At 71.7% G+C, this 56173-nt stretch carries 52 protein-coding genes and 1 pseudogene (1 of these 53 cut by a window edge); 28 read left to right on the top strand and 25 right to left on the bottom strand.

The features are described 5' to 3' along the window. Positions 1-803: the 5' end (the start) of an amidase gene (locus OJ962_RS24545; protein WP_202958287.1), read on the bottom strand. It extends 2086 nt beyond the left edge of the window; 803 of the gene's 2889 nt are visible here — the first part of the coding sequence; its start codon is at positions 801-803; its stop codon lies off the left edge, out of view. A gap of 134 nt (positions 804-937) precedes the next feature. Here OJ962_RS24545 and OJ962_RS24540 point away from each other — a divergent pair, with 134 nt between their 5' ends. Genes OJ962_RS24540 through OJ962_RS24530 form a run of 3 tightly spaced genes read left to right on the top strand, consistent with a single transcriptional unit; the run spans position 938 to position 5489 of the window. Beyond that, on the top strand, positions 938-2515 hold the full coding sequence (locus OJ962_RS24540) for an arylsulfotransferase family protein (protein ID WP_202958286.1): 1578 nt from the start codon (positions 938-940) through the stop codon (positions 2513-2515). After that, positions 2515-4086: an arylsulfotransferase family protein gene (locus OJ962_RS24535; protein WP_202958285.1), complete on the top strand. Its 1572-nt coding sequence runs from the start codon at positions 2515-2517 to the stop codon at positions 4084-4086. Before OJ962_RS24540 ends, OJ962_RS24535 begins: the two co-directional genes overlap by 1 nt. 59 nt (positions 4087-4145) lie before the next feature. Then, on the top strand, positions 4146-5489 hold the full coding sequence (locus OJ962_RS24530; RefSeq protein WP_202958284.1) for an FAD-binding oxidoreductase: 1344 nt from the start codon (positions 4146-4148) through the stop codon (positions 5487-5489). A gap of 103 nt (positions 5490-5592) precedes the next feature. On the opposite strand, the gene OJ962_RS24525 is transcribed toward OJ962_RS24530, so the two are convergent. The 4 genes from OJ962_RS24525 to OJ962_RS24510 all read right to left on the bottom strand — a co-directional run bounded on the left by OJ962_RS24525 (position 5593) and on the right by OJ962_RS24510 (position 11622). Beyond that, the gene (locus OJ962_RS24525; protein WP_202958283.1) at positions 5593-6612 is read right to left on the bottom strand and encodes an alcohol dehydrogenase catalytic domain-containing protein; all 1020 of its coding nucleotides are present in this window, start codon (positions 6610-6612) and stop codon (positions 5593-5595) included. Positions 6613-6625: 13 nt separating this feature from the next. Continuing rightward, positions 6626-8140 carry an amidohydrolase family protein gene (locus tag OJ962_RS24520; RefSeq protein ID WP_202958282.1) on the bottom strand — a complete coding sequence of 505 codons (1515 nt, stop codon included), beginning with the start codon at positions 8138-8140 and terminating at the stop codon, positions 6626-6628. Positions 8141-8222: 82 nt separating this feature from the next. Further along, positions 8223-10820 (bottom strand): LuxR C-terminal-related transcriptional regulator, encoded by a 2598-nt coding sequence (locus OJ962_RS24515; RefSeq protein WP_202958281.1) that lies wholly within the window; start codon positions 10818-10820, stop codon positions 8223-8225. Then, the gene (locus tag OJ962_RS24510; RefSeq protein ID WP_202958280.1) at positions 10804-11622 is read right to left on the bottom strand and encodes an MBL fold metallo-hydrolase; all 819 of its coding nucleotides are present in this window, start codon (positions 11620-11622) and stop codon (positions 10804-10806) included. The genes OJ962_RS24515 and OJ962_RS24510 overlap by 17 nt, the downstream gene beginning before the upstream one ends. A 71-nt stretch (positions 11623-11693) precedes the next feature. On the opposite strand from OJ962_RS24510, the gene OJ962_RS24505 reads away from it, so the two are divergent. Then, positions 11694-11915 (top strand): antitoxin, encoded by a 222-nt coding sequence (locus tag OJ962_RS24505; RefSeq protein ID WP_202958279.1) that lies wholly within the window; start codon positions 11694-11696, stop codon positions 11913-11915. Between the two features lie 4 nt (positions 11916-11919). Beyond that, positions 11920-12333: a TA system VapC family ribonuclease toxin gene (locus OJ962_RS24500; RefSeq protein ID WP_202958278.1), complete on the top strand. Its 414-nt coding sequence runs from the start codon at positions 11920-11922 to the stop codon at positions 12331-12333. 9 nt (positions 12334-12342) lie between these two features. Here OJ962_RS24500 and OJ962_RS24495 read toward each other — a convergent pair whose 3' ends face one another. The 5 genes from OJ962_RS24495 to OJ962_RS24475 all read right to left on the bottom strand — a co-directional run bounded on the left by OJ962_RS24495 (position 12343) and on the right by OJ962_RS24475 (position 14206). Beyond that, on the bottom strand, positions 12343-12771 hold the full coding sequence (locus OJ962_RS24495; RefSeq protein WP_202958277.1) for a hypothetical protein: 429 nt from the start codon (positions 12769-12771) through the stop codon (positions 12343-12345). Between the two features lie 191 nt (positions 12772-12962). After that, positions 12963-13403, bottom strand: coding sequence for a YceI family protein (locus tag OJ962_RS24490; protein WP_202958276.1), 441 nt, complete (start codon positions 13401-13403; stop codon positions 12963-12965). Beyond that, positions 13403-13582 carry a hypothetical protein gene (locus OJ962_RS24485; protein WP_202958275.1) on the bottom strand — a complete coding sequence of 60 codons (180 nt, stop codon included), beginning with the start codon at positions 13580-13582 and terminating at the stop codon, positions 13403-13405. The genes OJ962_RS24490 and OJ962_RS24485 overlap by 1 nt, the downstream gene beginning before the upstream one ends. Further along, complete coding sequence (locus OJ962_RS24480; protein ID WP_202958274.1) at positions 13579-13728, bottom strand: hypothetical protein; 150 nt, start codon at positions 13726-13728, stop codon at positions 13579-13581. The genes OJ962_RS24485 and OJ962_RS24480 overlap by 4 nt, the downstream gene beginning before the upstream one ends. Before the next feature lie 16 nt (positions 13729-13744). Continuing rightward, entirely contained in the window at positions 13745-14206 is a 462-nt protein-coding gene (locus tag OJ962_RS24475; RefSeq protein ID WP_202958273.1) for an SRPBCC family protein, read from the bottom strand. 23 nt (positions 14207-14229) lie between these two features. Here OJ962_RS24475 and OJ962_RS24470 point away from each other — a divergent pair, with 23 nt between their 5' ends. After that, positions 14230-14817, top strand: a complete 588-nt coding sequence (locus OJ962_RS24470) for a TetR/AcrR family transcriptional regulator (RefSeq protein ID WP_202958272.1) — start codon at positions 14230-14232, stop codon at positions 14815-14817. Positions 14818-14874: 57 nt separating this feature from the next. After that, positions 14875-15123, top strand: a complete 249-nt coding sequence (locus OJ962_RS24465) for a hypothetical protein (RefSeq protein WP_202958271.1) — start codon at positions 14875-14877, stop codon at positions 15121-15123. A 28-nt stretch (positions 15124-15151) separates the two neighbouring features. Here OJ962_RS24465 and OJ962_RS24460 read toward each other — a convergent pair whose 3' ends face one another. Then, positions 15152-15487 (bottom strand): DUF1330 domain-containing protein, encoded by a 336-nt coding sequence (locus tag OJ962_RS24460; RefSeq protein WP_202958270.1) that lies wholly within the window; start codon positions 15485-15487, stop codon positions 15152-15154. 504 nt (positions 15488-15991) lie between these two features. After that, positions 15992-16600 carry a TetR/AcrR family transcriptional regulator gene (locus tag OJ962_RS24455; protein WP_407697540.1) on the bottom strand — a complete coding sequence of 203 codons (609 nt, stop codon included), beginning with the start codon at positions 16598-16600 and terminating at the stop codon, positions 15992-15994. Positions 16601-16683: 83 nt separating this feature from the next. Here OJ962_RS24455 and OJ962_RS24450 point away from each other — a divergent pair, with 83 nt between their 5' ends. Next, entirely contained in the window at positions 16684-17433 is a 750-nt protein-coding gene (locus OJ962_RS24450; RefSeq protein ID WP_202958268.1) for an SDR family NAD(P)-dependent oxidoreductase, read from the top strand. A gap of 233 nt (positions 17434-17666) precedes the next feature. On the opposite strand, the gene OJ962_RS24445 is transcribed toward OJ962_RS24450, so the two are convergent. After that, positions 17667-19730 (bottom strand): esterase-like activity of phytase family protein, encoded by a 2064-nt coding sequence (locus OJ962_RS24445; RefSeq protein WP_202958267.1) that lies wholly within the window; start codon positions 19728-19730, stop codon positions 17667-17669. Positions 19731-19816: 86 nt separating this feature from the next. On the opposite strand from OJ962_RS24445, the gene OJ962_RS24440 reads away from it, so the two are divergent. From OJ962_RS24440 to OJ962_RS24430, 4 genes and pseudogenes are all read left to right on the top strand, one after another. Then, a complete protein-coding gene (locus OJ962_RS24440; protein ID WP_202958266.1) occupies positions 19817-20824 on the top strand; it encodes a winged helix-turn-helix domain-containing protein in 1008 nt (335 codons plus the stop codon). A gap of 105 nt (positions 20825-20929) precedes the next feature. Beyond that, positions 20930-21046: pseudogene (locus tag OJ962_RS34520) on the top strand (dihydrofolate reductase family protein); the annotation flags it as partial. Between the two features lie 10 nt (positions 21047-21056). Continuing rightward, positions 21057-21482, top strand: coding sequence for a pyridoxamine 5'-phosphate oxidase family protein (locus OJ962_RS24435; RefSeq protein WP_202958265.1), 426 nt, complete (start codon positions 21057-21059; stop codon positions 21480-21482). A gap of 10 nt (positions 21483-21492) precedes the next feature. Then, entirely contained in the window at positions 21493-22125 is a 633-nt protein-coding gene (locus tag OJ962_RS24430; RefSeq protein WP_202958264.1) for a hypothetical protein, read from the top strand. A gap of 23 nt (positions 22126-22148) precedes the next feature. On the opposite strand, the gene OJ962_RS24425 is transcribed toward OJ962_RS24430, so the two are convergent. Further along, positions 22149-23111 (bottom strand): helix-turn-helix transcriptional regulator, encoded by a 963-nt coding sequence (locus tag OJ962_RS24425; protein ID WP_202958263.1) that lies wholly within the window; start codon positions 23109-23111, stop codon positions 22149-22151. Between the two features lie 68 nt (positions 23112-23179). Between OJ962_RS24425 and OJ962_RS24420 the strand changes: the two genes are divergently transcribed. Beyond that, positions 23180-24346 (top strand): epoxide hydrolase family protein, encoded by a 1167-nt coding sequence (locus tag OJ962_RS24420; protein WP_202958262.1) that lies wholly within the window; start codon positions 23180-23182, stop codon positions 24344-24346. On the opposite strand, the gene OJ962_RS24415 is transcribed toward OJ962_RS24420, so the two are convergent. Further along, positions 24336-26528 (bottom strand): hypothetical protein, encoded by a 2193-nt coding sequence (locus OJ962_RS24415; RefSeq protein WP_202958261.1) that lies wholly within the window; start codon positions 26526-26528, stop codon positions 24336-24338. The genes OJ962_RS24420 and OJ962_RS24415 overlap by 11 nt on opposite strands. Before the next feature lie 217 nt (positions 26529-26745). Between OJ962_RS24415 and OJ962_RS24410 the strand changes: the two genes are divergently transcribed. From OJ962_RS24410 to OJ962_RS24395, 4 genes are all read left to right on the top strand, one after another. Then, positions 26746-27129, top strand: a complete 384-nt coding sequence (locus tag OJ962_RS24410; protein ID WP_202958260.1) for a hypothetical protein — start codon at positions 26746-26748, stop codon at positions 27127-27129. 77 nt (positions 27130-27206) lie between these two features. Further along, entirely contained in the window at positions 27207-27587 is a 381-nt protein-coding gene (locus OJ962_RS24405) for a DUF4406 domain-containing protein (RefSeq protein ID WP_202958259.1), read from the top strand. Next, positions 27571-28350 carry a DeoR/GlpR family DNA-binding transcription regulator gene (locus OJ962_RS24400; protein WP_202958258.1) on the top strand — a complete coding sequence of 260 codons (780 nt, stop codon included), beginning with the start codon at positions 27571-27573 and terminating at the stop codon, positions 28348-28350. Before OJ962_RS24405 ends, OJ962_RS24400 begins: the two co-directional genes overlap by 17 nt. A gap of 54 nt (positions 28351-28404) precedes the next feature. After that, on the top strand, positions 28405-29988 hold the full coding sequence (locus OJ962_RS24395) for a sensor domain-containing diguanylate cyclase (protein WP_202958257.1): 1584 nt from the start codon (positions 28405-28407) through the stop codon (positions 29986-29988). Positions 29989-30061: 73 nt separating this feature from the next. On the opposite strand, the gene OJ962_RS24390 is transcribed toward OJ962_RS24395, so the two are convergent. Further along, the gene (locus tag OJ962_RS24390; RefSeq protein ID WP_202958256.1) at positions 30062-30877 is read right to left on the bottom strand and encodes a MerR family transcriptional regulator; all 816 of its coding nucleotides are present in this window, start codon (positions 30875-30877) and stop codon (positions 30062-30064) included. An 89-nt stretch (positions 30878-30966) separates the two neighbouring features. On the opposite strand from OJ962_RS24390, the gene OJ962_RS24385 reads away from it, so the two are divergent. After that, positions 30967-31296, top strand: a complete 330-nt coding sequence (locus tag OJ962_RS24385; protein WP_202958255.1) for a nuclear transport factor 2 family protein — start codon at positions 30967-30969, stop codon at positions 31294-31296. Here the strand turns inward: OJ962_RS24385 and OJ962_RS24380 are convergent. From OJ962_RS24380 to OJ962_RS24370, 3 genes are all read right to left on the bottom strand, one after another. Beyond that, a complete protein-coding gene (locus OJ962_RS24380; RefSeq protein WP_202958254.1) occupies positions 31293-31646 on the bottom strand; it encodes a monooxygenase family protein in 354 nt (117 codons plus the stop codon). The two genes, OJ962_RS24385 and OJ962_RS24380, sit on opposite strands and share 4 nt — an antisense overlap. 48 nt (positions 31647-31694) lie before the next feature. Beyond that, the gene (locus OJ962_RS24375) at positions 31695-32069 is read right to left on the bottom strand and encodes a hypothetical protein (protein ID WP_202958253.1); all 375 of its coding nucleotides are present in this window, start codon (positions 32067-32069) and stop codon (positions 31695-31697) included. 415 nt (positions 32070-32484) lie between these two features. Beyond that, positions 32485-38889, bottom strand: a complete 6405-nt coding sequence (locus tag OJ962_RS24370) for an RHS repeat-associated core domain-containing protein (protein ID WP_202958251.1) — start codon at positions 38887-38889, stop codon at positions 32485-32487. Between the two features lie 175 nt (positions 38890-39064). Here OJ962_RS24370 and OJ962_RS24365 point away from each other — a divergent pair, with 175 nt between their 5' ends. Beyond that, positions 39065-39919: a hypothetical protein gene (locus tag OJ962_RS24365; protein WP_202958250.1), complete on the top strand. Its 855-nt coding sequence runs from the start codon at positions 39065-39067 to the stop codon at positions 39917-39919. Here OJ962_RS24365 and OJ962_RS24360 read toward each other — a convergent pair. Further along, complete coding sequence (locus OJ962_RS24360) at positions 39906-40442, bottom strand: CGNR zinc finger domain-containing protein (RefSeq protein WP_270006667.1); 537 nt, start codon at positions 40440-40442, stop codon at positions 39906-39908. The two genes, OJ962_RS24365 and OJ962_RS24360, sit on opposite strands and share 14 nt — an antisense overlap. A gap of 40 nt (positions 40443-40482) precedes the next feature. On the opposite strand from OJ962_RS24360, the gene OJ962_RS24355 reads away from it, so the two are divergent. Beyond that, positions 40483-41808, top strand: coding sequence for an MFS transporter (locus tag OJ962_RS24355; RefSeq protein ID WP_202958248.1), 1326 nt, complete (start codon positions 40483-40485; stop codon positions 41806-41808). Here the strand turns inward: OJ962_RS24355 and OJ962_RS24350 are convergent. Then, positions 41723-43075: an MFS transporter gene (locus tag OJ962_RS24350; protein ID WP_202958247.1), complete on the bottom strand. Its 1353-nt coding sequence runs from the start codon at positions 43073-43075 to the stop codon at positions 41723-41725. The two genes, OJ962_RS24355 and OJ962_RS24350, sit on opposite strands and share 86 nt — an antisense overlap. A 58-nt stretch (positions 43076-43133) precedes the next feature. Here OJ962_RS24350 and OJ962_RS24345 point away from each other — a divergent pair, with 58 nt between their 5' ends. Genes OJ962_RS24345 through OJ962_RS24335 form a run of 3 tightly spaced genes read left to right on the top strand, consistent with a single transcriptional unit; the run spans position 43134 to position 47127 of the window. After that, a complete protein-coding gene (locus tag OJ962_RS24345) occupies positions 43134-43637 on the top strand; it encodes a PadR family transcriptional regulator (RefSeq protein WP_202958246.1) in 504 nt (167 codons plus the stop codon). 19 nt (positions 43638-43656) lie between these two features. Next, positions 43657-43899 (top strand): hypothetical protein, encoded by a 243-nt coding sequence (locus OJ962_RS24340; protein WP_202958245.1) that lies wholly within the window; start codon positions 43657-43659, stop codon positions 43897-43899. A gap of 60 nt (positions 43900-43959) precedes the next feature. Next, positions 43960-47127 (top strand): PQQ-dependent sugar dehydrogenase, encoded by a 3168-nt coding sequence (locus OJ962_RS24335; protein WP_202958244.1) that lies wholly within the window; start codon positions 43960-43962, stop codon positions 47125-47127. Here the strand turns inward: OJ962_RS24335 and OJ962_RS24330 are convergent, their stop codons facing one another. Continuing rightward, positions 47128-48036, bottom strand: coding sequence for a MerR family transcriptional regulator (locus tag OJ962_RS24330; protein WP_202958243.1), 909 nt, complete (start codon positions 48034-48036; stop codon positions 47128-47130). 60 nt (positions 48037-48096) lie between these two features. Between OJ962_RS24330 and OJ962_RS24325 the strand changes: the two genes are divergently transcribed. From OJ962_RS24325 to OJ962_RS24310, 4 genes are all read left to right on the top strand, one after another. Continuing rightward, positions 48097-49572 (top strand): hypothetical protein, encoded by a 1476-nt coding sequence (locus OJ962_RS24325; RefSeq protein WP_202958242.1) that lies wholly within the window; start codon positions 48097-48099, stop codon positions 49570-49572. Position 49573: 1 nt separating this feature from the next. Continuing rightward, positions 49574-50833, top strand: a complete 1260-nt coding sequence (gene larA / locus OJ962_RS24320) for a nickel-dependent lactate racemase (protein WP_407697539.1) — start codon at positions 49574-49576, stop codon at positions 50831-50833. 148 nt (positions 50834-50981) lie between these two features. Next, complete coding sequence (locus OJ962_RS24315) at positions 50982-51155, top strand: hypothetical protein (RefSeq protein ID WP_202958240.1); 174 nt, start codon at positions 50982-50984, stop codon at positions 51153-51155. Next, the gene (locus OJ962_RS24310; RefSeq protein ID WP_202958239.1) at positions 51152-51331 is read left to right on the top strand and encodes a hypothetical protein; all 180 of its coding nucleotides are present in this window, start codon (positions 51152-51154) and stop codon (positions 51329-51331) included. The genes OJ962_RS24315 and OJ962_RS24310 overlap by 4 nt, the downstream gene beginning before the upstream one ends. A 325-nt stretch (positions 51332-51656) precedes the next feature. Here OJ962_RS24310 and OJ962_RS24305 read toward each other — a convergent pair whose 3' ends face one another. Then, positions 51657-54170 (bottom strand): SdiA-regulated domain-containing protein, encoded by a 2514-nt coding sequence (locus tag OJ962_RS24305; RefSeq protein ID WP_202958238.1) that lies wholly within the window; start codon positions 54168-54170, stop codon positions 51657-51659. Between the two features lie 142 nt (positions 54171-54312). Between OJ962_RS24305 and OJ962_RS24300 the strand changes: the two genes are divergently transcribed. Continuing rightward, on the top strand, positions 54313-54744 hold the full coding sequence (locus OJ962_RS24300) for a hypothetical protein (RefSeq protein ID WP_202958237.1): 432 nt from the start codon (positions 54313-54315) through the stop codon (positions 54742-54744). Here OJ962_RS24300 and OJ962_RS24295 read toward each other — a convergent pair. Both OJ962_RS24295 and OJ962_RS24290 read right to left on the bottom strand, forming a co-directional pair. Beyond that, positions 54737-55174: a hypothetical protein gene (locus OJ962_RS24295; protein ID WP_202958236.1), complete on the bottom strand. Its 438-nt coding sequence runs from the start codon at positions 55172-55174 to the stop codon at positions 54737-54739. The two genes, OJ962_RS24300 and OJ962_RS24295, sit on opposite strands and share 8 nt — an antisense overlap. After that, on the bottom strand, positions 55171-55971 hold the full coding sequence (locus OJ962_RS24290) for a hypothetical protein (RefSeq protein WP_270006666.1): 801 nt from the start codon (positions 55969-55971) through the stop codon (positions 55171-55173). The genes OJ962_RS24295 and OJ962_RS24290 overlap by 4 nt, the downstream gene beginning before the upstream one ends. Between the last annotated feature and the right edge of the window lie 202 nt (positions 55972-56173).

The raw sequence follows: 56173 nt of genomic DNA, 5'->3' as shown, positions 1-56173 counted from the left end.
TTCACGCGCTGGCCGAGCACGACGAAGTGCAGGACGGACTTCGTCTGCCCCGGCTGGAGCGTGAGCGTGTTCACGTAGGCCTGGAAGTTGCCCTCGTGGCCGGCGGCGCCGAACGGCTCATCGAAGGTGTCGTGCAGCCAGTTGCCGGTGAACGTCATCGCACCGCCGAACGGCGCCGGGGTGCCGATCACGGTCGCCTGCGGGCCGCCGACGAGGTTCGTGCCGTTGAGCGGCGTCGCGACCTCCGCCCACGTGTCCGCCGCGGTGATGCTCGTGTCGCCGGAAGAGGTGTTGACGAGCGCGCTGGAGTTCGTGCCGGTCGCGCCGATGCCGGACTGGCCGCCGAACGCGACCTTGAGCGTCAGCGGCGCACCGGTCGTGTTGGTGAACGTGTCCAGCCAGCGGCCGTAGCTGGCGCTCCCGACCGGCAACTCCTTCTTGATCGAGACGGCGCGCGCGATCTCCACCCCGCCGAGCTCGACCGCGGTCGTCGTCTTGAAGCCGCTCACGCCGTCGAACTCGAGCCCGAACCCGCGCATCAGCTCGCCGTTGAGGCGCGGCGCGCCGGGCACCTGCACCTTGATCCCGCCGAAGCCGTTGATCGTGGTGCTGAACGTGGGTGACTGGCCAGGGCCGATCTGCGTGGCGCGGATCGAGCCGGTGTCGACCCGTGGGGGCGCGAAGTCCTGGATGCCCCACCAGGTGCCGTTGCTGTCGGAGACGTAGTTGAACGCCGAGCTCTGCCCGGCGAACACCAGTGCGGCCGCACAGGCCGTGCCGGCGAAGGCGATGAATCGTCGCATGGTCCGCCCCATCCAATCCGCGCAAACGTGGTGGATAAACCTCCCGCCGGTCGGTACGCGATCGACCGGGGGTCCAACCGGCTGGAAGTCTTACCTTGGGCGCAACTTTCGTGCCCGTACGGGTTCGCTAGTCCGTGGCCTCATCCCTCGTGACCGCGGCGGTCGTCGCGGCCAGCGTCGCCGTGTACCCCGCACCGGGAGTCTCGACGGCCAGCCCGACGACGCAGATCAGCTTCAGGGGAACGACCGATCTGGGCACCGTGACGGTCACCGGCTCGCGCTCCGGCCGCCATCGCGGCCGCGTGCGCGAGCACTCCGACGGCCAGGGCGCGAGCTGGCTCCCGAGCAGGCGCTTCACGTCGGGTGAGACCGTGCGCGTGCGCTCACGCGCGCGCCGCTACTCGTTCAAGGTCGGGCGCCGGCCGGCGCCTGCGCCGACCCGCCGCATCACGCGGGACATGAAGGCGGACGTGCAGTCGTTCGCCTCGCGGCCCGACCTCACCCCGCCGCGGCTGTGGGTCGATCAGGCGCAGCCCGGACGTACACCCGGCTTCACGTTCCTGGGCCCCAAGGGTGGGCGCGAGATGGGGCCGATGGTGATCGACGACCGCGGCCAGCTCGTGTGGTTCCGGGAGCTGCCGCGCGACACGGCGGCGTTCGACGTGCGCGTGCAGAGCTACCGCGGCGAGCCGGTGATCACGTGGTGGCAGGGCAAGCTCGTGGGCGGCGGGGGACGCGGCGAGGGCGTCATCTTCGACGCCGAGTACGACCTCGTCCGGCGCGTCCGGATGGGCAACGGCTTCAAGGCCGACTCGCACGAGTTCACGCTCACGCCGAACGGCACCGCGCTGTTGATCGGCTACGACGCGGTGTACCGCGACGAGGGGCGAGTGCTCCAAGCGGTGGTGCAGGAGGTCGACGTCGCCACCGGGCTCGTGCTGTTCGAGTGGCACAGCATCGGCAACGTCGCGACCGCCGAGAGCTACCGGCGGCGCGTGAGCCGCCGGCAGCACCTGGACTACATGCACCTGAACTCGGTCGCGGTGGCTGAGGGCGGCGACTTCGTGCTGTCCGCGCGTGGGACGAACGCCGTCTACAAGGTCTCGCGCGCGACGGGCCGCGTGCTGTGGCGGCTCGGCGGCAAGCGGTCCGACTTCCGCCAGGACGCGGGGACGCGCTTCTTCGAGCAGCACGACGTCCGCCCCGGCCCCGACGACACGCTGACGCTCTTTGACAACGCGAGGCGCGGCCACCGCTCACGGGCACTGACGGTGAGGCTCGACGGGCGGCGTGCCCGGCTCGTCGCCTCGCGCACGCACCCGCTCGACCTGCACGCGAGCACGCAGGGCGGCGTGCAGCCGCTGCCCGACGGCCACACGTTCGTGGGCTGGGGCTCGCAGCGCTGGTTCACCGAGTTCGACGCCGCGGGACGGGTCGTGTTCGACGGCCGGCTCGCGCGCGGGATGGACAGCTACCGCGCGTACCGGGCGGCGTGGGTCGGCACACCGAAGACCCGGCCGGTGGCCGTGCGGCGCGGCAAGCGGCTGCACGTGAGCTGGAACGGCGCGACGCAGGTCGCGGCCTGGGTCGTCAACGGGCGCCGCTATCCGCGCACGGGCTTCGAGACGCGCCTGCCCGCGCCGTCCGCCCGCGCCGTGGTGCGCGCGGTCGACGCGGCCGGAACCGTCTTGGGCGAGTCCCGAAAGGCCTGATGCTCTCCACCTTGATCCTGCAGGCGGCGCTGGCCGCCGCGAGCGTGTCCGTCTACCCCGTGCCCGGGATGACGACCGCGTCCGAGACGACGCAGATCTCGTTCCGTGGGACGACGTCGCTCGGCGCCGTGACCGTGGCCGGCTCCCGCTCAGGACGGATGAACGGGCGCGTGCGCGAGCACTCGGACGGCGCCGGCGCGAGCTGGGTGCCGCACGGGCGTTTCGAGGAGGGCGAGACCGTGCGGGTGCGCTCGCAGGCGCGGTCCTACTCGTTCCGGATCGGGCGCCGCCCGACGCCCGCCAAGACCCGATCGGTGCGCCCCGACACACGCGCCGAGGCCGAGTCGTTCGTGTCCCGGCCGGACCTCAAGCCGCCGCCCGTGCACATCACGCGCGCAGCGGCCGGCCGCACGCCCGGGTTCGTGTTGCTCGGTCCCAAGGGCGGACGGGCGAACGGCCCGATGATCATCGACGACCGCGGCGAGCTCGTCTGGTTCCGGCAGGTCGGCGGCGGCGGCGTCGCGATGGACGTGCGCACGCAGTCGCTGCGTGGGCGGCCCGTCCTCACCTGGTGGGAAGGGCGGCTGTTCGCCGGCGGCGGCCGCGGCGTCGGGATGGTGCTCGACGAGACCTACAGGACCGTCAAGCGCGTGCGCATGGGCAACGGCTTCCAGGCCGACTCGCACGAGTTCACGATCACCCCGCAGGGCACGGCGCTGATGAACGCGTGGGACGCGGTCGAGCGCCCCGAAGGCGACGTCCTGCAGTCGGTCGTGCAGGAGATCGACATCGCCACCGGGCTGGTGCTGTTCGAGTGGCACAGCGCGGGGAACATCGCCGTCAGCGAGACCTACCGCGAGCGCGACGGCACCTGGGACTACCTGCACCTGAACTCGGTCGCGCTCGATCCGGCCGGCGACTTCATCCTGTCCGCCCGCTCGACCAACGCCGTCTACAAGGTCTCGCGGGCGACGGGCCGAGTGCTCTGGCGGCTGGGCGGCAGGCGGTCGAGCTTCACGTTCGGGCCGGGTGCGCGCTTCGCGCTCCAGCACGACGCGCGCCCCCAGCCGGACGGGACGCTGACGCTGTTCGACAACGCCGAGCGCGGCCGCTCGCGCGCGATCCGGCTGCGGCTGGACGGCACGCGGGCGACGTTGGTGCGCGCGTTGACGCACCCGCGCAACCTGCTCTCGCGCACCCAGGCCGGGATGCAGCCGCTGCCCAACGGCAACACGTTCGTCGGTTGGGGTTCCAACCGCTGGTTCAGCGAGTACGACGCCAACGGCAAGCTCATCTTCGACGGCCGCATGGCCCGTCGCAACGACTCCTACCGCGCCTACCGCGGCGCCTGGGTCGGCCGCCCGTCCACGCGCCCGTCGCTCGCGCGCCGCGGCGCCGACGTGTTCGTGAGCTGGAACGGCGCGACCGAGGTCACCGCGTGGCAGGTCGAAGGTGCGCCGCCCGTGCCCCGGACGGGCTTCGAGACCGCGCTGCGCGGCGTCCCGGCGGGCGCGACGATCCGCGCCCTCGACGTCGCCGGCACGGTCCTCGGCCAGGCGCGCGCTCAGTAGGTGTCAGGTGCGCCGCGAGACGCGGGAATAGTGCTTGTGCCCCGCACGTCGTCAGTGGTATGCGCCACGCCATCCACGGTTTCACCGGTGAGCTCGTCCTGCCGGGCAACCCGGCTTATGAGGTCGCCCGCCGCACGCAGGACGACACGGTCGATCGCCGGCCAGCGGTCATCGCCCGCTGCAGGGACTCGGGCGACGTCGCCGCCGCGCTGCGCCATGCGCGCGAGACGGGGCTCGCCGTGCGCGTGCGGGGCGGCGGACACGGGCCCGATCGGTTCGCGATCGACGACGACGCGATGGTCATTGACCTCGCGTCGATGCGCGCGGTGCACGTGGACAGCACCGGCCCGCGCGTACGCGTCGAGGGCGGCGCGACGTGGCGCGACGTCGATCGCGCCACACAGGCGCACGGGCGTGCGGTCACCGGCGCGCGGATCCCCTCGGTCGGCGTCGCGGGGTTCACGCTCGGATCAGGCTCGGGCTGGCTGGAGCGCAAGCTGGGTCTCGCCGCTGATCGTCTGCGCCGCGCGCGCGTCGTGACCGCGGACGCCCAGCTGGTCACGGCCAGCGCGGAAGAGCATCCCGACCTGTTCTGGGCGTTGCGCGGCGGCGGGCCGAGCTTCGGGATCGTGACCGAGCTCGAGTTCGCGCTCCACCCGATCGACGAGGTGGCAGCGGGCCTGCTGGCGTGGCCGTTGGATCATGCCGCCGCGGTCACGTCCGCCTACGCGGAGCTGATGGCGGACGCGCCCGACGACCTTGGCGGTGGCCTGGCATTGCTCAACGGCGCCCCGTTCGTGCCCGCGCCACTGCGTTCAACCCCGCTGATTGCGGTTCTCGTCGTGTGGACGGGCGCCGGCGACGCACCGGTCTCGCCGCTGCGCGCGCTCGGCCCGGCCCTCGACTTCGTGCGTCCGATGCCGTACGCCCACCTACAGGCCATGTTCGAGTCGCCCGAGCCCTACACGGCCCGCCTCCACGGGGTGGGTGGCTTCCTGACCGAGCTCTCGCCGCAAGTCGTGGCCGTGCTGGCCGACCACCAGCGCAGCAAACCAGCCCCTGAAGGCAGCATGCTCGTGCAGCCGCTCGGTGGCGCGGTCGCGCGCGGTGATGCGCGTTCCTCACCGCTCGGCGGGCGCGACGCTCCCTGGGCCTACCAGGCCGGTGCCGCCTGGTTTGACCCCGACGCCGACCCGGCGGTCGCCGACTGGGCCGCGAGCCTACAGGCCGCGCTCGCTCCGTACACGATCGGCGAGGCCTGGCCGAACTTCATCCCTGAACGCGACGCCACGAGACTCCGAGCCGCCTACGGAGCCGACATCTGGGGTCGCCTGCAAGCGATTCGCGCCTGCTGGGACCCCGACGACGTGTTCTCGGCCGGCCACGCAATCGCGCTCCCCTGACGTTTGAACCGTCAAGGTCGTCGAAGTCGCCGCGTTGCGGGGAACGAAAGTGGCGGATAGCGACACTTTCGTTCCCCTCAACGGAAGTCCGACGCGGGCTCCTTCAGTAGGTGACCACGGCCTTGAAGCGCACGTCGCCCGCGACCACCTTCTCGTAGGCCTCCTGCACCCGCTCGGACGGGAACACCTCGACCCACGGCTTGACCGCTCCCCGCGCGACGAAGTCGAGCGCCTCCACCAGGTACTCGATGCCGTTGTGGGCGGAGCCGACGACCTGGTGGCTGTTCGACACCAGCGCCAGCGCCGGCAGCTCCATGTCGTCGAACGCGATGCCGTTCATCACCAGCTTGCCCCACGGCCGCAGCCCTGTGAGCGCGTCCACGGCCGCGGCGTGGTTGCTGCTGGTGTGCATGAGCACGTCCGCGCCGCCGGCGTCTTTGAGGCCCTGCCCGTCGGCGACGACCACGTCGGCGCCGAGCTCCACCGCCGCCTCGCGCTTGTCGGCGTTGCGGGTGATCGCGGTGACGTGGTACCCGGCGGCCTTCGCGTACTGGATCGCGAGGTGCCCGAGCCCGCCGATGCCGACGACCGCGATCCGCGCGCCCGGCTTCGCGTCGGCGCGCCGCAGCGCCGCCCACACCGTGTAGCCCGCGCACAGCGTCGGCGCGGCGAGCTCGTACGTCACCGCGTCCGGCAGCAGCACCGTGCCGCCGACGTCCACCGCCACATATTCGGCGTGCGCACCGTCGACGTTGACGCCGGTCAGCGTCGGGTTGTCGCAGTTCGCGGCCGTGACGAAGCTGTTGGTGTGCTCCTGGTGGCAGAACGCGCACACCCCGCACGCCTTCTGCATCATGAACACGCCGACGCGGTCGCCGACCTTGCGCTTGGTCACGGCCTCGCCGACCGCGACGACCTCCCCCACGCCCTCATGGCCGAGCACGAGCGGGAACGGGCGGAAGGACAGCTTGTTCTGCGCGAGCCACAGGTCGGTGCCGCAGATCGCGCACGCGTGGACGCGCACGAGGACCTCGTCGGGGCCGACCTCGGGCCGGTCGCGCGTCTGCAGCCGCCATTCGGCGTCCGGCTCGGCGACGACGACGGCGTTCATCTGTGCAGGCATTGATCTCCTTGGTCTACGTGGTCAGAGAGGGACGGCCGTTGCGCCGCATCACGGCGTCGTGCAGGTTCTGCGCCTGCGCCAGCAGCCGGTCGACGTTCACGCCCACGAGCCGGCCGTCGCGCTTGACGAAGCGTCCGTCGACCATCACCGAGTCGACGTTGGACGTGTCCATGCCGAGCACGACGGCGCCCGTGGCGTTGCTGACGGGCGCGACGTTGAGCGCCGTCGCGTCGAGCAGCAGCAGGTCGGCGCGCTTGCCCGGCGTCAGCGTGCCGGTGCGGCTGCCGAGCCCGTTGGCCTCGGCGCCGCCGATGGTCGCGAGCTTGAGCACGTCGCGCGCGGTCAGCAGCTTCGCCCGGTGCTCGTCGAGTCCGGGGTCCGGGATCCGGAACAGGTGCTCCTCGTTCTTGAGCCCCCGCTGGAGCCCGAACGCCGCGCGCATCTGCGTGAACATGTCCGTCGGCGTGTTGGTCTCGACGTCGACGCTGAGGCTCATGCGGATGCCGTGGTCGAGGCCGCGCTGGATCGGCGGCATCCCGTGCCCCATCGACAATTCGACCGGGACGGCGAGCGACAGCGACCCGCCGCTGGCGGCGATCATCGCCAGCTCGACGTCGGTCAGCGTGCAGGCGTGCACGTAGGTCGTGTCGTCGCCGAGCCCGCGCACGCTGGCCGCGGCGAGCGCGTCGGCGATCTGCTTGAGGTAGCCCGGGCCGCCGGCGCCGACGCCGATGTGCGTGGTGATGCGCGCGCCGACCTCGCGCGCGACCTTCCACTCGCTCACGGCCTGCGGCACGCTGCCGAAGCTCCCGCGCGTCGCCATCGCCAGCGTCAGCAGCTGGTCCTCGGACGAGAAGTACCGGTTGCGCAGCCGGAAGATGTCCCGCGGGTACGGGTCGCGCGCCGGGTTCGGGTGGTAGAAGACCGGCCCGTAGCCGTACACGGCGCGGATGCCCGAGTCGCGCAGCGCCTGGATGACCGCGTCCGAGTGCTGCGGCGTGAGGTTGATGTGCGACCAGTCGAGGATGGTCGTCACGCCGGCGTTGAGCGCCGACAGCGCCGCGATCAGGTCACCGAGGTAGACCTCTTCGGGCGTGAGGTTGAGGTTGAAGCCCTGCAGGACGTCCTCGACGTAGTCCAGCAGCAGCGTGTCCGGCCCGGAGTTGCGGAACAGCGCCTGCCACATGTGGCGGTGCGTGTCCACGAAGCCGGGCGTGACGATCTTGCCCGTGCAGTCGATCGCCGCCGCGCCGGGTGCCCTGAGGTTCGGCCCGACCGCGCGGATGCGGCCGTCCTCGACGAGCACGTCCCCGCGGACGAAGTCGCCGACCGTGTCGTCGAGCGTGAGCACCGTGCCGCCGCGCAGCAGCACGCGCCGGCCGGGTGGGCCGCCGCCGGGCGCGGCGGGCGGATGCGCGCCGGCCGTCGCCGGCAGCAGCGCGGACCCCAGGCCCAGCGCGCCGACCTGCAGCAGCCGGCGCCGTGACAGGTCGCCGTCGCCCCGCGTGGGGCCGCACTGATCGCACATCCTCGCTCCCTCCCGTCCAGTGGTCGTCGGGCGCAAGCCTCGCCGCCCGCCGGATGAGCGGTCGTCACACGATTCGTACGAATCAGCGCGGCGCGAGCAGCCCGAGCGCGCGCGCCCGGGCGACCGCCTCGCTGCGCCGGTGGGCGCCGAGCTTGGCGTAGATGTGCCGCATATGGGTCTTCACCGTGCTCGTGGACAGCATGAGCTCCTGACCGAGCTCCGGGGCGGTGAGGTTGCTCGGCAGATAGCGCAGCACCCGCAGCTCGGCCGCGCTCAACGGTTCGGCTGCCGCGCGCGCCTCGACGCCGCCGAGCAGCAGCAGGATCTGGTGCAGCAGTGCGCCGTGCGCGGTGCGGTGCCGCGGGTGGCGCTCGAGCAGCGCCTGCGGGGCGACCATCACGAACGGCCACAACAGCGCATCCGGCTCGGCGATCTTCAGCGCCCGCTCGATCGCCGCCTCGGCAGCGGCCCGGTCGTCGAGCGCGTCGTGCGCCCGGGCGTCGACGAGGATGGCCAGGATCAGGTACACGTCGCGCAGGAGCGGGACCGTGCCGTCCAGGACCGGCCGCAGGGTGTCGACGGCGGCCTGCGGCTCGCCGTCGGCGACATGCACGGCCGCGGCGGCGGTGCGCAGCTCGCCCGCGACACTGTCCGGCGCCGCGGCCAAGGTCGCCCGTGCGGCCGCTCGGTCGCCGAGTCGCAGGTGCGTGAGCACGAGGCACAGGTGGATCGCCGCCGCCAGCGCGTGGCGCACGTCGAGGCCGGCCTCGAGCCGCTCGGCGGCGCGGAACGCCGTGATCGCCTCCTGCAACCGGCCCACGCCGACGAGCCACCGCCCGCGCACCAGCTGCACGCTGACCTTGAGCGACGGGTCCAGCTCGGTCCGCGCCAGGGTGGCCTCGGTACGGTCCAGCCACGTCTCCGCGGCCTGGAAGCGGCCCTGCCAGACGTCGACCGACGCGATGACCGCGAGCGGAACCGCGGCGACTCCCCCGTCGCTCCAGCCGTGGGCCTCGGCGATCGCGAGCGCTTGTTCCGCGCGGCTGCGGGCGCGCGTGAACGACCGGCGCTGCGCGTCGGCAAGCGCCAGGTGGCCGAGGGCGTCGATCTCGATGTGCGGCCGTCCGCCCTGGCGCGCCAGCGCGAGTGCCTGCTCGAACAGCCGCTCCGCCCGCTCGCTGCGGACCAGCCACTGCTCGAGACTTCCGAGGCTCAGCAACGCGTACGCCCGCACGTCGTTGCTCAGCGTGACCTCGCCCGGCGTCTCCAGCTCTGCCGGGGCGAGCAGCGCCTCGACCTCTGCGGCGACCGACCCGAGGTCGCCCTGCCGGCGTGCCAGCGCGACCCGCACGAGCCCGAGCATGATCGCGAAGTGCCGGCGACGCTCCACGGGCACCGCTTCCGCGTGGCGCTCCGCGAGCCCGCGGTAGGCCTCGACGTCGTCGAGCGCACCGTAGATCAGCAGATCCGTGGCGTGCAGTGCCATCAGCTCGGGGTCCGGCCGCGCGGCCTCCGGGAACTGCTTGAGCAGGCCGTGGACGGTTCCCCACCGCCCGTTGAGCACCAGGCTGACCTGATGGTCGGCGAGCAGACGGACCGCGTGCCGCCACTCGTGAGCCGCCTGCGCGTGGCGCACGGCGTCCAGCACGTCCCCGTTGGCCTCGTGCCACTGCGCGGCGGCGTCGTGCAGCCGCAGGATCGCGTCCGGCTCGGTGCGCCGGAGCTCGGAGCGCAGCAGGTCGGCGAACAGATGGTGGTAGCGGAACCACGTGCGCCCGGCATCGAGCGCGGTGACGAACGCGTTGGCCTCCTCGAGCTCCTCCAGCATCGCCTGCGAGCCACAGGTGCCCGTCAGCGCGTCGGCCAGCGGGCCGCTGACCCGTTCCAGGATCGAGGTCCGCAGCAGCAGCCCGCGAACGTCCTCGCTCTGGCATTCCAGCACCTCGGCCAGCAGGTACGCGGCGACGGTGCGCTCGCTCCCCGAGAACTCCTCGACGAACCGCTCGGGGTCGGGGTGGCCGGTGAGCGCCAGGGCCGCGAGCCGCAGTCCCGCCGCCCAGCCTTCGGTGCGCGCGTGCAGCCGGTCGACGGCAGCCTCCGGCAGCTCGATCCCGGACGCCGCCAGCAGCTCGGCCGCCTCCGCGCGCGTGAAGCGCAAGTCCGCCTCCCGCACCTCCGCGAGGTCGCCCGTGAGCCGCAGCCGGTGCATCCCGAGCCGCGGGTCCTGGCGGGCAGCGAGCACGACGCGCAGCCCCGCGGGCCGCCAGGTCAGCAGCGTCTCCAGCTGGGCGAGCGCATCGTCGGAGCGCAGCTCGTGCAGGTCGTCGATCACGAGCAGGACGTGCGCGTCGCCGAGCTCGGAGAGCAGGTGCTCCACGACGAGGCTCGCGGCCATCTGCGGCATCGGGGTCAGCGGCTCGACCCCGCCGCGCGCGGCCCGCCGGACCGCCTCGTGGACGGTCAGCCAGAACGCCTGCGCGTCGCGCTCGTCGCGCTCGACGGACACCCACGCGGTCTGCTCCTCGAGGCCCGCGTCGGCGATGAACGAGCGCAGCAGCACGGTCTTGCCGCTGCCAGCGGACGCCGACACGAGCGTCACGGCCGCTTGATCCTGCGTGAGCCGGTCCAGGAGCGCGCGCCGGATGAGCAGCGCGCGGCGGTCCTCAGCCGACCGCGGCATCGGCGCGCTCCGGCCACAGGGCGCCGGGCAGGTGGGCGCCGAGCACCGTCAACGCCTGTCCACGGGCGAGCGCGAGCACCTCGTGACGCGTCGCGACCGCCTGTTCGCGATCGGCGTCCGCCAGGGAAGGCACGCCGGGGTCGTCGATCTGCAGCGGGTGGTTGAACGCGTCGCCGCCGAACAGCAGCCGCCGCTCCTCGCCTTCGATCAGGACGCCGCTGTGTCCCGGCGTGTGGCCGGGCAGCGGGAGGAGCGCGAGGCCGTCGACGAGGTCGCCGCCCACGTCGAGCAGGTCCGCCGCCTGCACGGGCTCGAAGGTGTCGCGCAGGTGCGCGGGCATCGCGTCCTGCACCGACGTCCACTCGGGCTCGCTGAGGACGTGCCGAGCGCGCGCGAACCTCGGCGTCCGCGTTCCCGGCTCCACCAGCCAGCCGATGTGGTCCTGGTGCAGGTGCGTGAGCACGAGCACGTCGATGTCTTCGGGGCGCACTTCGAGCGCAGCCAGATCCGCGTCGAGGGTGCCAGTCACGTGCAACCAGTCGGCGGCCGCCGTGCCCGCGGGCCCGACGCCGGCGTCGACGAGCACGCGCGCGTCGGGTGTGCGGACGAGCAGGACGTGCGTGCCGAACCGCCAGCGCCCCTCGACGCCGACGGTGGCGGGAAAGGCGTTTCGCACCGCATCCCAGCCCAGCGCGGGCGCGCCGGGGAACGCGTCAGGCAGCGCGCGCGGATGGTCGCCCACCGCGTCGCACAGGACGTCCACGACGATGCCGCCGAGCTCGATCCGCGTCACGTGGCTCATGGCTCGCGAGACTAGGCGAGGGCCTGCAGCCGCGCAACCGGTGTGATGCGGTGATGCGTTAGCATCAAGCGATGCGCACGACCCTCGAACTCGACGACGACGTCGTGGCGGCCGCCAAGGAGCTCGCGGCGCTCGAGCGGCGGTCACTCGGGTCGGTGGTGTCCGAGCTGGCCCGGCGCGGGTTGACGCCGGCGAAGGTCGACGTGTCCGGCGAGCTGCCCGTGATCCGCGTTCCGGCCAACACGCCGCCGATCACGCCGGAGATGGTGCGGCGGGCGCTCGACGAAGACTGATCCGATGGCGCTACTGGACGTCAACGCGCTCGTGGCGCTGGCGTGGGACTCGCACGTGCACCACGCGCGGATGCGCGCGTGGTTCGATACTCACGGCTCCACCGCGTGGGCTACCTGCCCGACGAGCGAGAGCGGCTTCGTGCGGGTGTCCTCGAACCCGAAGGTGCTGCCCAGCCCGATCGGGGTCACCGCAGCCCGTGCCGTGCTGGCGGCGCTCCGAGGAGCCGGCGCCCACCGCTTCCTCGCCGACGACGTCTCGCTGACCGACGCCGACGTCCCGGAATTCACCGGCTCCCGGCAGGTGACCGATGCGCATCTGCTCACGCTCGCGCGGCGCCACGGCGTCCGGCTCGTCACCTTCGACACCGGGATCGTGACGCTCGCGGGCGGCCGCGACGTCGAACTGCTGACGGTCTGATCGCCCGCGCTAGGCGACCGACCAGGTGACGTTCTCGGCCTTGCACGTGTCGAACCTGCGGCCCTTGCGGAAGAACTCGCGCTGGATCGACAGCGTGCCGGACCAGGCTTCGCCGGACCGCTGGCCGGAGATGCTGCCCGTATAGCGCACGCGCAGACCGCCGGAGAAGCGGCGCCGTGCGGTGTCGGCGTCGTTGAGCGCGTCGGGCGTGGCCTGATCGAACGGGCGGAGGAAGCTCGACTTGACGGGACCCTTCGCCTTCGACTTGTTGCACGAGAGCGTCCAGTTGAACTTCACGCTCGTCGGCACGCCGTCGGCGCCGAGCGTCAGCGTGATGCCCCGTCCCTGGCTGGTCTTACCACGGAGAGTCTTCGCTTCAGCGGCGGCGGGCACGGCGACCAGCGTGAGCGCGGCGAGCGCGGCGATGAGCCTGAACATGGCTGATCGAGTACCCGGTTTCTCCCACGCGCCTCACAGGAAGCTCCAAGGGTCGCGACCCGGCCCGGGCGGCGGCGGCGCCCCGGGCTTCTAGTGCACGAACGCCGCGGCCCGTAGGTGTCGAGCCCGTAAGGCGCGTTGTCCGTGTCGCCGTGCACGACCTCCACGTCGTATCGAAGCGGTGGTTGAGCTCAGCCATCGATCCTCCTGACTCTCACCTCGACCTCGTCGGCGACCCTCAGGGTCCCGAACAGCGCCGAGTAGGGCTTGATCTTGAAGTCGGTCTGCTTGACCCGCGCGCGGCCTTCCGTGCCGTCCCAGGTCACGTCGATCGGGCGCGTGACGCCGTTCAGGGTGAGCGCGCCGTCCGCGTACCGGATCGGCTGACCCTTGAGCACTTCCTTGTCAATCGTCCGGGTGATCGCGGCCTTCTCCTCGTCGCCGAGCGAGGTGATGCCTCCCGCGCCCTTGACGACGCGCAGCGAGCGCGGGTCGGCGTCGAGCGTCACCGCGTCGCCGTCCACCGTCGCGCTCCAGCGCTCGACGAGCAGCGTGAGGTCGTGCCCGGCCTTCGCCGCCGCGCCCGCGCGCTTGGTGTGGACCGTCAGCTCGGCGTTCTCGGGGCCGAACATCAGTAGGACGGGGTGGTCATCGAGGCGAGCCGCGGGCCGCCGTCCTGGGTGACGAGGAGCCCGTCGGCACCGGACGCGGCGTCGCGCATGACGATCTCGCTGCTGAGCTTCGTCTCCGTGATCGTGAAGCGCGCGAACAGCAGCGACGTCCCGTCCGGCGCCCACGCCGCGTCGCTCATGAACTCGCCTTGGGCTTCGCGACCAGCGGCGCTCGGCCGCTGCCGTCCACCTTCAGGCCGAAGAGCACGCCGTCCGACCTGAACGTCAGCTCGGCGGGCGCCGCGAGCGTCGGCGACAAGGCGACGGCGGGCCACGTGATCCCCATGCGGGGATCGTCTCACCTACGCGGCGGCGGGCACCCCGGCAAGCTGCTCGGCGAGGCGCTCCATCGCGCGCTCGTTGCCCTTGCGGATCATGCGCCGCATGAGCGGGACGAGCGGCTTCTCGAACGCCGGCACCTGCTCGAACGCGAACGTGAACTCGATGTGCGTGCCGCCATCCGGCAGATCGCTGAGGACGTAGGTGCCCGTGGCGACCCTGCGCCCCTTCGAGCCCTTGTTGCGCTCGCGGATCATGCGTCCGGGCTCGACTTCGATGACCTCGATCTCGGCGTGGTCGGTCATGCCGCCCGCCTTGGTGACGACTTTGGCCTTCGCGCCGACGCCCGTGGCCGGGCCGGACACCTTCCACTCGGTGAGCAGGTGGTCGGTGAAGGCTTCGTGGTTGGCCATCACGTCGAGGTAGGCGTAAACGTCCGAGCGGGGCTGCGGGACGTCGACGGAGACAGTGACTGGGGAGGACATGTACCACACGGTACACTTTGGCCATGGCAGGCGTCAACCCCAGGCAGCGGCTGCTGGACGCGGTGATCGACCACATCGCCCAGCGCGGCGTCAGCGACCTGTCGCTGCGCGAGCTGGCGGCCGCGATCGGGTCCAGCCACCGCATGCTCATCCACCACTTCGGTGGGCGCGAGGGCCTGCTCGTCGCGGTCGTGCAGGAGGTGGAGGCGCGGCAGCGCGCGCTGCTCGACACGGTCGTGCCGCCGGACCCCGCCGCCTCCCCGGGCGACGCGATGCGCGCCTGGTGGAAGCACATCTCCCACCAGGCGCTGTGGGCGAACGAGCGGTTGTTCTTCGAGCTCTACGGCCAGGCGCTGCAGGGCCGCCCGGGCACCACGGCGCTGCTGGACGGGATCATCGACGGCTGGCTCGAGCCGGCGGCGTCGATCTTCCGGCAACTCGGCTTCCGGGACAGCGACGCGGCCGCGCGCCTGGGGATCGCGGTGACGCGCGGGCTGCTGCTCGACCTGCTCGCCACGCGCGAGGTCGAGCGGGTCGACGCGGCGATGGACGTGCACATCGCGGCGCTCGAGGCGCTGATGACGCTGCAGGCCGGTCGGGCCCTCGGCTGACGCGAATTCCGGCGCCACGGACGCGATCACTTCTCGGCTCAGTAGGCTGCCTCGGCCATGATCGACGTCGCGTTCTATGCGTTCATCGCGGTGCTCGCGGTCGCCGCGACGATCTATCGCCTCCGGCGGCGCCAGTACCGCGAGCTCGGGCTCTGGTACGGGTTGGTCGCGTTGATACTCGCCGGCCGAGAGGGCATTTACCTGCTGCCCGAAGGCTGGGAGGTCGTCGGTTTCTGGGCGGTGTGCGCCGCCCTGGTCGCGTGGGCGGTGGTCGCGCGGCGGGTCAACCGCGCGGCTTCCGGCTAGGCCGCCGCGAGCTCCGGGATTCCTCCGCTCAGCCGGACAGCTCGGCCAGGAGGTCTGCGCCGCGGTGGTCGTCCGCGTTGCCGTCGATGATGATCGCGTTGCTGTCGGAGTTGCGGACGCGCAGCGGGAGGATCTGCTGATAGCGCTCCGACGAGTACCACGCCTCGGCGCGGGCGCGGTCGGGAAACTCGATGATGACGAGGTCGCCGGGCCATTCGCCCTCAAGGACCTCGTGCCGCATGCCGTGCACGAGGAACCGGCCGTCGAACGGCTCGAGCGTCTCGTCGATGCGGCCCAGATACTCGGCGATCTCCGGGCCCATCCGGACGTCTTGCAGGTGCGCGATGGCGTAAGTCTTGGGCATGCGCAGGAGGCTGCCGGATGCGGCGTGCCCCTACAATTACCTCCGAGGTAAAGCTGGCCGCACACGGCGAACGGCGTTGTGGCGCGGGTCGCGGCCTGTCCCGCTTCCTTCAGAGCAACAAAGTGCCAACAGGGCACGGCACCATCCCGCCGGGCTGGATCTGCAGGGGAGCTTGGAGCAGGAGAACGTCAACCCTGGTGAGGGGTGCCGCCACCAAACGACACTGCCGTCTTTGTGCATGGTGACTTTCTGACGGTTAATCTGCTGTGGTCGCGCGGGAGAATCACGAGGCTGACCGACTGGAACTCCATCGCGGAGCGCGCGCGATCGACATCGGGCACTGTCGGCGATAGTTGGCGGCGCTCTGCTCACCCGAGTGGTCGGAGCAACCGGGTTCACTCTATGAGTCGATCGCTGGTGTGACGCTCGATCCGTGGTGGGACCTGTATGCCCTGCCGCACTATGACGACACGGCGCCTCGGATAACCGGCCCCGCGCAGTCGGTCACGCCGGTGGCCAGTGCAGCAGCGCCACGTCGACCACGCGCTGAAGGGCTTTCGCGGATGCCCCGCCGGTCGCCTGCACGGACACGCCGTCGGCGACGGTCGTGAGGTACCGGGCGATGATCTCGGGGTCGGCGTCCGCCGGGAGGTCGCCTTCGTCGATGGCGCGCTGGAATCGTTCGCGCAGTGCGGCGTGGTTCGCGGCCCGCCAGTCCGTGAGGATGGCCTGCACGGCTTGGCCGGTGACGCCGACGGCGAGTGCGGCGCGGACGCCGAGGCAGCCCGCGGGCCGGCCGGGTTGGGTGCCCGCGCGCACGGCGCCTTCGAGATAGGTCCTCGCGACCTCGCGCGCCGTCGGAGCCAGGACCGACTTGCGCGCGTAGGCGCCGGGGCCCTGCTCGTAGCGCTGCAGGACCGCGAGGAACAGCTCTTCCTTGCTCCCGAACGCCGCGTACAGGCTCTTGCCGGAGATGCCCATGGCCTCGGTCAGCGACGCGATGCTCGCGCCTTCATATCCGTGCTCCCAGAACACGTCAAGCGCCTTCTCCAGCGCCACTTCGAGATCGAAGCTGCGCGGCCGGCCTCGTTTCGGGGGTTCCACACGCTCCAGCCTACCCAATTCGGCAGCGACCGTTGCACAAGTGCTACGGTCGTTTCGGCATCGATCGATGCCGAAATCTGCAAGGAGTCAGAATGAACCGGTTCGAAGGCAAGACCGCAGTTGTCACCGGAGGCGGAACGAAGGGGATCGGTCGCGCGACCGCCGCGCGGCTGGTCAATGAGGGGGCGCACGTCTTCATCACCGGACGCCGCGAGAACGAGCTCAAGGACGCCGTGGCGGCGATCGGCCGCAACGTCACGTCGGTCCCCGGCGACATCACCAACCCGGCTGATCTCGATCGCCTCTACGACGCGGTCGCCGCTCACGGCCGGGGACTCGACGTCCTGTTCGCCAACGCGGGCGTCGCGTCCTTCGCGACGATCGACGAAACCACGCCCGAGCACCTCGACCACATCTTCGGCATCAACGTCATCGGCACCGTGTTCACGGTGCAGAAGGCGATCCCCCTCCTCAACGAGGGTGCGTCCGTGATCATCAACGCATCGACCTCCGCCGAGCGAGGCGCCGCGACCATGGGCGCCTACGCGGCATCCAAGGCGGCGCTGCGGAGCTTCGCGCGCACCTGGGCGAACGAGCTCAAGGACCGAGGCGTCCGGGTCAACGCGATCTCCCCCGGTCCGACCGACACCTCCGGGGTCGCCGAGCTCGTCGGAGCGGAGAACATCGCCGCCTATAACGAGAGCCTGGCGGCCGCCCTGCCCATCGGCCGTACCGCGCACTTCGACGAGATGGCGGGCGTCGTGGCCTTCCTCGCCTCCTCCGACAGCAGCTTCATGCTCGGCGCCAACGTGTATGTCGACGGCGGGGTCAACCAGATCTGAGGGCAGCTCCGAGCCGGGGCGGCGCGCGCTCCGAGAACGGCAGCACGTCGCCGCCCGGCGACGGCTGGGCGAAGATCGCCTTGCCGTTGCGCAGCTCGAGCGGGTGGCGATCGCCTTCAGCCGCCGGGACGCATGGGCTGGGCCATGGCCTCGTGCAGCGAACGGGGCAGCAGCGACAGCGCCGCCCCCGCGGCGGCAGCTCCGACGAGCTGCCGCCGGGGGGTCTCAGGCATTCAGTCCTCCCATCCCCCTGGGACGTGGATCAGAATGGCCTCGACGTCGTCCACCTTGCCGGTGACGCGGCCGTCGGAATCCGGGAAGTTGTTGTCGTTGACGACGAACAGCTGGTCCTTGCCGACCGGGACCGCGACCTCGATCGACTGCAGCGGGTAGCGGAACGGATCGCCGAGCCCGCCGATGCCGAACGGGTCGCGGATGCGCAGCAGGTCCAGCACGTGCGTCTTCTTCACGTAGCCGTCGGCGCCGACCTCGTCGAGGTCGATCTTGACGATGTTCTTGATGCGCGCCTCGGTGCCCTCGAAGTCGTCGCGCTCGATGATGATCAGCTCGCGCTCGCCGACCGCCATCGCGTCGCCGATCTGCAGCGTCGGGCCGTCCGCCTTCAGCTGCCACTGGCGGCCTGTGTAGCGCTTGCTCGCGACGTCGAACTCGTAGATGAAGCGGCGCTGCTTCTCCGGGTCGTCCAGGCGCGGACCTTCGACGATCGGGTACAGCGTGCGGCCGTCCGGGCTGGAGGCGACGGCCTCCCAGCCGCGGCTGCCCTGGATGGTCGCGGCCTCGCCGGGCTCGAGGTCCGGGCTGGAAGGGGACTTGGCGCCGGGCAGCGCGATCGGCGCGTCGAGCACCTTGCCGGTGGCGTCGGTGTGCAGCAGGTACGGGCCGAACTCCTCGCCGAACCACAGGTCGCCCTTGCGGTCGCGGGCGATCGCCTCGACGTCGAAGTCACCGCCGGTCAGCAGGCGCTCGGGCGTCTTCTGGTTGACGATCTCGAACGGGATCTTGCGGTCCGGATCGCGCAGGCTCAGGAAGCCGTTGACCTCGATCTTGCCCGTGCTCCAGTTCGGGAAGATCTTGTAGACGCGCAGCAGGAAGTCACGCGAGTTGCCCTTGGTGCCGAAGCCGTTGTCGGGCATCGCCAGGTAGCGATTGGGACCGTCGCGCAGCGCGCCGGAGAAGCCGACGATCGGCTGGCCCGGGAACGGCGGCGTGATGCCGTTGTTGGCGCCGACGCCCACGTTGCCGGAGGTCGGGCCCGGCTGGTACTGCGTGGCCGGGTACAGCGCGCGGCCCTCGAGGATCGGCTCCGCGTTGAGCTTGACCTTGAAGCGGTACACGCGCGTGGTCTGCGCGGCGTTGAAGTTGTCGTCGCTGAGCAGCGTCAGGACGTCGCCGTCCAGCGTCATCGCCTCGATGTTGTCCACGAGGTCGGTGTGCTGGCCGACGTCGACCAGCAGGCGCTTGTAGAGGAACGGGCTGTTGTCGTCGAGCGCGGCGACCTTGCTGACGTCCTGCGCGGCGCCGAGGTAGGCCTGGTAGACGCGGATGCCCCACTGGCCGTTCACGTTGCTGCGCTCGAGCACGAGCAGGCGCTCGTCGTCGACGGCGAGGATCTCCGTGACCAGGAAGTTGGCGTCGGTCTTGTACGCGTACTGCTTGGTCGGGATGAAGTCGCCGCGGCGCGGCTTGTCGTAGCGGATGATGCGGTTGCGCGTGGGGCCGTCGGCGCTGAGCGGGCCCTCCATGCCGGCGAACAGCGTGTCGCCGTCCTCGGTCGCGGTGAGGCCCTCGAACGTCTGGTTCGTGTTGGCCTGGCCGTTGGGCGCGAGGCCGAACCGCGGCGGCGTGTTGAGCTGCGCGAGCTGCTCGCCGTTGCGGTCGAAGCGGCGGATCACCGGCTCGGTCTCGGACGAGATCAGCAGCGTGCCCTCGTCCTCGACCACCAGGCCCTCGCCGTCGAAGTCCTGGCCGGTGAACAGCGTGCCGTCCGGGCGCTTGAGGGTCGTGACCTTCGTCGTCTGCACCCGATCGCCGCGCAGGCGGAGCGTGAAGAAGCGGGCGGCGGTCGCGCCCTGGTTGTCGGTCAGCGCGAGCGCCTGGTTGCCGCTCGTGCGGGCGAGCGCGGAGAGGCCGCCGACGGTGAACCCGCCGAACGTCGTCTTGTCCAGCGAGTCATTGACGCTCAGCAGCGTGGCGTCGGCCGAGGCCGTTGCGGGCGAGGCAGCAATCGCGGCAGCGGCGAGCACACCCGCCGCGACGCGGATCTTCGAGAGGATCACGCGCCGCAAATTTCCACTTCGCCGCCCGCGTGACGTGACGGAGCGGTGAACCTGCGCGGCGCCGACGCCGGTAGCGTGTGAGCTCGATGCCGGTCGATCGGTTCCAGCCCTGTCAGCGCGTCCGGCTGATCGACCTGGACGGTGCGAAGCTGGAGCCGATCCTGTCGCCGATGCCGACGGTGGTCGAGGCGGTCCGCGACCTCGTCGGGGCGCGCCGCCCAGCGGTGTTGTCGGCCTGGCAGCGCCGGCTGCTGCGCAGGACGATGCCTCGGCGGACGCTCAGCGCCCTCACGGCGTTTCGCCCGACCTCGATGGCCAGCGACGGGGCGCCCAACCCGCTTCTGGCCGCAGCGCCGCGGGCATCGATGCGCGAGGAGCTCGAGCGTCTGGCCGTGACGGCTCCGGACGAGCTGGGCCTCGCGATCGAGCATGCCGCCCAGGCCGGGCGACCCACGGGCCCATGGATGCACCTCCATCGTGATCCCGCAGGGTGGCTCCAGGACTACCTCGCCGGGCTGAGGCTGATCTGGTCGGAGGTCCGTCCGCTGTGGGCCAACGCGCATGATCGTCTGGCCCGCGAGGTGGAGCAACTGGAGGCGATCTCCGGCCGCGGCGCCGGCGGCCAGCTGGCCGCCGTGCGGGCGCTGCCGGGACGCATCGAGCGCGGCGCGCTCGTGCTCCCCAGCCACACCGAGCAGTCGGGACGATTGACGGTGTCCAACTCGGTCCAGCTCGTCCCGCTGTTCGCCGACGCTCCCGCCGGCAGTTGGGGAGACGACTACGGTCAGCGGCTGTTGAGCCTTCGCTACGCACTGCCTCCGTCGAGAGCGCCCGAGGCTCCTGAACGGCTCGCGCCCGACTCGCTCGAAGCGCTGCTCGGGAGTGCCCGCGCGGCGGTGCTCGTCGCGCTCGCGGACGCCCGCAGTCCCGGCGCGCTGGCCGAGCGGCTCTTTCTCACGCCCAGCGGCGTCTCGCACCACCTCGCCGCACTGGAGTCCGCGGGCCTGGTGACCCGGATGCGCCAGGGGCGCCACGTCGCCATCCGCAGAACAGCCCGCGCGGTCGCGCTGCTGGCGCTCTACGACCGGGCGTGAGACCGGACGCTTCGGTAATTCCCGAAGCGGCGGTCGTCGGGGGCTGCCGTTGTGCGAGTCATTCCAGGCCGTGCGAGAGACACACCTGCGAAAGGACGAGACCTGATGTCAAGCCTGATGGTCGACTTCATCATCTCACTCGACGGCTACGCGGCCGCCGAGGGCTGGCCGGGGCTGTGGGGGATGGGCGGACCCGAGTACTTCCAGTGGCTGAGCCGCGAACCGGTACATGGTGCTCGGCACCGTCTTCGAGACCGGCGAGCCCTGGGTCACGCCGGTCTGGTTCGCGTTCCGGGACCACGTGCGCTTTCACTGGGTGTCCTCGCCGACGGCGAAGCACTCGCTGAACCTCGCCGCCCGTCCGCAGGTGGCGATCTCGATCTTCGATTCGTCGGTTCCGGTCGGTGGCGCCCAGGCGGTGTCCATGAAGGGCATGGCCGAGGAGCTCACGGGCGAGGAGCTTCAGCGGGGCATCGACGTGTTCGACCGCGCGTCCCGCAGCGACAACGGACGCGGGTGGGAGCTGGACGAGATCCGCGGCGAGTCGCTCCTGCGGTTGTATCGCGCGACGGTCTCGGAGCACTGGGTGCTCATCAAGGGCCGGGACCCGGAGCGCGGCTCGGGCGTCGACCGCAGCGAGCAGGTGTCGCTCGGCTGAGCGGTCCGGGATGACCGAGGGGCCGGACAGGCAGGAGCTGCTGGCGGTGCTCACCACGGAGCACTTCACCCTTCAAGGCGCGCGGTCGCAGACGATGAGCGAAAGCGCGTCGCGAACCGCGCTGTTCATCGGCGCCGTCTCGAGCACGCTCGTCGCCCTGGGCTTCATCGGGCAGGCCTCCGAGGTGGGCGCCGCGTTCAACGTGTTCGCGCTCACCGTCCTGCCCACCCTGTACCTGCTCGGCGCCTTCACGTTCATCCGCCTTGTGGAATGCAGCGCCGACTTCCGCTACGGGCTCGCGATCAACCGCATCCGCGGGTACTACCGGCAGGTCGCCGGCGACCAGGCGAACCTCCTGCTGCTCTCGGGCCACGACGACGGCCGTGGCGTGTTCGAGAACATGGGGCTGCCGGCCGAAGGACGCTCACAGCTGTTCTCCTTCGCGACGGTGGTGGCGATCATCAACAGCGTCATCGGTGGCAGTGCGATCGCGGTCGCGGCCGGGACGATCGGTGCGCCGTTGGGCGCCTCGGCAGCGGTCGGTGGCCTGGTCGCGATCGTGTCGGTGCTCGGTTGGGTCCGACTGGCGGCGCGTGTGCTGAACCGGCGCACCGGCGGGATCGAGCCGATGTTCCCGTCATGACGCGCAACGGGGCGGCTCGCGCCTCAGGACGCTGGTACTGACTGCTGGTAGCGGCGAGCGAGGACCCGCAGATGCTCGACGAGGTCCGGTGGCTCGGTCACGTGGAAGTCGATCCCGAGCATGCCGATCCAGACGGCGACGGTCTCGAGGCTGTCGGCGCCGGTGACCAGGACGCTGTGGCCGTCGTCGACGGTCTCGACCACGCCGACCGCGGGGTTGATGCGGTCGAGCACCTGTTGGGCGGGCGCGTCGACGAGGATGCGCGCGTGGAACTTCCAGCCCGTGGCCGCGACTTCGCGGAGCACGAACGCGGCGTAGTCGCCGCCGTCGAGCGGTGCCGGCGTGAAGCGTGCCGCGCCTGGGAACCGCAGGTGCATCCAGTCGGCTCGGAACACACGCCACTCGCGGTCCGGATGCTGGCGAGCGACCAGATACCAACGCTGCTGCCAGCTCACCAACCGGTAAGGGTCCGCGGTCACCGGTCGCTCGCCGCCGTCGTAGGTGAAGCGAACGCCTTCACGGCCGCTGATGGCGGCGGCTAAGCGCGCGAGAAGATCAGGGTCGACCGGCGCTTCGGGCTCGTTGGTGCCGGTGTTGGCCGGCCCGACGTCGGTGCTGTTGTGGATGGCCCGGACGCGGCGCTGGAGCCGGTCCGGAAGCGTCCGCTCGAGCTTGGCCATCGCCGACGCGCTGGCCTCGGCCAGTCCAGGGGCGGTGCCGGCGCTTCCGAGGCCGATCGCGACGGCGACCGCCTCGTCGTCGCTGAGCAGCAACGGTGGAAGCTGGCCGTGTCGTCCGAGCCGATAGCCCCCGCCCGGGCCACGCGTCGCGTCGACCGGGTAGCCGAGCGAACGCAGCCGCTCGACGTCCTTGCGCAGCGTCCGGTCGGTCACCCCGAGCTGCGCGACGAGGTCCGCCCCGCTCCACACCGGTTGGCTCTGTAGGTACCCGAGCAGCAACAGCAGCCGGCTCGACGTGTCACGCACGCCGATCGCGTCCGGTCCGGATCGATTGCGGAACGTTTCGCACCGGAATTGATCGTAGCTTGTCGTTCATGACGACCACTGCCGACAACGCCCTGACGATCGAGCCGTTCACGATCGACATTCCGCAGAGCGCCCTCGACGACCTTCAGGACCGACTGGCCCGGACCCGCTACGCGGCGGAGTGGCCCGGTGCCGGCTGGCAGCAGGGAGCGCCCACCTCGTATCTGCGCGCGATGATCGAGCGGTGGCGCAGCGAGTTCGACTGGCGCGCCCACGAGGCGCGGATGAACGCCCACCCGCAGTTCCGGACGGAGATCGACGGGCAGACGTTGCACTTTCTGCACATCCGTTCACCGCACGAGCACGCGACGCCGCTGCTGCTCACGCACACCTACCCCGGCTCGTTCGCGGACTTCCTCGACATGATCGGCCCGCTGAGCGACCCGGCGGCGCACGGCGGCCGCGCCGAGGATGCCTTCCACCTGGTCATCCCCAGCCTGCCGGGCATGGGCTTCAGCACGCCCCTGTCGTCGACCGAATGGACGCTGGAGCGCACCGCCCGGGCCTTCGACCGGCTGATGCGCGGGCTGGGCTACGAGAGCTACGGCGCGCACGGCTCCGATGGCGGGGCGATGCTCTCCCGCGAGCTGGCGATCCTGCATCCCGAGGGATTCCTCGGTGCGCACGTGCTGCAGCTGTTCTCGTTCCCCTCGGGGGATCCGGCCGAGTTCGAGAGCATGGGCCCCGACGACTACGCGGCGCTCGAGTTCGCGGGCTGGTTCCAGACCGTCAACGGCTACGCCGACATGAACGCCAAGCGCCCGCTCACGATCGCCGCGGCACTGAGCGACTCGCCGGTCGGGATGCTCGCCTATCACGAGCTGTTCGAGAACTTCGGCAACGGCACCAGCCTGATGAGCCCCGAGCAGGTGCTCGTGCAGGTCAGCCTTCAGTGGCTGACCAACACGTCGGCCGGTGCCGTCGTGTTCCACCACGTCGAGAAGGACACGCCGTCGCGCGTCAATGACGGCCCGATCGGCGTCGCCGTGTTCGCCGACGACTTCAAGACGATCCGGCCGTTCGCGGAGCGCGACAACACGAACATCGTCTCGTGGACCGAGCACCCCCGCGGCGGCCACTTCGCCGCCATGGAGGTGCCCGATGAGCTCGTGCGCGCGCTGCGCGAGTTCTACGCGTCGCCGCTCGCGCGAGGTGACGGGAGCGCTACCGCTTGATCGTCACGCGGTCGCGCAGGCGGCCGTTCTGCTCGACCAGGGCGACGACCGTGCCCTTGGCCTTCACCCGCAGCGAGCCCTTGGCGCCGCGGGCGCGGCCGAGGTCACGGCCGTTCTGGGTGAAGCGCACGACCTGGCCGGGGATGCGCTTGACCGTGTAGGTCAGCTTGCCCTTGCGCAGCTTGGCCTTCACGGACGGCCGGGCCAGGCCCTCGGCCGACTTGACGGAGGTGAGGGTCGCGCCATCGAGCGGGACGACCTTCCACGTGCCGGCGCTCGGCTTGGCGATCGCGATCTGCGTCAGGTCGGTCGCCGGCGCCTTCATCACGAAGAAGCGCTTGGTCGCGACGGGGCGGTTGTCCGCGGGCACCTCGAAGCGCTCGCCCTTCGGGCCGACGAGCGCGACGCGCGGCGCGCCCTCGGCACCCTTGATCGCGATCGCCGCGCCCGGCAGGCCGGCGGGCAGGCGCACGCTGCGGTCACCCGCGGCGGCCGCCTTGGCGAACGTCTCGCGGTACGGGGCGAGGTCGCAGCCGCTCCAGTACAGGTCCGGCCACTGGCCCCACTTGACGCCGATGCCCGGATGCCAGTCGTACGCCCACAGGTCGATCGTCAGGCAGGCGGCGATGCCCTTGGTCGAGATCAGCGTCTCGGCCCCGAGGCAGTAGTCGACGAACTCCAGGCACACCTGGTCCTTGGACTCGCCGTTGAACTTCGCTCCCTGGAACTCGATGCTCGACGTGCCCTTGATCGTCGCCACGCCGTCCCAGCCCATGTGCATCTTGGACTTGACGCCGACGTAGCCGGTGTCGCGCATCTCGAACTCGGCGTCCTTGAGCGTCATGCCGACGAGCTTGACCTTGCCGTACGCCTTCAGCACGCTCGGCTTGGTCTCGAACACGTTGAGGCCGAACCCGCCGTCGAGGGAGAGGGCGGGCGCGCCGAGCAGCGTCGGGCCGGCGGTCAGCGACAGGTCACCGCACATGGAGAGCTTGGCGCCCGGCGCCTTGCAGGCGCTCTTGGCCGCGTCGGCCTCGATCGCGAAGCTGAGGCGCTTGAGGTGGACCGGGCCGTGCTTGGAGCCCAGGCTCGTGTTGCTGTAGAGCTGGTTGAACGCACCGTTCTTGACCGACAGCCCGCCCGTGACCTTCAGCCCGATCGGCTGCGGCAGCTGCACCTTGGCGTCGACGGCCCAGTTGTCGGCGTTCGCGTAGCGGACGGTCAGCGAGCTCAGGTCCAGGCCCGGCAGCGAGGCGTGCTTGAGCTTGAACAGGATCGGCGGCGCGCCGGCGCCCGTCTTGATCGTCGCGGGCTGGTCGGAGGTGCCGCCGCCGAGCTTGGACGGCAGCACGAAGCTCGCGGTCAGCTGCGCGGTGCCGTTCGGCAGCAGCTTGGGCGCGGAGAGCGACTTGACCTTCATCCCGCCGAGCGAGCTCATCTGGAAGCCCTTGACTTCGGCGCCCGCGATGTTCCAGTTCAGCGCGCCCGTATGGAGCACCGGCGGAGGCGTCGTGCTGCCGGTCAGGTAGACGGTCACGCCCGCCGAGCGCACCCACAGCTTGCCGCCGGGCCGCGGGACCTCGACGTCCACGAACTTGCCCGGGTGCGGCTTGAGGACGAAGCCGTTGATGTCGACCGAAGAGGGCGTCCGGTAGCGGGTCGCGTTCGGGATCGTCGACTGCGTGAAGCAGCCGGCGGTGTCGGCGTCGGTGCCGCCACCGAGCGGGACGACCTTCAGGCAGGGCGGCGGAGCCGGAGCGGGCGCCGGCGTGGAGACCGGCGCCATGTCCGGCGTGGCCGCGGGGGTCACGACCGGCGTGGCGGTCGGGGTCGGGGTCGGGGTGGCCTGCGCGGCGGCCTGCACCCAGATCGACTTGGTCGTCTTCTTGACGATCGGCGCGGCGCCGGGCCAGCTCGCGGTCACGGTCACGCGGTGGGCGCCGGCCGTCGCGAACTGGTGCTCGACGACGGCGCCTCGGGCGTCGAAGTCGCCGTCGGCGTCGAAGTCCCAGTTGACGTCCGGCGCGGTGGTCGCGGCGCGCAGCGTGGCCTTTTCGGTCACGGTCGGCTGCTCCGGCGTCCAGCCGAAGTCGACGGTGTACTGCTGCTGGGCGGACGCTACGGCAGGGGTGAGCGCAACGGCCGCCAGGGTGGCGGCCGCGGCACGGAGGGCGAGGTTCAAAGCAGCTCCTGTAAGAGGCGATTCCGGGGAGGGCTGAAGCGTTTCATCGGTCCCGGGTTCGCTTCGTACGGGGCGCTCGTGAGTTGCTCGGGGCGCGCCGACGCCGCGGGTGCGGTTAACCGCCCGCGGCTGCGAGGAACCGGCGTATGGCCTGCCATGACGACACACGAGTGCCCGCTGTCGCGCTGAGTGGGTCCCGGCGGGTAGCACCGGGGTCATGGACACCGAACGCGCACGACCCGTGCTGTTGGGGCAAGCCGCGTACTACCTTGGGACCGGGCTGCTGCCGTTCGTCTCGCGGCGCGCGTTCGAGGCGGTCACGGGACCCAAGCGCGAGTGGTGGCTCGTGCAGACCGTCGGCGCGGTCGTGACCGTGGTCGGCGGGACCGTCGCGAGCGCCGCGGCCCGCCGCCGGGTCACGCCGGAGGTGCTGGGTCTCGCGGCCGGGAGCGCCGCGTCGCTGGCGGCGATCGATGTCGTCTACGTGGCTCGCGGGCGCATCGCTCCCTCGTACCTGCTCGACGCGGCGGCGCAGGCCGGCATCCTGGTGGCGCTGGCGCGAGCGAGCCGTCCTCATGCCGAATCCAGCGACGGAGCGTGACGTCGCGCCGATCGTCGTCGCCTCGCGGCGGCATGCTCGAACTTGCAGGTTCGAGCAGAAACGAGCACAATGGTGCAATGAACTCGCTCCTCGTGTTGGTCGCCGGCCCGTATCGCTCGGGCACGGGCGACGACCCCGACAAGCTCGCGGCCAACGTCGCCGCCATGAACCGCACGGCGCTGGAGGTCTTCCGCGCCGGCCACACCCCGATCACCGGCGAGGCCGTGGCCCTGCCGCTCGTCGAGCTGGCGGGCAGCACGCAGGTCGGCGACGCGGTGTTCGACGAGATCTTCCACCCCGTCGGGCGGCGCCTCGCCGAGCGCTGCGACGCCGTCCTGCGCATGGGCGGCCCGTCGGCGGGCGCGGACGAGATGGTCGCCTGCGCCCGCGCGGCGGGCAAGCTCGTCGTGACGGCCGTGGACGAGCTGCCCTTGGCGCAGCATGACGTCGCCGCCTGAGCGCGGCGCCCTGCTCAAGGACGAGCGCCAGCGCCGGATCCTGGACGAGCTGACCGCGTCCGGGCGCGTGGTCGCGACCGAGCTCCAGACGCTGCTCGACGTGTCCCCCCACACCATCCGGCGCGACCTCGACGAGCTGGCCGAGGCCGGCCGGCTGGTCCGGGTCCACGGCGGCGCGCTGGCGCGCTCGTCGACCGCGATCACGTACGAGGGCCGGCAGGCGCAGGGCGCCGACGCCAAGCGGGCGGTCGCCCGGGCCGCGGCGACCATGCTCGTCCCGGGGCAGGTCGTGATCGTGGACGGCGGCAGCACCGCGCTCGCGCTGGTCGACGCGATCCCACCCGACCACACGGGCACCTTCGTCACCCACAGCCCTCCGGTGGCGGCGGCGCTCGCCCGCCTCCCCGGCGCGGAGGTGGTCGTCATCGGCGGGCGGCTCGAGCCGCGCGCGATGGTCGCCGTCGGCGCGCAGACGGTCGCCGCCTACCGGCAGATCACGGCGGACGTCTGCTTTCTCGGCGTCTGGAGCATCCACGCCGAGCATGGGATCAGCCAGCAGTATCCCGACGAGGCCGACGTCCGGCGGACGCTGCTCGAACGCGCGAACCTCGTCGTCGGGCTGGCGCACCGGGACAAGCTGGGCACCGTCGCGCCGTTCGTCGTCGGTCCGGCCGACAGTCTCACGCACCTGGCCACCGAGCGCGATGCTCCCGAACCACTGGTGGCGCCGTTCCGGGAGCTGGGGGTACGCGTGCTCCCCTGATCAGCGGACCGCCGGTTCAAGGCCAGGACCGGGTGGTCGAACAGAGGTGGGGAGATGCCCTCGTCCCTGCCGATCAACTCGCGCGCCCGTCTGCTGCTGGGCTTCGGCATCGCCGTCGTGGTGCTCGCGGTGTGGTTCACCAACCGGGCCCAGCACGAGGCCGCGACGCGCGCCTTTGAGGAGAGCCAGAGCGGCCAGGGCATGTTGACGGCGATGCTCGATCAGCAGACCGGCCTGCGCGGCTTCGCGCTCACGCGGCGCGAGGAGTTCCTGGACCCGTACCGGCGCGGCCAGACCGACTTCACGCTCGCCACGGGCGAGGCGCGCTCCCTCGCCGGCCCGGAGATCCGCGCGCTGATCGACCGGCAGGTGCGGATCGCCGAGCAGTGGCAGCGGATGGCCGAGCGCGAGATCGCGCGGCTGCGCGCCGACCAGAACGCGGCCACCTCGATCTCCGAGACCGAGGCGCGCAAGCGCGTCTTCGACCGCCTCCGCGCCGTCAACGCGGAGGTGCAGGCCGAGCTCGAGCAGCAGAAGGACCGTGAGCTGGCCGCGGCCGGGCGCCTGTCGATCGGCCTGGTGATCGGTATCAGCCTGCTCTTCGGCGTGCTGGGTTTCCTCACCCTCGAGAGCGCCGCGCGGTCCGCCCGCCGACGGCGGGCCGCGGACGAGCACTCCCGCGCCGGCCAGGCCGAGTTCACCGAGATGATGCAGGTCATGCGCGACGAGGCGCAGGCCTACGGGCTCGTCAAGCGGCACCTGGAGCGCAGCCTCCCGGGCGGCGTGGTGACGATCCTCAACCGCAACCACTCCGACAACCGCATCGCCGCGGCCACGCCCGTCGCCGCGGACTCGCCGCTCAACGAGCGGTTGACGGGCGCGACGCCCGAGGACTGCCTGGCCGTGCGGCTCGCCCGCTCCTACGAGCAGGGACGCGGCTATGACCCGCTCGTCGCCTGCTCGATCTGCGGCAACACCGCCGAGGAGGTCACCTGCGTCCCGTCCCTGGTGGGCGGCGAGGTGATCGGCGCGGTGCTCGTGCAGAGCGAGCGGCCGATCGAGGACCACCACCGCAGCCGCGTCACCGAGTCCGTCGCGCAGGCCGGACCGGTCCTGGCCAACCTGCGGATGCTGGCGATCGCCGAGACGCGTGCGGCCACCGACGCGCTGACCGGCCTGCCCAACGCCCGTTCCTGCCAGGACACCCTCAAGCGCATGGTCGCCCACGCCGGCCGCGCGGTGTCCCCGTTCAGCGCGGTCCTGCTCGACCTCGACCACTTCAAGCAGATCAACGACCGCTTCGGGCACGGCGCCGGCGACGACGTGCTGGCCGCGGTCGGCCAGGCCCTCTCCGGCACCGTCCGCGCCAGCGACTTCGCGGGCCGTCTCGGCGGCGAGGAGTTCGTCCTGCTGCTCCCCGACACCGACCAGGACGGCGCCCTCGAAGTGGCCGAGAAGGTGCGCAACGCGGTCGCCCAGATCGACATCGCGCGCGTCGAGCGCGAGATCACCGCCAGCCTCGGCATCGCCACCTACCCGCTGGACGCCACCGACGGCGAGAGCCTGCTCCGCCAGGCCGATCGCGCCCTCTACGCGGCCAAGGCCGCCGGGCGCAACCGCGTCGAGCTCACCCGTTAGCGCGCGAGCGGGCACACGCTCGCCATGCAGTGGTTCGGGCTCGCGCTGACCATCTCGTAAGGCGTGCCGGCCTTCATGCGTGGGTGCGGAAGATCGGCCAGCCGATCTCGGTCTGCCATTCGGCGGCGTCGGCGGTCTCGGCGATGCCGCGCAGGTAGTGCTCGCGCAGCGGACCTGCGACGCCGATCTCGTGCCTCACGACGTGGGCGGCGAGCTCGCCGTAGGTGCGGTCGATGTCACGCGGTGAGCCGTCGTGGCGGGCGACCGCGAGCTCGGCCTGCGGGATCGTCGTCGCCACGACCCGGCCGATCGGCTTGATCGTGCCTTCGCACGGCAGGTAGACGGTGGCCGGCCCGCGGCCGTCGTGGAAGAGCTCGTCGGCGTACAGGCCCCCGACCGGGCCCGTCTGGTGCAGGCCTTGCGCGCGGGCCGTGGCGGTGAGCTCGCCGATGGCGCCCTGCCACCAGGCGTAGAGGTCGTCGCGGTCGACGGTGTCCTCGATGGCGATGGCGGGTGTCGGCGGGACCGTCCGGTGCTCGATCGGGTGCGGCGCCGGCGGCTGCAGCAGGTCGCGCAGCTCGCTCACCGCCGCCCGGGTCTCGGCGAGCTCGGACTCGAGGCGATCGAGGTGGTCGGCGATCAGCCGGTTGCGGGCGTCGGCGTCGGCGGCGGCGAGCACGGCCTTGACGTCGGCGACCGGCATCCGCAGGTTCCGCAGCCGGCGGATGACCTGCGCGACGGGCAGCTGGTCGGTCGAGTAGTAGCGGTAGCCCGTCTGCGGGTCGATGTCGCTGGGCTCCAGCAGTCCCGCGTCGTGGTAGTGGCGCAGCGTCTTGACCGTCAGGTGCGAGGCGCGGGAGAAGTCGCCGATGGTGACGAGCGAGGCCATCAGCTGAGTATCGACCCTCCCGCTACCGGAGGGTCAAGCCCGCAAGTGCCCCTTGACCCTCCCACGGCGGGACGCCGGAAGCTTCCCCCATGGACAACACCGACGACACCATCCGCCGCTTCTTCGCCCTCGACGCCGCCGGCGACCTCGACGGCCTGATCGCCCTGTTCGCCGACGACGCCACCGTGGTCGACGAAGCGCAGACCCATCGCGGGACGGACTCGATCCGCGCGTGGCGAGCCGACGTCGCCTCGAAGTTCACCTACACCACCGAGATCCTCGCGATCACGAACGGCGGCCCCGGCCGCTTCCTCGTCGAGGGCCGCATCACCGGCGACTTCCCCGGCGGCGTCGCCGACCTCAAGTGGGACTTCGCGCTCGCCGACGGCCGCATCCGCCGGCTGATGATCGCGCCCTAGAGCTCCTGCGCCCGGGGTGTGCGGACGTCGTGCCACACGCCCCAGTCGGCGGTGCCCCCGATCTCCTGGCGGAACCGCCGCCACGGCTCGGCGTGTGCCTCGCCGTGGTCACGGGCCCAGCGTCGCAGGTCGGCCGCGCTCTGCCAGCGCTGGACCACGACGGGCCCGGCCGGCCGGACGCTCAGCCACGTCTTCTCCAACCCGCTCTCGGGCGAGGCACGCAGCATGCGGACGAACGCGTGCGCGACCCACGGGCGATACGCCAGCCGCCACAACGCGCCCCAGCGCATGCCGATCAGGAACTGGACGCCGTCATCTTCGGTGTCGCGGATGGTCCAACCGGTGGGCACCCGTCGGGTCTACCCCTGCGGGTGGGTGGCTCCGTGCCGATTCTCGGGTCAGCCCAGCGCAGCCTCGAAGCGCTCGGCGAGCGCCTCGACCAGGTCCGCCCGGAGCTGCGCGTCGAACGGCTCCTCCGGCGCCACGAACAACATCATCGCCACGCCACGCCCGCGTAGCGCGAAGCGAACGTCGACGAACAGGGCCAGGGTTCCGCCCGCCGCCTTGAGCTTGATCGTGAGTCGCCCGGCCTCGTTCTTCTGGCCAAGCGGGTCGGGCGAGGCGGGCTGCGCGTCGTAGCTCTCGGCCGCATCGCCGACCCCGTGCATCACCGCCTCGGCGATGCAGGACCGGGTGTCATCGCGCGCGAGGTCGACGTACGTCTGCTCGGCGATCGCGCGGTCGGCGTAGAGGAACACCCACGACTGCGTCATCAAGCCGGAGTCGTCGCTGAAAGACGGGGAGACCGCGCTGCCCGTCGCCCGGGTGCGCGCGTTGAGGACCTGCTGGCACGAGGCGATGTCACCTTCGCTCGCCTCTGCGCGCCAGCCCGATGGGACGTCGTCGGGCGCGAGCGCCGCGCCCTCGAGGCGCCGGTCGTCCTCCGAAGCGGGCTGGGGTGAGGGCGTGGGCGTCGGCGTCGCCGCGGCGGCACGCCGCTTCTGCAGCGTGGCGCGCTGATCGCTCTCGCAGCCGAAGAACGCACACGCGACGAGCGCGAGCAGCGCGAGGTTGGGCCGTCGGTTCGGAATGACGGCCTCGTACCCGCGAACCGAGCGCTTCGGTCACCGGGTCCTGCCCGAGCGGCAGCGCCCGCCGCGACGAACGCGGCGGGCGCCCGCGGTCAGCTCACCACTTCTTGCAGACCTTCACGCCCACCTTGCCTTCGAGGCGGGCACCCGGCATCGGGAGGTCGTTCTGACCGACGCCGGCCGCGAAGCCGCCGCCGGTGTCGGCACCGACGGTGACCGATCCGACCATGACCTTCGCCGAGCCCTTGGCGTTGAGGCAGTTGAGGTCGAGCTCGGCGCCGATCGTGCCGCCGACCCAGCCCGCCTTACCCGTGAGCTCGGCGAACGCGGTGCCGCCGGTGTCGGCCGCGCCGCCCGCGAAGTCGAGGTCGGCGCCGCCGCCCAGGCCGAGGCCGGCCTCGCCGCAGACCGACCAGTCGGCGTCGAGGTCCCACTTGTTCTCGCGGCAGAGCTGGACGCCGCCGCCGAACGTCGCGTACATGGACCAGCCGATGCACACCAGGCCGGACGGGTCGCGCATCGTGATCGGGTTGTTGCCGGCGTAGTCGTACAGGTTGTGGGGCGAGCCGCTGAAGAAGCTCGCGTCCTTGGCCGTGAAGCGCCCCGCGACCGGGTCGTAGTCGCGCAGGCCGAAGCGCACGAGCCCGGTCACGCCGTCGCGCAGGCCGCCCGCGAAGCCGATCGCCAGCTCGAACGTGCCCGTGACCTGCGTCTCGACGCCGAACGCATCGTACGCCACCTTGCGCACGACGACCCCGTCGGACGCGCGCACCACGATCCGCGGCGAGCCGTTGGCGTCCGCGCCCACGTAGTAGCGCTCACCCGCCCGCTCGAGCGCGAACAGGCGATCGTCGGCGTCGTAGAAGTACGTCGTGATCACGTCCCCGGCGACCGACGCCGTGACCTGCCACGGGTTCGCGGGGTTGCCGTAGAGGTACGTGGTCTTCGCCGCACCCTCCATCCGCGCGACCCGGCGCCCGATCGCGTCGTAGCTGTAGAGGACGCCCTTGGCCGCGAGCAGCTCGCCGCTGCGCGAGTACGTGAACGTGTCCGCCCCGCGGCTGAGCAGGAAGCCGTCGGCGTCCCACGTGTAGCTGACGCCGTCACGCGCCTTCAGGCGGTCCTGGTCGTCGTACTCGGCGCCGCCGCCCAGGCGGTTGCCGTCCAGGTCGTAGGTGTGCGACTCGACGACGGTCCCGCCGCGCTTGACGGCCCGCAGCTGCCCCGCCGGGTCGTACTCGTAGGACAGCGCGTCCGCCGCGCCGTCCACGCGCTCGGAGCGCGCCCCCGCCAGGCCCACGGTGTTGAACGTGAGCTGCTGGAAGAAGCGCTCGGTGGTTCCGACCTTCAGGGTCCGCCCGACCGGCCGGCCGTTGTCGTCGTAGGCGTACTCGAGCGAGAGCTTGCCGTCGCTGATCTTCGACACGGCGCCGCCCGGCCCCTGACGCGTGATCGTGAACGGGCCGCTCTTGGTCGCCAGCCGGTCCTCGTCGAACCCGAGCTCGCGCGTGACCGTCGTCGCGCCCACGGTCAGCTTCTCGGCCGTCGGCAGCACCCGGTCGCCGTACGTGTACTCGTACGTGCCGGCGGCCACGCCGCCGAACGTCAGCCGCTTCGGCAGCGCGCCGTCATAGTCGACATCGAGCGTCTGCGCCCCGCTGCCATCAGCGAGCGAGCGCGTGATCGTGTCGAACTGGTCGCGCCCGCCCTCGTACGTGAACGAGCGCTTGGACTGCACGTGGTCCTCGGACGTCAGCCGCCCGCCCGTGTCGTAGCCCATCGTCTGTGTCGCGCCGCTCGGCAGCCCGACGCTCTGCAAGGCACGGTCGTTCGAGTACGCCCGCGCGTACTTGCCCGTCGAGGACGCCGGCGTGTAGTCCTGCGAGCGGTCACCGTCGGTGAAGCCGAAGCGATGGACCTTGCCGCGTGGCGAGGTCATCGTCTCGATGTTGCCGTTGTCGTCGTAGCTGTAGCGGTACGTCCGCCCGCCCGGCAGGCGCTTCTCGATCACGCGATCGGCGTCGTCGTAGACGTACCCCGTCACGTGCCCGGCCGCGTCGGTCTCCGACACCAGGCGGTGCTTGGCGTCATAGGCGAAGGTGACCGACTCGGCGCCCTGGCTCATCGACTTCGCGCGCCCGCGCTCGTCGTAGGTGTACACGAGCGGCGCGAGGTCGGAATCGAGCGACTGCTCGAGCACGCGGCCGTACACGTCGAGCTTGGTGGTCGTCGTGCGTCCGCCGGCGCTCGTCTCGGTCACGGTCTCGTCGCTGTACTCCCACGTGCGCGTCCCGCCGCCGGTCTCGGCGAACGAGGTGCGCAGGGACGTGAGCGAGAACGGGTCCCGCGGCGTCGCCAGCGACACGCGGTCGGTGCGCTTGACCACCGACGTCTTACCGTCCGGCGTCGTGACCGTCTTGACCGCCACGATCGGCACCTGCGCACCCCAGCGCGGGTCGGGCGCGATCTCGTACTCGGTCTTGGTGCCGTCCGGCTGCACCAGCTCGGTGATCCCGTCGACGCGTACGGTCGAGGTCGTCTTGCCGCCCGCCGGCTCCTCGACGATGCGGCGGCGGTCGCCATTGTCGAGCACCTGCATCGTGTACTTGGTGGCCTTGCCGCCGCCCGTGGTGATCGTCACGCGCGTGCCGTCCTCGAGCTCCTCACGCGTGAGCGTGCGGTGCTCGCCGTCGGCGCCGTTGTGCTTGACCAGCCGGCCGACGCCGTCGTAGTCGAACGTCGTCGTCCCGCCCGCGGGTTTGCGGAAGGACTTGATGAGCCCGTTCGCGTAGGTGAAGCGGAACTCCTCGCCGGCGGGGTTCTTCGCGCTCTCCAGCCACCCGTCGCTGTTGACGACCAGCGTCGTGCGCGGCCCGCCCGGCGCGACGATCGCGAGCGCCTTGCCGGCGCCGTCGCGCTCGATCCGCGTGCGGTTGCCGCCCGCGTCCACCACGCCCACCAGCTGCTTGGCCGCGTCGTACTCGAACGTGCGGATCTTCGCGCCCGTGAAGCCGTTGCGCGTGGCCAGATGGCGGCCGTTGCGGTCGAACTCGTAGACCTCGGAGCCGTCGCTGGACGGCAGCGCCAGCCCGTCGGCGTCGAAGCCCGGCAGCGGCGGCGCGACCTTGCGGATCCGGTAGCGGCCGTCGGCGAACGTCAGGCCGCCGTCACCGTCCACGCCGATCGTGCGCGAGTGGTCGGACAGGCAGACGCTGGTCGCGCCCTCGCCGTCGACGGCACCGGACCCGCAGGTGCCGATCAGACGGCCGGCGTACTGCTGGAGCACGCCGTTGGGGTCCACGCGGAGGATCACCGACGAGGACGGCGAGACGTCGTAGCCGAGCACGCGGATGTAGACGTTGCCGTCAGTGCCCGCGGCGAGCGTGTACGGCGAGTCGATGTAGGACTGCGAGGCCTGGCCGCCGAGGCCGAGCTTGCCGCGCTCGTCGTGGTTGCCCTTGCCGGCGAAGCGGAACGCGCGGCCCGACGGGTCGATGCGCGTGACCATCTTCTCGTAGCGCTGGGCGATGTAGATCGAGCCGTCGTTGCCGATCGCCACACCCTGCGGGTCGCTGCCCAGCGACGCCTCGGCCGCCGGCGTGCCGTTCTCGGCCGGTTTGGTGCCGAGGCCCGCGACCGTGGTCACGATCCCGTCCGGCGCGACCTTGCGCAGCAGGCCCTTCCAGCCGCTGCGCTGGGTCGGACGCTCGGTCCAGTAGATCGTGCCGTCGGGCGCGACGGCCATGTCGTTGACGACGCCGATGTGCGCCTCGAGCGCCGGCTTGCCGTCACCCATCGGCGCGCTGCGGTCCAGCGTGCCCGCGATGCGCTCGATCTTCGACCCGTCGGGCGAGACCTTGCGCAGGACCTCCGTGTCCCAGTCGTCGCCGTAGGAGGCGATGATCAGCGAGCCGTCCGGCGCGGCCGCCAGCTGCTGCACGGTGCCGAGACCGGCGGCCTTGGCCGGGCCGCCGTCGCCCGTCGGCTGGCCGCCCTTGACCCCGTTGCCGGCGAACAGGTAGATCTTGCCGTCGCGGCTGATGCGGAAGATGTCGTTGCGGTTGAGGCCGTTGTGCAGGTACAGGTTGCCGTCGGGCGAGCGCACGTAGTCGGCCAGGTAGTCGATGTTGGACTCGTCGGCGGGCGCGCCGTCCTTCGGGTAGTTGCTCGAGCCGCGGCCGCCGCCGACGCCCGAGTTGGTCGTGCCCGCGAGCGTCTCCACGACCGGGGCCATGGCCTCCGAGCGGACGGTCGAGCCGTCACCGCGGCGCAGCGCGCGCTCCACGGGGTCGTACGCGTGGTGATCGCGCAACGACCAGCCGCCGAGCCCGTCCGTCGGGCGCGCGTCCCAGGAGCCGATGGCGCGCGTGATCGTCTGCCCGATCGGGATGCCGCAGAAGAAGTGCGTGTCCATGTTGCCGGACCGGTTGCCGCACGCGAAGCGGCCGTCGAAGACCTGGGTGTCCGAGCCGAACTGCCCGAACGACGACTCGAAGTCCTCGGGTGCGTCGTAGTAGTTGAACTCGTAGACGTAGATCACGTTGATCTTCGCCGTCACGCGGCCCTGGATCTGGCGGTCGTAAGCGTCCAGGCCATCCCAGCGGAACGCGAAGTCCAGGTTGGGCGTGATCAGCGGGTAGTCCTTGCACGTGCTCGCGCCCGTGGTCGGGTAGTTCGGGTCACACCAGCGCTTCTCGATCGTCTTGCCGGCGACGTCGATCGTGAGCGAGATGCCCTTCAGCCGCGGCGGGATCGTCGCGCCCGTGATCGGGATCTGCAGCGTCTCGTCGACGCGCCAGCCCGGCGTGCGCTCGGTCGAGTAGTCGAGCGTCATGCCGGTGCCGGTGAGCGGGATCGACTCGCTCAACGTCTGGGTCTCACAGCCGATCGCCGAGCCCTGCTGCTGGCACGGGTCGTTCGGGTCCTTCCACTCGAACTCCTTGAGCTTGGGCGGCTTGGCGCCCGGCGGCGGACCGTACGGCCAGTTGTGGTCCCACGGCGTGAAGTGGGTGATGAGCACGCGCCAGAGCTCCTGGCCGGGCTCGTACAGCGACGCGAGCCGGCGGCGCTCGTCGTCGGTGATGCCGAGGCCGTTGTCGGCCTTCCCGTCGCCGTCCGTGTCGACCCCGTCGGCCAGGACCTCGATCACGCGGCCGTTCTTGGCCGCCTTCCACTCGGCGGTCTCGCGGTCGTAGTAGCCCGTCGGGACGGGCGAGCCGACGGGTGCGCCGATGAAGTTCTCGGTGTAGTTGATCAGCGGCTGGTCGAAGCTGACCTCGGTCGCGCCGGCCTTCAGCGCCTCGTCGACGCTGAACTCGGCGGCGTAGGTGTAGCCCGAGTTGGCGGGCAGCGAGCCCGGCATGGCCTCGTCGCCCTGCTCGCCGTAGGTGAACTCGGTCACGCGGATCTTGAGCTCGTCGACCGCGCGCGTCTGGCCGTTGGGCAGCTCCATCGTGGCGTCCGTGCCCTTGGGGACCAGCAACGTGGCCTGCCGCTCGCCGTCCTTGTCCTCGGACTCGGTGCCCTGGACGACCTGGAACGGCTGCGTCGAGTTCGGGTCGATGACCTTCGCGTTCGGGTCCACCGGAACCATCACGACGTCGTCGAGCGTCTCGTAGTCCTGCCAGTTCGGCGACAGCGTGCGCTGGACCGGGAGAAAGCCGGCGTTCTCGAACTGCACGGTCACGCCGCCGCCGTTGACGACCATGTCGAACTGGCCGTCGGCCCGGGTGCGGGTGAAGCCGAGGTCGTGGTGGTCGACGATCGTGACCGTGACGCCCTCGATCGGCTTGCCGTCGCGGTCCTTGACCGTGCCGCGCAGCACGGCCACGGTCTTCTCGCTGATCGCGCCCGGCTCCACGTTGCGCTGGATCGGCGCGGCGCCGGAGTACAGGAACTTCGTGGCGTCGTAGACCGACGTGGCGGCACCCGGGTCGAGCTCCGGCGCGACGTCCTTCGGGTCCTGGGGAATCGGCGGCGGGGGCGTCGGGGTCGGTGTCGGATCACCCGGCTTGCTGTCCGGGTCCGGCGTCGGCGTCGGGCCCGGCGGCAGGTTCTCGTTGCCAGGAGCAGGACGCGAGATCGGCGCGGGCGCGGTAGGGGCGCTCGGTGCGGGCTGCGGCGTGGCCTTCGCCGTCACCTTCAGCGGCTTCGCCGCGCACGCCTTGCCGACGCACGCCAGCAACTGGTACGCACCAGGAGCCGCGTTGATCGTCAGCTTGGCCGTGAACTTCTTCTTGACCGCCTTGAGCGTCGCGAGCTTGACGTCCTTCTTGTCGGCCTTCGCGTCCTTGGAGAGCGTGAGCGCGACCTTCGTCCTCTTGGTCGCCTTCTTCACCGGCACCGTGACGGTGAACGACCCGCCCTGCGCGATCGAGGCTGGCACGCCGGTGGGCTTGGACGGCTTCACCGTGGCGGCGTGCGCCGCGGGCGCGGCGAGCAGGGTCGTGATCAGGGCGACGAGCAGCGTGAGCCGCTTCGCCGCGCCTTCCGTGGCGGTCATGTGTGGCCGGTCTCCTTACCGAGTCGAGGTTGCTCCGCAGCCTGGACGATCCGGTCCAGTTGAACCTCCGAGCAGCCGCGATGTTCGGGTGCGGGTTATCCGTACCCATAGGGGTGAGCTGGTTCGCCCTTGTGAGTGATGGCACAAGGTGTTGACGAGCGGGACATTCTCGGCCGTGAACGAGCCCCACACCCCGATCGAGCGCTACGAGGGCACGTGCATCGCGGTCTCGATCGAGCTCTACCGCAACGAGTCGGAGAAGCGTGACCGGCTCGAGTTCTCGGTGGCGCCCGACGTGCGCATGCCGCAGGACATCGAGGAGCTGTTGTTCCGCGCCTACACGCTCTCCCGCCAGGTCCACCTGACGTTCACGTCCGGGCGCGACCGCTCGCTGTGCCTGCAGATGGTCTACGGCGTGATCTCCGGCATCTTCCGCGAGCTCGACCGCGAGGCGGCGATGCGCAAGGCCGGCCACGACAACGTCAAGTGCTCGCAGATGAAGTACCTGGAGACGGCGTGCAAGCGTGCCGAGGCCTACTTCGCGCGCGCGTCCCAGCGCCGCGCGCAGCTGCGCTACCTCGGCGGTCTCGGCGTCGGGCTCCTGCTGACCTCCGCGGCCGGCACCGGGATGACGCTCGGGCTGGAGGCGGTGCCCGAGACCGGCGACAGCCCTTGGATGCTGTTCGCCATGCTGCTCGCCGGCGGGCTGGGCGCGGTGCTGAGCGTGCTGTTCGGGATGACGTCCGGCAACCTGAAGCTGCACACGCTGTTCGCGCACGCCGAGTCCGGCATCGGGCCGCTCGTCGCCGCGGGTGCGCTGCGGCCGCTGGTCGGCGCGCTCAGCGGGCTGCTGGCCTACGTGCTGCTGCAGTCCGGGATCGTGCCGCTCGAGGTCGCCGAAGGCGCGCAGGGCACGCACTTCTTCATCGCGCTGGCGATCGTCGCCGGCTTCAGCGAGCGCTGGACACGCGGGCTGCTGGCCGGCACCGAGGAGCGCCTCCAGGCGGCGCCCGCGGCTAAGGCCGGCTGAGCCGACGCTTCTCGACGTAGCGGCGCTTCTTGGCGTTGGTGCCGCAGTCGGCCATCGAGCACCACTTGCGGCTGCGGTTCTTCGAGCGGTCGAGGTAGAGCCAGCAGCAGTCGTTGCAGCCCCGGAGGCGGTCCAGGTCTTCGCTGCTGATGAGCTGGGTGGCGGCGTGCGCGAGGCGATGGACGATGCTGAGCGGGTCCTCGTCGGGCCACGTCCAGCCGCCGGGTTCGAGGCGGCCGGCGGCGTACGCGGCGCGCGCGTGGACGGCGAGCGCGTCGGCGTCTGCGTCGCGGAACGCGGCCTCGCACGCGGCGCGCAGGTCGCGCGCGGCCTTCACCGCCGCCGCGTCGGCCTCGTGTCCGACGCCCACGCGCGCCGCGAACGTGCGCAAGTCCTCCGGCGTCTGCAGCACGTCGTGCTCCGGCGGCTGTCCGACCTGCCCGTAGATCGTGTTCACGAGGTCGAGCGCCGGATGCCCGCCGTCGAGCCGCATGTTCGCCGCGGTCGGTGGTGTTTCCACCATAAGCGTGTTTGAGGGTAACAGGGCCGGGCAGCCTGGTGGGATGAAGGTCGGGCTCCCGTGCGTCGCGCAGTTCGTGATCGTCCTCGACGTGACGATCGTGGCCATCGCGTTGCCGGTCGTCCAGGACGACCTCGGCTTGTCCGAGCTGGTCCTCGGGTGGGTCGTGACCGTCTATCCGCTCGTGTTCGGCGGCTGCCTGCTGGCGGCGGGCCGCATCGCCGACCGGTACGGCCGGCGCCTGACCTTCACCGCGGGCCTGTGGGTGTTCGGCGGCGCGTCGCTGCTGTGCGCGTTGGCCCCGAGCGGCGCGCTGCTGCTGACGGGCCGCGCGCTGCAGGGCGTCGGCGCGGCGCTCGTCTCCCCCGCGGCGCTGGCGCTCGTCACCGCGGCCCGGCCCTCGGGGCGCGCCCGCGGCCGCGCGCTGGGCTGGTGGACCGCCGCGGCGGCCGGCGGCGGCGCCAGCGGCTGGGTGCTCGGCGGCCTGCTGAGCGGCTGGCTCGACTGGCGCTGGGTGTTCCTGGTCAACGTGCCCGTCTGCCTGGTCGCGGCCCTGCTCGCGCCGCGCGTGCTCGAGGAGAGCCGCGCCGCGGACCCGCGCGATGAGGAGGACGCGGCCTCGCCGCACGCCGCCACCGCCGCCTCGCCGCACGCCGCCTCGCTCGACCTCCCCGGCGCGGTGCTCGTCACGACCGGCCTCGGCGCGCTCGTACTCGCGCTCTCCGGCTATCCCCTCGCGCTCGTGCTCGCCGCCGTGCTGCTCGCCGCGCTCTTCTTCGTCGAGCGGCGCGCGGCCAACCCGTTGCTCGACCGGCGCGTGCTCGGCCGCCGCGCCGTCCTCTCCCCCAATGCGGTCGCGGCCGTCCTCACCGCCACGACCACGCCCATCGCCCTGCTGTGCGTGCTGCACGTGCAGCAGGACCTCGGACTCTCGCCGGCGACCGCCGGGCTGCTGTTCCCGCCGTTCAACCTGGCGGTGATCGGGGCCTCGCTGCTCGGGCCGCGGCGCGGAGCGATCCCGGGCGGGCTGGCGGCGATCGGGGCGGGCGGGCTGGCGCTCGCGATCTCGCCCGCCATCCCGGTGATGCTGGTCGCGTTCGTCGTCATGGGCGCGGGACTCGGGCTGGCTTCGGTGGCGTCGACCGCGCAGGGCACCGCCGCGGTCGACGCGTCCGATCAGGGCCTGGCGTCCGCGCTGCTGGCGACGTCGGCGCAGCTCGGCACCGCGTTCGGGCTCGCGCTGTTCCTGCCGCTCGGGTTCGTGGGCGCGGCGGTGCTCGCGCTCATGCTGCCAGCGCGAACCGTGTTGCGGGCCGTGGCACGGAGAGCAGCGCCGCCGACGCGATCACCGCACCCACGAGCGCGATGACGACGATGCCCGTCCCCGCGGCGACGGCGGGATCGTCGCCGCGCAGGTAGAGCGTCTCGGCGGCGGCCAACGCCACCGCCGCGCCGACCTGCCGCAGCAGCATCAGCGCGCCGAGCCCGCCGCCGATCCGCGCGGGCGCCAGCGTGCGGGTGAGCGCGATCTGCAGTCCCGACAGCTGCGGCCCCACGCCGAGCCCGATCAGCGCCATGAAGACCATGGCCTCCCAGCGCGGGGTGCCGCCGTCGAAGGTCGCGAAGCCGAATGCGCCCAGCCCGATCAGCACCGTGCCGCCGAGGATCACCGTGCGGAACTCCCCGCGCTTCATGATCACGCCGCCGGCGACGTTGATCGACACGATCAGCCCGACCAGCAGCGGATACAGCAGCACCCCGGAGTGCGTGGCGCTCACGTCCTCGACGCTCTGGAAGTAGCGCGGGAGCAGGAGCAGCGTCGCGAACATGCCGAACGCGCCGAAGGTGCCCGCGACGAGGATCGCCGCCGTCCGACGCTCCGCGAACAGCGCGGGCGGCATGATCGGCGCCGCGGCCCGCCGCTCCACCGCGACGAACGCGGCCAGCGGCAGCAACCCCGCGGCGACCAACGGCCACACCCGCTCGCTCAGGCCGATCAGCACGAGCCCGATCGCGAGCGTCAGCAGCCCGATCCCGGCCAGGTCCAGCCGAGCGCGCCGGTCCTCACTGCGCCCCACGCTCGCCGGCAGCACCGACGCGACCACGGCCAGCGCGGCGAGCCCGATCGGCAGGTTCACGAGGAACACCCACCGCCAGCCGATCCCGTCCGCGATGAACCCGCCCAGCAGCGGCCCGGCGATGAAGCTCACGCCCATCAGGCCCGCGAGCGCGCCCTGCAGCGCCGCGTTGCGCTTGCCGCCGTAGAGGTCGGCGACGAGGATGAAGCTCAAGCCCTCGAGCGCGCCCGCACCGAGCCCCTGCAGCGCGCGGAACGCGACCAGTTGCTCCATCGTCTGCGCCGCCGCCGACAGACCCGAGCCGAGCAGGAAGATCGCCATCCCGACAAGCAGCAGCGCGCGCCGTCCCCAACGATCCGACAGCCGCGCGTAGATCGGCAACGACACCGTCGCCGGCACCAGGTACGCGGTGACGACCCACACGTACAGCGACTCCGAGCCACCCAGCCGCTCGACGATCGCGGGCAGCGCGGTGCCGACGATCGTCTGGTCGAGCATCGCGAGCAGCAGGCCGGACATCACGGCGGCAAGGAGCAGTCGTTGGCGGTTCGCAGTCATATGTCGAGGCTTACATGTCTATGTCGACATGTCAATCCGGACAGTACGATGGCGGCAGGTGTCCCTCCGCCACGCGCTCCTCGGACTGCTCGCCGTGCAGCCGGCCACGGGCTACGAGCTCGCACAGAAGTTCGACGTCTCGCTGGGCACGGCATGGCACGCGAGCCACAGCCAGATCTACCCCGAGCTCGCCCGGCTCCAGGAGGCGGGCATGGTGGAGGTCGTCGGCGAGGGCGCGCGCAACAGCCGCACCTACGCCGTCACCCCCGCGGGCCACGACGAGATCCGGACGTGGCTGATCGAGGGCGAGGCCAATCGCAACCAGCGCAACGAGACCGCGGTGCGCTGGTTCCTGCTCGCGCTGCTAGAGCCGGAGGACCGCCGCGCTGCCGTCGAGCGCGAGCTCGCCTACACGGAGCAGTACGTCGCGATGCTGCGCCAGACGGCGGAGGCGCTCGACGCGCTCCCGCGCAAGCACCCGTTCCGCAGCACGGTGGATCTGGGCCTGCGCACGAGCACCGTCATGCAGCAGTGGTTGCGTGAGCAGGCCGAGGAGGCGTAGGGTCGCCACCAGAGCGACCGTGCCCCGGGATCACTCAGATCCGTACGCCGACGTCTCGACCACGCCGTTGTGGGACTTCGCGGTCGGGATGAGCCTGCTCGTCCTCATCATCGGCGGCGGGCTCGCCGCGGTCTACGCGATCGGCTACTTCGTCACCGGCCAGCCAGAGCTCGCCTGGCCGCTGTGCGGCACGTTCTCCGTGCTGCTCGCGGCGCACCTGCTGTTCCGTCACGGTCGCCGAGGCGCGCGCCGGCACGGCTAGGCACGCCGGATGGACGAATATCCACGCGAGAAAGCGTCGAAAGAGCACTAGCTTCCGGGCATGCGGAGGCTGGTCGGATTGCTCGTCGTCCTGGGCGCCTTTGCCGGCGCCGCGTCGGCGTCGGCGACCCCCGTGCTGCCGAGCGGGCTCACGCAGACGACGGCCTGGAGCAATCTCGGCAATCCGACGGTGATCCGGTTCGCCCCGGACGGGCGCGTGTTCATCGCGAGCAAGAGCGGGATCATCAACGTGTTCGACAACCTGTCGGACACGTCGCCGCAGCCGTACGCCGACCTGCGCAACAAGGTGCACGACTTCTGGGACCGCGGGCTGCTGGGCATGGCGCTCGACCCGCAGTTCACGAGCTCGCGCCCGTACGTGTACGTGCTCTACGCGTACGACAAGGCGCCCAACAGCACCTTGCAGCCACGCTGGGGCGACAAATGCGACTCGCCGCCCGGCGCGACCGACGACGGCTGCGTGATCAGCGGCCGGCTCTCGCGCCTGGCGCCGGACGGCACCGAGACGGTGCTGATCGAGGACTGGTGCCAGCAGTACCCGTCGCACTCCACGGGTTCGATCGAGTTCGGGCCCGACGGCCAGCTGTACGTGTCCTCCGGTGACGGCGCGTCGTTCAACTGGGCCGACTACGGGCAGGACGGCAACCCCGTCAACCCCTGTGGCGACCCCGGCGCGCCGGACAGGGCGGCCTCGCAGGGCGGGGCGCTACGCTCGCAGGCGTTCCGCCGCCCGGCCGGGCAGAAGGTCTCGCTCGACGGCTCGATCCTGCGCGTGAACCCGGACACGGGCGCGGCGTCCGCGGGCAACCCGGCGATCTCCGACGCCAACCCCGAGCGGCGCCGCATCATCGCCTACGGCCTGCGCAACCCGTTCCGGATCGCGTTCCGGCCCGGCACGAGCGAGGTCTGGTCCGGCGACGTCGGCTGGAACACGCACGAGGAGATCAACCGCACGCAGAACCTCGCGCAGGTCCGCAACTACGGCTGGCCGTGCTACGAGGGCGGCGCGCGCACGTCCTACGAGACCCTCAACAACGGCTCGTGCAAGACGCTCTACGGTCAGGGCGCCGGCGCGCACACCGCGCCGTACTACGCGTACGGCCACGCCGAGAAGGTCGTCGCGGGCGAGAAGTGCCCGAGCGGCTCGTCGTCGATCTCCGGGCTGACCTTCTACACGGGCACCACGCTCGGCGCCGAGTACCGCGACGCGCTCTTCTTCAGCGACTACTCACGCCGGTGCATCTGGGTCGCGCTGCGCGGGACGGACGGCCTGCCGGACATGAGCACGCGGCGCACGTTCGCGTCCAACGCCGACGGGCCGGTGTGGCTCACGCAGGGCCCCGACGGCGCGCTCTACTACGCCGACCTGCTGGGCGGCTCGATCAAGCGCATCCAGGCCGACAACGTGGCACCGACCGCGCGGATCTCGGCGACGCCGACGGCGGGCGTCGTGCCGCTGAAGGTCGACTTCGACGGCAGCGGGTCGACCGACCCCGATCGTCAGACGCTCGCCTACGCCTGGGACCTGGACGGCGACAACCAGTACGACGACTCGACGGCCGCGCGGCCCTCGTTCACCTACCGCTCGCCCGGCGTCGTGACCGTGCGCCTGCGCGTGACCGACCCGCGCGGGCTGACCGGCACCGCCTCGCAGGCGATCACGATCGGCGCGCCGCCGACGCTCACGCTCGACGTGCCCACCACCCCATGGGCGGTCGGCGACACGGTCCGCTTCAGCGGCTCCGCGCGGTCGAGCGCGGGCGTGACGCTGCCGGCCTCGTCGCTGACGTGGTCGCTGCGACTGCGTCACTGCTCGCGCCTGGATGCCGCCAGCTGCCACACGCACCCGGTGCAGGACTACGCCGGGGTCGCGTCCGGCAGCTTCGTCGCGCCCGACCACGAGTACCCGTCACACCTCGAGTTGACGGTGACCGCCGTCGACAGCTCCGGCCTGCGCACGACCGAGACGGTCACGCTGATGCCGAAGACCGCGGATCTCACCGTGACGAGCGAGCCGGCCGGGCTGCTCGCGTCGCTCGGAAGCGAGACGCTGCTCACCCCCTTCACGCGCACGGTGCTCGCGCGCTCGCTCAACGACGTGGGCGCCGCGCCGCAGCAGGTGTTCGAGGACGGCGAGTGGACCTTCGCCGGCTGGGCCGGCTCGAGCCCGGACGGCCGGGTCACCGCGCCGCAGTCCGGCGCCACGACCATCACGGCGCGCTTCACGCGCCCGCCGCGGACCAGCCTCGCGGGCACCGAGCTCGTCGGCAGCCACGTCGGCACGGCCCAGCCCGGGCGCGGCTCGATCTTCCAGATGACGGGAGCCGTCACCGGCACCGCGAACTCGCTGCGCGTCTGGCTGGACCAGTCCAGCCGCGCGTCGCGGATGATGCTCGGCCTCTACTCGGACCGCACCGGCGCGCCGGGCGCGCTGCTCGGCTCGGGGTCGATCGAGCGGCCGGTCGCGGGGGCCTGGAACACCGCCTATCTGCCCGCGGGCGTGCCGATCGTGACCGGCCGCTCCTACTGGCTGGCCCTGCACAACCCGCCGGACTCGGCCGGGACGCTGGCCTGGGCCGACCGCGCGGCCGCCTCGCGGGCGGCCCAGCACGCGAGCTTCAGCGCGTTCCCCGCCACGTGGCTCACCGGCAGCTGGCAGCCGGACGGGCACGTGTCCGGCGGGGCGTGGCCGGACACGGCGCCGGACCCCGAACCGACGCCTCCCGCGCCCACGCCCACGCCGGAACCGACCGCGACGCCGACGGTCGACCCGCCCGCGCCGCCCCAGCTCAACCCCGCGCCGTTGCCGCCGCCCAGCGTCGACGTGCCGCCGGCCGGTCCGAGGCTCGTCGGCCTGTGGATTAAGTCGCTGCGGCTCAAGAACACCCGCATGGGCTTCATCCTGCGCGGCCCGCGCACGGACGCCGCGTTCACGCTCACGGCGCGCGTCTACGCCCAGCGCTCCGGCACGATCCTCAAGCGCGGCTCGGCGTTCCGGCTCACGACCCGCGCTCTGACCGTGCCGCGCAACCGCTGGACGCGCGTGGCGATGACGTTCGACGGCAGGACGCTGCGTACGTACCGCAACGGCCGGCTCGTCTCCGCCAAGCGCACCGCGAGGCCCGGCACGGACGAGTGGCGCGTCGGCGGGTTCACCGGCCGCGTCGACGACATCCGCCTCTACGACGGCCTCGTCGACGTGCGCTGATCACGCGCGCAGCGCGGCGATGAACCACTCCCACGCCGGCACGGTCGTCGGCACGGGCGGCCAGCCGTTGATGATCGCCAGCAGCTGCCAATAGCGCTCGGCCTGGGGGTCGGTGCCGGTCGCGATCCGGTCGGCGAGCTCGGCGCGCGTGTGCTCGCCCGGAAAGGCCGACTCGAGCTCGGAGACGATGCGCGCCGCCTCGTCCGAAGCCGGGTCCACGCCGGCGGCGAGCGCCGCGCCCGCCCGCTCGCTCACGAGCTCCGCGGCCCGCTGCCAGCCGGCGTCGGGCTGCATCGGCTCGCCGCTCGCGCGCGCCGCCGCGTGTTGCTCGGACATGCGCCGGACGCTCGCCGCGAACGCGGGGTCCTGCACGAGCTCGGCGAGCTCGATCCACGCGTCCACCTGCTCGGGCGACGGCTCCTCGGGCAACTCCGGCAGCCCGGACTTCATCCGCGCGACGAACTCCGGGTCCATGTCTAACCCCTCGAACGCCGTGTCAAGGAAGTTCGCGACGATCCGCTTGCGCTCGTCGTCGCTCAATTTCGCCAGCTTGTGCATGCGCTGTAGCTCCTGTGGGTCGCTTCCGTGTCGTGCGACCGCCTCCAGCACGGCCTTCTGCACGCGCAGGACGCGGATCTGCGCACCGAGCGCGACGGCGTGCGCCGCCGCGACGTCCGGCACGCTGACCTCGCGCTCCAGCACCCGGCGGATCGTCGCGAGATCGATCCCCAGGTCGCGCAGGGTCCGCACCAGCCCGAGCCGCACCAGCGCGTCCTCGCCGTACAGGCGATAGCCGGCTTCGGTGCGGTCGGCCTCGGGCACCACGCCGGCGTCGGAGTAGAACCGGATCGTCCGGACGGGCAGTCCGGTGCGCGCGGAAAGCTCTCCGATGCTCAGCAGGGCGGTCATGCGGACATGCTCAGGTCTCCACCTGGTGGAGAGTCAAGCGGATTCGGTTACAAGTAGGCGATGGCCCGCATCCCCGTGTTCGAGCCGGACCTCAACGTCCCCGTCACGCCGGCCCGCGACGGGACGACAAAGCACCGCATCGTCGCGCTCGGCGACTCGCTCACCCACGGCGTGCAGAGCGGCGCGGTGTTCAACACCGACCTCGCCTACCCGGCGATCATCGCCCGCGCGCTCGGCACCTACGACCGGTATCGCTACCCGCGCTACGGCGGTCCCGGCGGGTTGCCGTTCAACATCGAGTACCTGCTGCGCGAGCTCGAGCGGGTCGCAGGCGAGTCGATCGCCGCGTGGGAGGCGCCGCGCGCGCTGTACACGGCGTGGCGCTGGATGGACGAGCTGGAGGACTACTGGGAGCGCGGTGCCGGCAGCGTGCCGCCGAAGGTCGCGGCGATCAACCACGCGTTGGCCGTCTACGGCTGGGACCTGCGGGACGCGCTGAGCATGACGGCGCAGCGTTGCCTGGACCGGCTGCAGGAGCCCGCGCAGGACGCGTGGGTCCTGTCCAAGGTGGACCGCGACAGCGAGCGCGCCGCGCTGCACGTGTATCCGCACTGGCCGCCGGAGCGCCGCACCATGACGCTGCTCGACGCTGCGCGGGCGCTCGGCGAGGACGGCGGGATCGAGACGCTCGTCGTCTTCCTCGGCGCCAACAACGCGCTCGGGACGGTGACCAGCCTCAAGGTCGCCTGGAGCGGTGACGACTACGCCGACCTGCGCGCCAAGGGCAAGTACACGCTCTGGCGGCCCGAGCACTTCCGCGCGGAGCTGGCGGTGCTGGAGGAGCAGGTGCGCGGGACCCGGGCGCGCCACGTGATCTGGTGCACCGTCCCGCACGTCACGATCGCGCCGATCGCGCGCGGCGTCAGCGCCGACAAGATGGCGAAGGGCTCGCGCTACTTCGCCTACTACACACGGCCGTGGATCAGCGACGACCAGTTCGACCCCGAGCGCGACCCGCACATCACCGGCGACCAGGCCCGCACCATCGACGCCACCATCGACGCATTCAACGACGGCATCCAGGCCACCGTCGAACGGGCGCGCCACGACGGTCGCGACTGGCTGCTGCTCGACATGGCGGGGCTGCTCGACCGGCTCGCCTCCCGCCGTTACATCGACGACGAGACGGCGCGGCCGCAGTGGTGGGAGCCGTATCCGCTGCCGCCCGCGGTGGCGAAGCTGACCCCGCCGGTGACCTCGCGCTTCCTCACCAGCGACGGGCACGGCGGGCGCGCGACCGGCGGCCTGTTCTCGCTCGACGGCGTCCACCCCACGACGGTCGCCTACGGCCTGATCGCGCAGGAGCTGATCACCGTGATGCGCGGCGTCGGCGTGGCCGTGCGCGACGTCGACTTCGACTGGCTGATCGGGCGCGACACGCTGATCGGGCGGCCGCCGCAGAACATCACCTCGGGCCTCGAGACGCTCGGCTGGGCCGACGACGCGCTGGACCTGGTGCTGCGCGCGCTCCCGTAGAGTGGCGGGGGTGAAGGTCCGACTCGCCTACGGCGTCGGCGGGCTCGAGGTCGAGCTGCCCGACGACCGCACCACCGTGGTCGAGCCCGCGTACCACGCGGGCGCCCCCGACGAGGCCGCGGTACTGCGCGCGGCGCTGCGTGAGCCCGTCGCCGGCCCGCCGCTGCGCGAGCTGGCGCGGCCCGGCATGAAGATCGCGATCTCGATGTGCGACGGCACGCGCGCGCAGCCGCGCGACAAGATGATCCCGGCCGTGCTCGACGAGCTGGGCGTGCCCGACGACGACGTCGTGGTGCTGGTCGCCACCGGCACGCACCGCGGCAACACGGACGAGGAGATCCGCGCGATGCTCGGGGACGAGCTGGTCGAGCGGGTGCGGGTCGTCAACCACGACGCGCGCGACAAGTCGACGCTGACCTACCTGGGCGAGCACGGCCGCGACGTCCCGGTGTGGATCAACACCGAGTGGGTCGAGGCCGACCTGCGGATCACCACCGGGTTCGTCGAGCCGCACTTCTTCGCCGGCTTCAGCGGCGGGCCGAAGCTCGTCACGCCCGGGCTGGCCGGGCTGGACACGGTGCTCGTGCTGCACGACGCGGCGCGCATCGGCGACCCGAAGGCGACCTGGGGCGAGATCGAGGAGAATCCCGTCCACGCCGACATCCGCGCCGCGGCGAGTGCCGCCCCGCCGCACTTCGCGTTCGATGTCATCCTCAACCGCGAGCAGCGCGTGATCGAGGCCTTCGGGGGAGAGCTGGCGCCGATGCACGCGGCGGCGTGCGAGGCCGCGCGGCGCTTCGCCATGCAGGCCGTCCCGCAACCGTTCGACGTCGTGGTGACCAGCAATTCCGGCTATCCGCTCGACCAGAACCTCTACCAGGCCGTGAAGGGCATGAGCGCCGCGGCGAAGGTCGTCAAGCCCGGCGGGCTGATCGTCTGCGCCGCCGAGTGCCGCGACGGCTTCCCGGGGCACGGCTCCTACCGGGAGCTGCTCGAGCGCCACGCCTCCCCGCGCGAGTTCCTGCAGGCGATCAAGCAGTCCGACCACGTCACGCCCGACCAGTGGCAGGTCCAGATCCAGTACAACATCCAGGACCACGCCCGGCTCGTCATGCACACGGGCCATCTGACCGACGACGAGCTGCGCGCCGTGCACCTGGAGCAGACGCGCGACATCGCGGCGACCATCGCGGCCGAGGGCGACTCCGCGACCGTCTGCGTGCTGCCCGAGGGGCCGCAGACGATCGCCTACGTCGGCTGACCGGCGCCGCCGAGCGGCGGCGACTGTTACGGTGAGGGAGTACAAGCCGGGCGGTTCGCTGGTCCGGCATCCCCGTGCTCAGCGCCGTGTCGTCGCCCCCTGGCGACTCTTCCGAACGCTCACGCACAAACCGTTTGGAGGCCCGGCAATGACGACCGGCACCCAGCAGGACCTTTCCACCCCGGCACGCCGCGAGTCGGTCAGCACGGCGACGGGCATCACCGCCGAGCGCGCGGCGCTCGCCGCCCGTGAGCGCGACCTCGTGCTCGTCCGCGCCGCCGCGCGCCGCCTCGCCGAGGGCCGCGCGGAGGTCGTGCGATGACCCCGCCGCGCCCGCCTCAGCAGCCTCGTCCGCGTTCGGCCTCGCCCGCCGAGCGCAGCGCCGAACAGGCGGCGCACCAGCAGAGCCTCAAGGAGGAGGCGGCGGAGCGGCGCGAGCGCGCGGCCGCCAACCCGCCGACGCCGCGCAAGCCGCGGCCGACCGGGACCCGCGGCTAGGCCGGCACCCACGGGGTGCGGTTTCCCCCACCTCGCGCGGGGCGACAGACCACACCCCAAGACGCCAGCCTCCATCACCGGACGAGGTCCCTCGGAATGGGAGAGTTCTGCCTGTAAGCAAGACCCTCCGAGCCGAAGACAACAGGACCTCCTCTCTCTCCTCCCCAGTCGTTTCGCGAGCCGCCCAGTTCCTCCCCAGGACCGCACTCGCCCCACAGACGACGCCGGCTCAGAAGATGCGACGAAGAGGCCCCGCCTGACCAGCGGGGCCTTCGTCGTTGGCGATCATCGCGGCAGCCGACTTCGTCGGCGCCATGCGCGATCGCTACGGGTTGGTGGTGCTCAGCGTGAACGTGATCGTCTTGCTGTAGCTGCCCGTGCGCAGCGGGTCGTTCTTGCCGACCGCCTGCTTGGCGACGACGTCGACGACGTCGTTGGAGACCGGAGCGGTCCAGGCCGTCTTGGACAGCGTGACCTGCAGCGGCTGGGCCAGCTGGAAGGCACCGTTGGTCAGGTGGCCGGGGTCGGACATCGACAACGTCGCCTCGCCCGCGGTCGAGATGACGTTCAGCGTCGTGCTCGCGGTGTACTCGTTCGCGACACCGGCGATGAACGGTGCGAACTTGACGGGAGCGCCGAGCGTGAGCCCGAGCTGCGGCGGGACCTCGGCGACGATCGTCGCGTCCGTCTTGACCTCGGAGTACGGCGCGGCGATGCGACCGGGCGAGCCGACCTCGCCGTTGTGGAGGAACGCGCCGTTCACCCCGGCGGCGCTGAGCTTGACGCCGTTGACGTTCTCGAACGTGAAGCCGATCGTGGACGCGCCGAACGCGAAGCCGCCGACGCGCGTGCCGGTTGGATCGAACAGCCACACGGCGTCGCCGTCGGTGGAGAGGCCGATGCCGGAGCCGCTGTAGAAGCCGATCTGGATGCTCGGGGCCAGGCCCCAGGCCGCGCGCAGCTGCTCGGCCTTGGCCGCCGTGCCCTCGATGAACAGGGCCGACTCACCCGCGGCGATCGTGGTCACGCCGTTGAGCGCGATCGCGGACGCGAACGCGTTGGAGGAGTCGTCGACCTTGAAGCCGGCGAGGCTGACGGCGTTGGCGCCGAGGTTGGTGACCTCGAACCAGTCCGCCTGGTACGGGCTGTTGCCCGAGCTCCACGGCGACGCCTCGGTGACGGCGAGCCTGGGCGCGATCGTGCCCGGCGAGCCGGTCTCGCCGTTGCGCGTGAAGGCGCCGTTGACGCCGGCGACCGACAGCTGGACGCCGGTGACGTTCTCGAACGTGAAGCCGTTCGTGGAGGCGCCGAAGCTGAAGCCGGTGACGCGCGCGCCGGCCGCGTTGAACAGGTTGACCGCGTCGCCGTCGGTCGAGAGGCCGATGCCCGAGCCGCTGTAGTAGCCGATCTGGACGCTGGCCGGCAGGCCCCAGTGGGCGCGCAGCTCGGCGGCCTTGGCGGCGGTGCCCTCGGTGAACAGCACCGATTCGCCCGGCGCGACGACGCCGACGCCGTTGAGGACCAGCGCGTTGTTGAAGTTGTTGGAGCTGTCGTCGACCTTCCACCCGGTCAGGTCGACGGGCGTCGTGCCGCGGTTGGTGACCTCGAACCAGTCGGCGCCGACGGGGCTCTCGCCGCTGCTCCACGGCGCGGCCTCGGTGACCGCGATCGCCGAGACCGAGACCGTGAGCGTGGCGCTCGTGGCGTCCGGCGTGGTGCCGACGGTGGCGTCGTCGACCGCGACCGCGACGCTGAAGCTCGTGCGGTCCAGCGGCGTGCCCGCCTTCAGGTACAGCGCGCCGCCGTCGATCTCGAACGCCGCGGCGTCCGCGCCGGTCACGCTGAGCGTGTTGGTGCCCTGGGCGTCGTCGCTGACGACGATGTCGGCGACCTTCACGCGCGTCGCCGTGCTGGAGACGGACGTGACCGGGTTGGTGAGCGTGACCGCGGTCGGCGCCTGGTTCGGGCCGCCCTGACCGGACGGCGCGTAGACCCACAGCTGCGGGGTGTTGGCCCCGCCTCCGAGCTCGTTGACGACGTAGATGCGGCCCGTGCCGTCGATGGTCACGCCCTCGTGGCCCTCGGCGGCGGTGCCGACGTTGAGGGAGCTGGTGACCGTGCCCGTGCGGGTCGCGTTGACGAGCTTGCCGGACTCCTGGCTGAGGATCAGCAGCTGGCCATCGGCCTGGGCCTGGACGTCGGCGATGTCGAGCAGCTGCAGGCCCGCCGGATCGAACAGGTTCGTGCTGTTCTCCGCCGTCGGGCTGCCGTTGGAGGCCGTGCCCGCGAGCCAGTCGACGGTCGTCTGGAAGACGCCCTGCGGGTTGACCTCCTTGACCACGACGAAGCCGTTGCTGAACGGGTCGCTCGAGAGGCCCTCGAAACCCTCGTTGCCGATCGTCGTGCCGAGCTTGACGCTCTGGACGTTCGCGCGCGTGAGCGTCGTGTTCGGCGCGTACGTGAAGCGGTTGAGCTGACGCGCGCGCTCCTCGGCGAGCACGAACTGGCCGCCGCCGATGGCGGTGAGGCCCTCGGTGTCGTCGAACGCGCCCGACGCGAGGTTCATCGTGTCGATCAGCTGGCCGGTCTTGCTCACCTGCACGATGCAGGTGCTCTCGTCACCGACGAGGAACAGCGAGTCGGTCGCGGCGTTGTAGGTGATGGCCGAAGCCTCGGCCGCGAGCTGGCAGCCGGCGGGCGGGGTCGTGCGGGTCGGTTCGGGCAGGTCGAACCGCCCAACGCGCACGTAGCTGGACAGGTCGACCGCGGCGAGCGCAGGGGCAGGCGCCGCAAACACGGCTGCCCCCACGACCGCGGCGAGGGCACGCCGTTTGGTCATACCGCCGACCCTACGAGCGCGCCCGCGCGGGGGTTGTTACGGACTTGTTGCGGGATGTTCGAACTGGACGCGTGACCGATGCCCCGAACTTCAGGGTCTGACCCCGATTGTCCGCCGTGCTCGGGTCGCATAGCGTTACCGCGTGACTCACTTCTTCCGCATCCTCGTCGCCGCCCTCGCCGCGGCGCTCCTCACCGCCCCGGTCGCGTCCGCGCAGTCCGCGTTCGCGCCCACGCTCAGCGCTCCCTCGAACGGCAAGTCGCTCGCGCGCGGCAAGGCGTTCACGTTCAAGGCCAAGCTCGACTCCGCGTCTTCGGCCTCCGGCGTGTTCGTGCGCGTCGCCAAGTCGAAGAAGGTCGACGCCGAGGGTCTGATCTCGGACGACCTGTACATGCGCTCGATGACGCTGCGCGGCGGCACCTACCAGCACAAGACCGAGCGCTACCCCGCGCTCAGCTCGCACTTCCTCAACAAGCCGGGCAAGTACTACTGGCAGGCGTACGCGATCGATTGCAGCGACGGCACCGACGACTGCAACATCGAGAGCGAGATCCGGTCCTTCCGGATCAAGTAGTGGCGGCGGCTTCGGCGGCCGCGATGTGCTGCACGAGGCTGCGGCCCGGCGGATCGCCGAAGTAGCCCATCACGACGCGGCCGGGATCGAACTTCTCGCCCGCGTCGTTGCGGATCACGTACCGCGTGTAGGACGGGGAGCTCGGGTCGTCGTCGACGGCCCAGCTCCCGCCGTTCGCCTGCGCGAGCACGGCCGCGACGTACACGAGCAGCTTCGCGGCGAGCCAGTTGAAGTCCTCGCGCCCGAGCGTGGAGATGTCCTCGTCGCGCAGCAGCTCCTCGACCGGCCCCATCGCGCCGAGCGGGTTCTCGAGCATGCCCTGCTCGTCGACGCGCACGGCCTGCGCCCAGTCGATCAGGGACTGCACGCTCTCGTTCTTCCACTCCGCGAGGCCCTGCTGCCGGGCGGAGAGCTTCTCGGCGTCGCTCATCCCTTAGGTCTACCGAAGATGTTGACCACGATGCGGTTGCTCGTGAGCAGGTCGACCAGCTCGCGCGACGGCGGGGCGTCGAGGAAGATCCAGATCGGCCGGTAGCGCGGGTTGGACGCCATCAGCGCGACGTCCTTGGCGATCTGCTCGCGGATCTCCCCGCTCAGCGGCACTTCGAACTCGACCGTCTGCCCGTTGACCGTGCGGTAGCGGCCGTACGTCTTGACCTCGAGCGCGAGGTCGTCCGCGACGCCCGGAACGTAGTTGTCCGGGTAGCGGCCGCCGGGCTTGGTGACCGGCAGCGCGCCGTTCGGGTTCGTCTGGACCGGGAAGTGCCGGCCGCGCTGGGCCTGGTAGAGGTCCTCGATGTAGTCCTCGCCGGCCTGCCACTTGTTCGGCTGGCGCAGGTTGAGCACCTGCCGCAGCGTGTGTCGCATCGGCGGGCCGGACGCGATCTGCTGCGGCGTCCGGTGGAAGATCTGCTGCATGCGGCCGTTGACCGGCGTGTACATGCGGATGCCGGTCTCGTCCATGACGACGATCGCGTCGGGGAAGTCGGGGCTGCGCCCGACCACGCGCGCGCCGTCGTCGGCGACCGTGAACTCCCAGCCGTCGTTGGTGCGGAACTTCTGGCCGGGCCGCAGGCTCGGGCGCTGACGCACAGGCGGTCCGCCGGTGCGCGCGGGCGGGGCGCCGGCGCGGCGGGCCGGGAGGTTGCTCGGCTTGGCGTTGCGCGCGGGGCCGCGGCGGGCGGCGTTGCGGACGGCCTGGGCGCCGCGGCGGGCGCCGTTGCGCACGGCCTGCGCGCCTCTTCTTGCCCCGCTGCGGACGGCCTGCGCGCCTCGTCTCGCTCCACTGCGGACGGCCTGCGCGCCTCGTCTCGCTCCACTGCGGACGGCCTGAGCGCCGCGCCGAGCGGCGGTGGCGGCGCCGCGGCCGGCGGGGGCGGCCGCCCCCCCCCCCGCGCCGGGCAACCCGGGGGCCACGCGGGCTGTGGGA

This window comes from Solirubrobacter deserti (assembly GCF_027587175.1).
GTDB lineage: Bacteria > Actinomycetota > Thermoleophilia > Solirubrobacterales > Solirubrobacteraceae > Solirubrobacter > Solirubrobacter deserti.
This window is presented reverse-complemented; position numbering and strand designations above follow the sequence as displayed.

Coding starts and splice junctions, on each gene's coding strand:
- OJ962_RS24535 (WP_202958285.1), top strand. CDS start 2,515: ATGCTCTCCACCTTGATCCTGCAGGCGGCGCTGGCCGCCGCGAGCGTG.
- OJ962_RS24530 (WP_202958284.1), top strand. CDS start 4,146: ATGCGCCACGCCATCCACGGTTTCACCGGTGAGCTCGTCCTGCCGGGC.
- OJ962_RS24525 (WP_202958283.1), bottom strand. CDS start 6,612: ATGCCTGCACAGATGAACGCCGTCGTCGTCGCCGAGCCGGACGCCGAA.
- OJ962_RS24520 (WP_202958282.1), bottom strand. CDS start 8,140: ATGTGCGATCAGTGCGGCCCCACGCGGGGCGACGGCGACCTGTCACGG.
- OJ962_RS24515 (WP_202958281.1), bottom strand. CDS start 10,820: ATGCCGCGGTCGGCTGAGGACCGCCGCGCGCTGCTCATCCGGCGCGCG.
- OJ962_RS24510 (WP_202958280.1), bottom strand. CDS start 11,622: ATGAGCCACGTGACGCGGATCGAGCTCGGCGGCATCGTCGTGGACGTC.
- OJ962_RS24505 (WP_202958279.1), top strand. CDS start 11,694: ATGCGCACGACCCTCGAACTCGACGACGACGTCGTGGCGGCCGCCAAG.
- OJ962_RS24500 (WP_202958278.1), top strand. CDS start 11,920: ATGGCGCTACTGGACGTCAACGCGCTCGTGGCGCTGGCGTGGGACTCG.
- OJ962_RS24495 (WP_202958277.1), bottom strand. CDS start 12,771: ATGTTCAGGCTCATCGCCGCGCTCGCCGCGCTCACGCTGGTCGCCGTG.
- OJ962_RS24490 (WP_202958276.1), bottom strand. CDS start 13,403: ATGTTCGGCCCCGAGAACGCCGAGCTGACGGTCCACACCAAGCGCGCG.
- OJ962_RS24485 (WP_202958275.1), bottom strand. CDS start 13,582: ATGAGCGACGCGGCGTGGGCGCCGGACGGGACGTCGCTGCTGTTCGCG.
- OJ962_RS24480 (WP_202958274.1), bottom strand. CDS start 13,728: ATGGGGATCACGTGGCCCGCCGTCGCCTTGTCGCCGACGCTCGCGGCG.
- OJ962_RS24475 (WP_202958273.1), bottom strand. CDS start 14,206: ATGTCCTCCCCAGTCACTGTCTCCGTCGACGTCCCGCAGCCCCGCTCG.
- OJ962_RS24470 (WP_202958272.1), top strand. CDS start 14,230: ATGGCAGGCGTCAACCCCAGGCAGCGGCTGCTGGACGCGGTGATCGAC.
- OJ962_RS24465 (WP_202958271.1), top strand. CDS start 14,875: ATGATCGACGTCGCGTTCTATGCGTTCATCGCGGTGCTCGCGGTCGCC.
- OJ962_RS24460 (WP_202958270.1), bottom strand. CDS start 15,487: ATGCCCAAGACTTACGCCATCGCGCACCTGCAAGACGTCCGGATGGGC.
- OJ962_RS24450 (WP_202958268.1), top strand. CDS start 16,684: ATGAACCGGTTCGAAGGCAAGACCGCAGTTGTCACCGGAGGCGGAACG.
- OJ962_RS24440 (WP_202958266.1), top strand. CDS start 19,817: ATGCCGGTCGATCGGTTCCAGCCCTGTCAGCGCGTCCGGCTGATCGAC.
- OJ962_RS24430 (WP_202958264.1), top strand. CDS start 21,493: ATGACCGAGGGGCCGGACAGGCAGGAGCTGCTGGCGGTGCTCACCACG.
- OJ962_RS24420 (WP_202958262.1), top strand. CDS start 23,180: ATGACGACCACTGCCGACAACGCCCTGACGATCGAGCCGTTCACGATC.
- OJ962_RS24410 (WP_202958260.1), top strand. CDS start 26,746: ATGGACACCGAACGCGCACGACCCGTGCTGTTGGGGCAAGCCGCGTAC.
- OJ962_RS24405 (WP_202958259.1), top strand. CDS start 27,207: ATGAACTCGCTCCTCGTGTTGGTCGCCGGCCCGTATCGCTCGGGCACG.
- OJ962_RS24400 (WP_202958258.1), top strand. CDS start 27,571: ATGACGTCGCCGCCTGAGCGCGGCGCCCTGCTCAAGGACGAGCGCCAG.
- OJ962_RS24395 (WP_202958257.1), top strand. CDS start 28,405: ATGCCCTCGTCCCTGCCGATCAACTCGCGCGCCCGTCTGCTGCTGGGC.
- OJ962_RS24390 (WP_202958256.1), bottom strand. CDS start 30,877: ATGGCCTCGCTCGTCACCATCGGCGACTTCTCCCGCGCCTCGCACCTG.
- OJ962_RS24385 (WP_202958255.1), top strand. CDS start 30,967: ATGGACAACACCGACGACACCATCCGCCGCTTCTTCGCCCTCGACGCC.
- OJ962_RS24375 (WP_202958253.1), bottom strand. CDS start 32,069: ATGACGCAGTCGTGGGTGTTCCTCTACGCCGACCGCGCGATCGCCGAG.
- OJ962_RS24370 (WP_202958251.1), bottom strand. CDS start 38,889: ATGACCGCCACGGAAGGCGCGGCGAAGCGGCTCACGCTGCTCGTCGCC.
- OJ962_RS24360 (WP_270006667.1), bottom strand. CDS start 40,442: ATGGTGGAAACACCACCGACCGCGGCGAACATGCGGCTCGACGGCGGG.
- OJ962_RS24355 (WP_202958248.1), top strand. CDS start 40,483: ATGAAGGTCGGGCTCCCGTGCGTCGCGCAGTTCGTGATCGTCCTCGAC.
- OJ962_RS24350 (WP_202958247.1), bottom strand. CDS start 43,075: ATGACTGCGAACCGCCAACGACTGCTCCTTGCCGCCGTGATGTCCGGC.
- OJ962_RS24335 (WP_202958244.1), top strand. CDS start 43,960: ATGCGGAGGCTGGTCGGATTGCTCGTCGTCCTGGGCGCCTTTGCCGGC.
- OJ962_RS24330 (WP_202958243.1), bottom strand. CDS start 48,036: ATGACCGCCCTGCTGAGCATCGGAGAGCTTTCCGCGCGCACCGGACTG.
- OJ962_RS24325 (WP_202958242.1), top strand. CDS start 48,097: ATGGCCCGCATCCCCGTGTTCGAGCCGGACCTCAACGTCCCCGTCACG.
- OJ962_RS24315 (WP_202958240.1), top strand. CDS start 50,982: ATGACGACCGGCACCCAGCAGGACCTTTCCACCCCGGCACGCCGCGAG.
- OJ962_RS24310 (WP_202958239.1), top strand. CDS start 51,152: ATGACCCCGCCGCGCCCGCCTCAGCAGCCTCGTCCGCGTTCGGCCTCG.
- OJ962_RS24305 (WP_202958238.1), bottom strand. CDS start 54,170: ATGACCAAACGGCGTGCCCTCGCCGCGGTCGTGGGGGCAGCCGTGTTT.
- OJ962_RS24295 (WP_202958236.1), bottom strand. CDS start 55,174: ATGAGCGACGCCGAGAAGCTCTCCGCCCGGCAGCAGGGCCTCGCGGAG.